The sequence below is a fragment of the Bosea sp. Tri-49 genome, from assembly GCF_003952665.1.
Taxonomy (GTDB): Bacteria; Pseudomonadota; Alphaproteobacteria; order Rhizobiales; family Beijerinckiaceae; genus Allobosea.
In genome coordinates this window covers 1,347,136-1,401,470 of record NZ_CP017946.1, presented here as the reverse complement: position 1 = coordinate 1,401,470, position 54,335 = coordinate 1,347,136, and the positions used below count along the sequence as shown (strand labels likewise).

General features: G+C 65.4%; 58 protein-coding genes and 1 tRNA gene (2 of these 59 only partly in view). 37 read left to right on the top strand and 22 right to left on the bottom strand.

Going from position 1 to position 54,335, the window contains the following annotated elements; genetic code table 11:
* Nucleotides 1–243, bottom strand: the 5' portion of a protein-coding gene (locus tag BLM15_RS06825) for a hypothetical protein (RefSeq protein WP_126111581.1). The gene continues 39 nt to the left of window position 1, outside the view; 243 of the gene's 282 nt are visible here — the first part of the coding sequence; it begins with the start codon at nt 241–243; its stop codon lies off the left edge, out of view.
* A gap of 72 nt (nt 244–315) precedes the next feature.
* Nucleotides 316–519, bottom strand: a complete 204-nt coding sequence (locus tag BLM15_RS06820; RefSeq protein WP_126111579.1) for a hypothetical protein — start codon at nt 517–519, stop codon at nt 316–318.
* A gap of 358 nt (nt 520–877) precedes the next feature.
* On the opposite strand from BLM15_RS06820, the gene BLM15_RS06815 reads away from it, so the two are divergent.
* A complete protein-coding gene (locus BLM15_RS06815; RefSeq protein ID WP_126111577.1) occupies nt 878–1,279 on the top strand; it encodes a hypothetical protein in 402 nt (133 codons plus the stop codon).
* Nucleotides 1,280–1,441: 162 nt separating this feature from the next.
* A complete protein-coding gene (locus BLM15_RS06810; protein WP_126111575.1) occupies nt 1,442–1,762 on the top strand; it encodes a hypothetical protein in 321 nt (106 codons plus the stop codon).
* A 71-nt stretch (nt 1,763–1,833) separates the two neighbouring features.
* On the opposite strand, the gene ruvX is transcribed toward BLM15_RS06810, so the two are convergent.
* The 3 genes from ruvX to BLM15_RS06795 all read right to left on the bottom strand — a co-directional run bounded on the left by ruvX (nt 1,834) and on the right by BLM15_RS06795 (nt 4,534).
* On the bottom strand, nt 1,834–2,373 hold the full coding sequence (gene ruvX / locus BLM15_RS06805) for a Holliday junction resolvase RuvX (protein ID WP_126111573.1): 540 nt from the start codon (nt 2,371–2,373) through the stop codon (nt 1,834–1,836).
* A gap of 213 nt (nt 2,374–2,586) precedes the next feature.
* A complete protein-coding gene (locus tag BLM15_RS06800; RefSeq protein ID WP_126111571.1) occupies nt 2,587–3,591 on the bottom strand; it encodes a tripartite tricarboxylate transporter substrate-binding protein in 1,005 nt (334 codons plus the stop codon).
* A 178-nt stretch (nt 3,592–3,769) separates the two neighbouring features.
* Nucleotides 3,770–4,534, bottom strand: coding sequence for a GntR family transcriptional regulator (locus BLM15_RS06795; protein WP_126111569.1), 765 nt, complete (start codon nt 4,532–4,534; stop codon nt 3,770–3,772).
* 83 nt (nt 4,535–4,617) lie between these two features.
* Here BLM15_RS06795 and BLM15_RS06790 point away from each other — a divergent pair, with 83 nt between their 5' ends.
* The 7 genes from BLM15_RS06790 (at nt 4,618) to BLM15_RS06760 (ending at nt 10,474) form a co-directional block, all read left to right on the top strand.
* Nucleotides 4,618–4,905 (top strand): UxaA family hydrolase, encoded by a 288-nt coding sequence (locus BLM15_RS06790; protein ID WP_126111567.1) that lies wholly within the window; start codon nt 4,618–4,620, stop codon nt 4,903–4,905.
* 202 nt (nt 4,906–5,107) lie between these two features.
* The gene (locus BLM15_RS06785) at nt 5,108–6,259 is read left to right on the top strand and encodes a UxaA family hydrolase (RefSeq protein ID WP_126116090.1); all 1,152 of its coding nucleotides are present in this window, start codon (nt 5,108–5,110) and stop codon (nt 6,257–6,259) included.
* A gap of 35 nt (nt 6,260–6,294) precedes the next feature.
* Complete coding sequence (locus BLM15_RS06780) at nt 6,295–6,882, top strand: GNAT family N-acetyltransferase (RefSeq protein ID WP_236846590.1); 588 nt, start codon at nt 6,295–6,297, stop codon at nt 6,880–6,882.
* Nucleotides 6,879–7,931, top strand: a complete 1,053-nt coding sequence (locus tag BLM15_RS06775; protein ID WP_126111565.1) for a YeiH family protein — start codon at nt 6,879–6,881, stop codon at nt 7,929–7,931. Before BLM15_RS06780 ends, BLM15_RS06775 begins: the two co-directional genes overlap by 4 nt.
* Before the next feature lie 24 nt (nt 7,932–7,955).
* Nucleotides 7,956–8,888 carry a hydroxyacid dehydrogenase gene (locus tag BLM15_RS06770; protein ID WP_126111563.1) on the top strand — a complete coding sequence of 311 codons (933 nt, stop codon included), beginning with the start codon at nt 7,956–7,958 and terminating at the stop codon, nt 8,886–8,888.
* Nucleotides 8,885–9,865, top strand: a complete 981-nt coding sequence (locus tag BLM15_RS06765; protein ID WP_126111561.1) for an Ldh family oxidoreductase — start codon at nt 8,885–8,887, stop codon at nt 9,863–9,865. Before BLM15_RS06770 ends, BLM15_RS06765 begins: the two co-directional genes overlap by 4 nt.
* A gap of 102 nt (nt 9,866–9,967) precedes the next feature.
* A complete protein-coding gene (locus BLM15_RS06760; RefSeq protein WP_126111559.1) occupies nt 9,968–10,474 on the top strand; it encodes a hypothetical protein in 507 nt (168 codons plus the stop codon).
* 2 nt (nt 10,475–10,476) lie between these two features.
* Here the strand turns inward: BLM15_RS06760 and ade are convergent, their stop codons facing one another.
* Nucleotides 10,477–12,177, bottom strand: a complete 1,701-nt coding sequence (gene ade, locus BLM15_RS06755; RefSeq protein WP_126111557.1) for an adenine deaminase — start codon at nt 12,175–12,177, stop codon at nt 10,477–10,479.
* An 89-nt stretch (nt 12,178–12,266) separates the two neighbouring features.
* Here ade and BLM15_RS06750 point away from each other — a divergent pair, with 89 nt between their 5' ends.
* The 4 genes from BLM15_RS06750 to BLM15_RS06735 all read left to right on the top strand — a co-directional run bounded on the left by BLM15_RS06750 (nt 12,267) and on the right by BLM15_RS06735 (nt 16,089).
* On the top strand, nt 12,267–12,965 hold the full coding sequence (locus BLM15_RS06750; protein ID WP_126111555.1) for a metal-dependent hydrolase: 699 nt from the start codon (nt 12,267–12,269) through the stop codon (nt 12,963–12,965).
* Between the two features lie 274 nt (nt 12,966–13,239).
* Complete coding sequence (gatC, locus tag BLM15_RS06745; protein ID WP_126111553.1) at nt 13,240–13,527, top strand: Asp-tRNA(Asn)/Glu-tRNA(Gln) amidotransferase subunit GatC; 288 nt, start codon at nt 13,240–13,242, stop codon at nt 13,525–13,527.
* A gap of 61 nt (nt 13,528–13,588) precedes the next feature.
* Nucleotides 13,589–15,103, top strand: coding sequence for an Asp-tRNA(Asn)/Glu-tRNA(Gln) amidotransferase subunit GatA (gatA, locus tag BLM15_RS06740; protein ID WP_126111551.1), 1,515 nt, complete (start codon nt 13,589–13,591; stop codon nt 15,101–15,103).
* A 98-nt stretch (nt 15,104–15,201) separates the two neighbouring features.
* Nucleotides 15,202–16,089, top strand: coding sequence for a PhzF family phenazine biosynthesis protein (locus tag BLM15_RS06735; RefSeq protein ID WP_126111549.1), 888 nt, complete (start codon nt 15,202–15,204; stop codon nt 16,087–16,089).
* Between the two features lie 11 nt (nt 16,090–16,100).
* Here BLM15_RS06735 and BLM15_RS06730 read toward each other — a convergent pair whose 3' ends face one another.
* Nucleotides 16,101–16,463, bottom strand: a complete 363-nt coding sequence (locus BLM15_RS06730) for an MmcQ/YjbR family DNA-binding protein (RefSeq protein ID WP_126111547.1) — start codon at nt 16,461–16,463, stop codon at nt 16,101–16,103.
* Between the two features lie 96 nt (nt 16,464–16,559).
* Complete coding sequence (locus tag BLM15_RS06725) at nt 16,560–16,757, bottom strand: DUF1127 domain-containing protein (RefSeq protein ID WP_126111545.1); 198 nt, start codon at nt 16,755–16,757, stop codon at nt 16,560–16,562.
* Between the two features lie 135 nt (nt 16,758–16,892).
* Between BLM15_RS06725 and BLM15_RS06720 the strand changes: the two genes are divergently transcribed.
* Nucleotides 16,893–18,401, top strand: coding sequence for a winged helix-turn-helix domain-containing tetratricopeptide repeat protein (locus BLM15_RS06720; protein WP_126111543.1), 1,509 nt, complete (start codon nt 16,893–16,895; stop codon nt 18,399–18,401).
* 118 nt (nt 18,402–18,519) lie between these two features.
* Nucleotides 18,520–18,930: a GFA family protein gene (locus BLM15_RS06715; protein WP_126111541.1), complete on the top strand. Its 411-nt coding sequence runs from the start codon at nt 18,520–18,522 to the stop codon at nt 18,928–18,930.
* Here BLM15_RS06715 and BLM15_RS06710 read toward each other — a convergent pair.
* Entirely contained in the window at nt 18,927–19,997 is a 1,071-nt protein-coding gene (locus tag BLM15_RS06710) for a malate/lactate/ureidoglycolate dehydrogenase (RefSeq protein WP_126111539.1), read from the bottom strand. The two genes, BLM15_RS06715 and BLM15_RS06710, sit on opposite strands and share 4 nt — an antisense overlap.
* A gap of 182 nt (nt 19,998–20,179) precedes the next feature.
* Here BLM15_RS06710 and BLM15_RS06705 point away from each other — a divergent pair, with 182 nt between their 5' ends.
* Nucleotides 20,180–20,575 (top strand): HesB/IscA family protein, encoded by a 396-nt coding sequence (locus BLM15_RS06705; RefSeq protein ID WP_126111537.1) that lies wholly within the window; start codon nt 20,180–20,182, stop codon nt 20,573–20,575.
* A 16-nt stretch (nt 20,576–20,591) separates the two neighbouring features.
* Here BLM15_RS06705 and BLM15_RS06700 read toward each other — a convergent pair whose 3' ends face one another.
* Nucleotides 20,592–21,650: a GGDEF domain-containing protein gene (locus tag BLM15_RS06700; RefSeq protein ID WP_126111535.1), complete on the bottom strand. Its 1,059-nt coding sequence runs from the start codon at nt 21,648–21,650 to the stop codon at nt 20,592–20,594.
* 98 nt (nt 21,651–21,748) lie between these two features.
* Entirely contained in the window at nt 21,749–23,212 is a 1,464-nt protein-coding gene (locus tag BLM15_RS06695) for a DEAD/DEAH box helicase (RefSeq protein WP_126111533.1), read from the bottom strand.
* Nucleotides 23,213–23,478: 266 nt separating this feature from the next.
* On the opposite strand from BLM15_RS06695, the gene BLM15_RS06690 reads away from it, so the two are divergent.
* The gene (locus BLM15_RS06690) at nt 23,479–24,195 is read left to right on the top strand and encodes an alpha/beta fold hydrolase (protein ID WP_236846589.1); all 717 of its coding nucleotides are present in this window, start codon (nt 23,479–23,481) and stop codon (nt 24,193–24,195) included.
* A gap of 3 nt (nt 24,196–24,198) precedes the next feature.
* Here the strand turns inward: BLM15_RS06690 and BLM15_RS06685 are convergent, their stop codons facing one another.
* The 3 genes from BLM15_RS06685 to parE all read right to left on the bottom strand — a co-directional run bounded on the left by BLM15_RS06685 (nt 24,199) and on the right by parE (nt 27,718).
* Entirely contained in the window at nt 24,199–24,600 is a 402-nt protein-coding gene (locus BLM15_RS06685; protein WP_126111531.1) for a hypothetical protein, read from the bottom strand.
* Nucleotides 24,575–25,483, bottom strand: coding sequence for a LysR family transcriptional regulator (locus BLM15_RS06680; RefSeq protein WP_126111529.1), 909 nt, complete (start codon nt 25,481–25,483; stop codon nt 24,575–24,577). Before BLM15_RS06680 ends, BLM15_RS06685 begins: the two co-directional genes overlap by 26 nt.
* 165 nt (nt 25,484–25,648) lie before the next feature.
* The gene (gene parE / locus BLM15_RS06675) at nt 25,649–27,718 is read right to left on the bottom strand and encodes a DNA topoisomerase IV subunit B (RefSeq protein ID WP_442859433.1); all 2,070 of its coding nucleotides are present in this window, start codon (nt 27,716–27,718) and stop codon (nt 25,649–25,651) included.
* 294 nt (nt 27,719–28,012) lie between these two features.
* Here parE and BLM15_RS06670 point away from each other — a divergent pair, with 294 nt between their 5' ends.
* Nucleotides 28,013–28,213, top strand: coding sequence for a hypothetical protein (locus tag BLM15_RS06670; RefSeq protein ID WP_126111525.1), 201 nt, complete (start codon nt 28,013–28,015; stop codon nt 28,211–28,213).
* 487 nt (nt 28,214–28,700) lie between these two features.
* Here BLM15_RS06670 and BLM15_RS06665 read toward each other — a convergent pair whose 3' ends face one another.
* Both BLM15_RS06665 and BLM15_RS06660 read right to left on the bottom strand, forming a co-directional pair.
* Nucleotides 28,701–29,828 carry a glycosyltransferase family 4 protein gene (locus BLM15_RS06665; protein ID WP_164547420.1) on the bottom strand — a complete coding sequence of 376 codons (1,128 nt, stop codon included), beginning with the start codon at nt 29,826–29,828 and terminating at the stop codon, nt 28,701–28,703.
* Nucleotides 29,829–29,893: 65 nt separating this feature from the next.
* Nucleotides 29,894–30,769, bottom strand: coding sequence for an FkbM family methyltransferase (locus tag BLM15_RS06660; RefSeq protein ID WP_126111521.1), 876 nt, complete (start codon nt 30,767–30,769; stop codon nt 29,894–29,896).
* Between the two features lie 187 nt (nt 30,770–30,956).
* Here BLM15_RS06660 and BLM15_RS06655 point away from each other — a divergent pair, with 187 nt between their 5' ends.
* Nucleotides 30,957–32,324, top strand: a complete 1,368-nt coding sequence (locus tag BLM15_RS06655; RefSeq protein ID WP_164547419.1) for a TIGR03808 family TAT-translocated repetitive protein — start codon at nt 30,957–30,959, stop codon at nt 32,322–32,324.
* A gap of 141 nt (nt 32,325–32,465) precedes the next feature.
* Here the strand turns inward: BLM15_RS06655 and glnA are convergent, their stop codons facing one another.
* Nucleotides 32,466–33,875, bottom strand: coding sequence for a type I glutamate--ammonia ligase (gene glnA / locus BLM15_RS06650; protein ID WP_126111517.1), 1,410 nt, complete (start codon nt 33,873–33,875; stop codon nt 32,466–32,468).
* Nucleotides 33,876–33,971: 96 nt separating this feature from the next.
* On the bottom strand, nt 33,972–34,310 hold the full coding sequence (locus BLM15_RS06645; protein ID WP_057192756.1) for a P-II family nitrogen regulator: 339 nt from the start codon (nt 34,308–34,310) through the stop codon (nt 33,972–33,974).
* 286 nt (nt 34,311–34,596) lie between these two features.
* Here BLM15_RS06645 and BLM15_RS06640 point away from each other — a divergent pair, with 286 nt between their 5' ends.
* Complete coding sequence (locus BLM15_RS06640; RefSeq protein WP_126111515.1) at nt 34,597–36,114, top strand: NAD(P)H-hydrate dehydratase; 1,518 nt, start codon at nt 34,597–34,599, stop codon at nt 36,112–36,114.
* A gap of 66 nt (nt 36,115–36,180) precedes the next feature.
* On the opposite strand, the gene BLM15_RS06635 is transcribed toward BLM15_RS06640, so the two are convergent.
* Nucleotides 36,181–36,759 carry a PRC-barrel domain-containing protein gene (locus tag BLM15_RS06635; RefSeq protein ID WP_126111513.1) on the bottom strand — a complete coding sequence of 193 codons (579 nt, stop codon included), beginning with the start codon at nt 36,757–36,759 and terminating at the stop codon, nt 36,181–36,183.
* A 189-nt stretch (nt 36,760–36,948) separates the two neighbouring features.
* On the opposite strand from BLM15_RS06635, the gene BLM15_RS06630 reads away from it, so the two are divergent.
* From BLM15_RS06630 to BLM15_RS06615, 4 genes are all read left to right on the top strand, one after another.
* A complete protein-coding gene (locus tag BLM15_RS06630; protein WP_126111511.1) occupies nt 36,949–37,218 on the top strand; it encodes a hypothetical protein in 270 nt (89 codons plus the stop codon).
* A gap of 141 nt (nt 37,219–37,359) precedes the next feature.
* The gene (locus tag BLM15_RS06625; RefSeq protein ID WP_126111510.1) at nt 37,360–37,911 is read left to right on the top strand and encodes a hypothetical protein; all 552 of its coding nucleotides are present in this window, start codon (nt 37,360–37,362) and stop codon (nt 37,909–37,911) included.
* A gap of 465 nt (nt 37,912–38,376) precedes the next feature.
* On the top strand, nt 38,377–39,156 hold the full coding sequence (locus tag BLM15_RS06620; protein WP_164547418.1) for a polysaccharide deacetylase family protein: 780 nt from the start codon (nt 38,377–38,379) through the stop codon (nt 39,154–39,156).
* A 299-nt stretch (nt 39,157–39,455) separates the two neighbouring features.
* The gene (locus BLM15_RS06615; RefSeq protein WP_164547417.1) at nt 39,456–40,661 is read left to right on the top strand and encodes a glycosyltransferase; all 1,206 of its coding nucleotides are present in this window, start codon (nt 39,456–39,458) and stop codon (nt 40,659–40,661) included.
* Between the two features lie 246 nt (nt 40,662–40,907).
* Here BLM15_RS06615 and BLM15_RS06610 read toward each other — a convergent pair.
* A tRNA-Lys gene (locus BLM15_RS06610) sits at nt 40,908–40,982 on the bottom strand.
* A gap of 81 nt (nt 40,983–41,063) precedes the next feature.
* On the opposite strand from BLM15_RS06610, the gene BLM15_RS06605 reads away from it, so the two are divergent.
* From BLM15_RS06605 to BLM15_RS06545, 13 genes are all read left to right on the top strand, one after another.
* A complete protein-coding gene (locus BLM15_RS06605) occupies nt 41,064–42,170 on the top strand; it encodes a hypothetical protein (RefSeq protein ID WP_126111504.1) in 1,107 nt (368 codons plus the stop codon).
* A gap of 34 nt (nt 42,171–42,204) precedes the next feature.
* Nucleotides 42,205–42,516 (top strand): FtsB family cell division protein, encoded by a 312-nt coding sequence (locus BLM15_RS06600; RefSeq protein ID WP_126111502.1) that lies wholly within the window; start codon nt 42,205–42,207, stop codon nt 42,514–42,516.
* Nucleotides 42,517–42,734: 218 nt separating this feature from the next.
* The gene (gene pdhA, locus BLM15_RS06595; RefSeq protein ID WP_126111500.1) at nt 42,735–43,832 is read left to right on the top strand and encodes a pyruvate dehydrogenase (acetyl-transferring) E1 component subunit alpha; all 1,098 of its coding nucleotides are present in this window, start codon (nt 42,735–42,737) and stop codon (nt 43,830–43,832) included.
* Nucleotides 43,833–43,902: 70 nt separating this feature from the next.
* Nucleotides 43,903–45,309, top strand: a complete 1,407-nt coding sequence (locus BLM15_RS06590; protein WP_126111498.1) for a pyruvate dehydrogenase complex E1 component subunit beta — start codon at nt 43,903–43,905, stop codon at nt 45,307–45,309.
* Between the two features lie 14 nt (nt 45,310–45,323).
* Nucleotides 45,324–46,676 carry a pyruvate dehydrogenase complex dihydrolipoamide acetyltransferase gene (locus tag BLM15_RS06585; protein WP_126111496.1) on the top strand — a complete coding sequence of 451 codons (1,353 nt, stop codon included), beginning with the start codon at nt 45,324–45,326 and terminating at the stop codon, nt 46,674–46,676.
* Between the two features lie 6 nt (nt 46,677–46,682).
* The gene (locus BLM15_RS06580; protein WP_126111494.1) at nt 46,683–47,375 is read left to right on the top strand and encodes an SGNH/GDSL hydrolase family protein; all 693 of its coding nucleotides are present in this window, start codon (nt 46,683–46,685) and stop codon (nt 47,373–47,375) included.
* Nucleotides 47,376–47,450: 75 nt separating this feature from the next.
* Nucleotides 47,451–48,890: a dihydrolipoyl dehydrogenase gene (gene lpdA, locus BLM15_RS06575; protein ID WP_126111492.1), complete on the top strand. Its 1,440-nt coding sequence runs from the start codon at nt 47,451–47,453 to the stop codon at nt 48,888–48,890.
* A gap of 73 nt (nt 48,891–48,963) precedes the next feature.
* Complete coding sequence (locus BLM15_RS06570) at nt 48,964–49,212, top strand: GlsB/YeaQ/YmgE family stress response membrane protein (RefSeq protein ID WP_126111490.1); 249 nt, start codon at nt 48,964–48,966, stop codon at nt 49,210–49,212.
* A gap of 46 nt (nt 49,213–49,258) precedes the next feature.
* Complete coding sequence (locus BLM15_RS06565; protein WP_126111488.1) at nt 49,259–49,594, top strand: GlsB/YeaQ/YmgE family stress response membrane protein; 336 nt, start codon at nt 49,259–49,261, stop codon at nt 49,592–49,594.
* A 72-nt stretch (nt 49,595–49,666) separates the two neighbouring features.
* Entirely contained in the window at nt 49,667–49,942 is a 276-nt protein-coding gene (locus BLM15_RS06560) for a GlsB/YeaQ/YmgE family stress response membrane protein (protein WP_126111486.1), read from the top strand.
* 97 nt (nt 49,943–50,039) lie between these two features.
* Nucleotides 50,040–51,038, top strand: a complete 999-nt coding sequence (gene lipA, locus BLM15_RS06555; RefSeq protein ID WP_126111484.1) for a lipoyl synthase — start codon at nt 50,040–50,042, stop codon at nt 51,036–51,038.
* Between the two features lie 14 nt (nt 51,039–51,052).
* Entirely contained in the window at nt 51,053–51,523 is a 471-nt protein-coding gene (locus BLM15_RS06550) for a type II toxin-antitoxin system RatA family toxin (protein WP_126111482.1), read from the top strand.
* A 48-nt stretch (nt 51,524–51,571) separates the two neighbouring features.
* Entirely contained in the window at nt 51,572–53,683 is a 2,112-nt protein-coding gene (locus BLM15_RS06545; RefSeq protein WP_206438613.1) for a fused MFS/spermidine synthase, read from the top strand.
* An 11-nt stretch (nt 53,684–53,694) separates the two neighbouring features.
* Here BLM15_RS06545 and BLM15_RS06540 read toward each other — a convergent pair whose 3' ends face one another.
* Together BLM15_RS06540 and BLM15_RS06535 are read right to left on the bottom strand one after the other, a co-directional pair.
* Complete coding sequence (locus tag BLM15_RS06540; RefSeq protein WP_126111480.1) at nt 53,695–54,192, bottom strand: CinA family protein; 498 nt, start codon at nt 54,190–54,192, stop codon at nt 53,695–53,697.
* Nucleotides 54,193–54,197: 5 nt separating this feature from the next.
* Nucleotides 54,198–54,335: the end of a bifunctional 2-C-methyl-D-erythritol 4-phosphate cytidylyltransferase/2-C-methyl-D-erythritol 2,4-cyclodiphosphate synthase gene (locus BLM15_RS06535; RefSeq protein ID WP_126116086.1), read on the bottom strand. It continues 1,053 nt past the right edge of the window; 138 of the gene's 1,191 nt are visible here — the last part of the coding sequence; the start codon falls outside the window, past its right edge — the gene reads right to left on this strand; its stop codon occupies nt 54,198–54,200.

Sequence of the window (54,335 nt, the reverse complement as noted above, 5' to 3'; positions counted from 1 at the left end):
GGCCTCCGCGGCTGCCAGCTCCAGGAAGGTAACGAGCAGATCGAGATCAGCGGCGCGGGCCTGGGTGCCGAGTTCGGCAAGCGTCTTTCCCGCCTTGACGGCGACGTCACGCTGCAGACCGCGTTGGCGTGCTCGTTTCTCGACGAGGAGTTGCAGCGCCAACGCTTCGGGCTCGTTGAGGAGCTGCGTGCTTCCGAACGCGTTAAAGTCGCTGGAGGCACAAGACGTCGGAGAAGCCGGCATGGGCGCTCCTTTTAGGTTGCCTGGTAATATTTATACAACCTATGATTTAATAATCTGCAAAAAGACCCGTGCTCAGCGAGTAGTTTTGTCGGGATCGGTCGGCTCGCCGAGCTGAAGCTGGCAGGTTCGGCGATTGATCGCGGCCTCCAGCCGGGTCATATCGACGAAATAGGCGAGGCTGCTGAGTTGCGCTGCCCGCGCCATCGCACCGAGTTCGATGCTGATCTCCTCGATGTAAGCAGCAACTTCCAGTTGCATTCGTGCGAGTGCGTCCATGCTATGTGGTCCGGGCGGGGCCGCGGCGCTGCGGCCGGGGCGGGAAACTCGGGGTAAGCGATTGTCATCCGAATAGATTTTGTCCTCCTTGATTCGTCGTGACGTTACTTTCCTCATCTCGTCCGCCCTCGTGGTCGCATCGGCCTTTGGGAAACGAACTGGTGTTCGATCAAGCTATTCTTGCTACTCGCCTGCCGATAATGCAATCACTGCGTGTATAAATTTCGTAAAAAGGAACTCTTTCGGCGTTGGCGCGTTTCTATCAAGTCGCAATTTAGCCGCGATTGGTTCAGGCCCGGTTCAACCGTGGCGAGCTAGATCGGGTGTCAGGGCGGATATCCGCCGACAGGAGAATGCCATGTCAGATTTCGGAAAGAGCCGCTTCCTTGTGACGCTCGCCGTCGCCGGCAGCGTTCTGGTAGCAGGCCTGACCCCCGTAATGGCGGGTGAGACCCGTGCGGTCGGCTTCGACAAGAGCCGCTTGGATGCGGCGCAAGCCGATTACTCGCAGTATTACCGCCGTGGCTGGCGCGGCAGCAACCGCGGCGCGGCGATCGCAGCTGGCGTCGGCCTCGGCATCCTTGGCGCTGCGGCAATCGCGGCGAGCCGTCCGGCCTATGCCGAACCGGTCTATGGCTACGATGACGGCTATGGCTATGACGAGCCGGTCTACGTCGCGCCACGGCGCTACTATGCGCCGCGCCATTACGGCTACTATCCCGACAATATCCGGGATCCGGCTGGCGGCAGCTATCGCTGATCAGTCCTTCGCGGAAAAACAGCCTTAATCAATTCTGAACGCCTGGTGCCTAGGCTTTAAAGGGTCGCTTCCGTCACTAGACGGCGGCGGCCCTTTTCACGGCGTGCGGCAACAATTGGCCCCAATCCGGGGCCGTCGCTTTGTCGACCTTGGAGAAAGACGATGAAACCCTCGCTCAAGACGCTGTTGTCCGGCTGCGGTGCGGTTGCCCTGGCGGCGTTCTGGTCCGGCACGGCGATGGCCCAGTATTATGATGACGGCTATGGCCGCCGTCAGGAACGGCCCCGCTACGACCGCGGTTACGACAGAGGCTACGACCAGGGACGCCGCGACCGCGGCTATCGCGGCGACGATGGGTATCGTGGTGGTTACGGCCGCGGCAATCCGGTCAACCGGATGAGCATCGACGATCAAAAGCAGGCGCTCAAGAATCACCGCGACGCGCAGAAGAAAGCGATCAAGCGCGGCTACGTCATTCCCTAGAGCCCGTTCCGATCAGCTTGCACCGCAAGCCGATCGGTAAAACGGTCTCTAATCTAAAGTTAGAGACGGCTTCACCGATCAGGCTCATCAGCCTGATCGGATCCGCCTCTAGCCCAGTCCTCTTCCGACTCGTTCCCGTCCGATTCGAGGCGAGCGAGCCGGTCGAGCGCACCCTGCAGGATATAGGCGGCCGCCATCTTGTCGACGACGGCCGCTCGCCGGGCTCGCGAGGCATCGGCGTCGAGCAGGGTGCGGGTGACCGCGAGCGTCGACATCCGCTCGTCCCAGAACACGATCGGCAGCGCCGTCAGCGGCGCGAGATTGCGCACGAAGGCGCGGGTCGATTGCACTCGTGGCCCTTCGCTGCCATCCATGTTGAGCGGCAGGCCGATCACCAGGCCAGCGATCGCATGTTTCTGCGTAACCTTCAGTAGCGCCACCACATCCTGCTTGAACTTGACGCGCTGGATCGTCTCCAGCGGCGTCGCGATCCGGCGTTCGACGTCGGAAAGCGCAAGCCCGATCGTCTTGGTGCCGAGATCAAGCCCGAGCAGGCGGGCCTGTTCGGGCAAGGCGAGGAACTGCTCCAGCGTGACGAGATTGGCGCTCATCTATGGGCGGTAGCATGGGCCGCCCGCCTAGTGGAACGAATTTAACATTTGCCTCCGGCAGACATCCGGCGGGGAGCAAATGTCAAATTCATAAGTTCCACTAGAGAATCAAGAAGTTGCTAGTGGTCTTGTTGATTCCGGCATTCGCTCCGCCGCTCTGTATAATGGGATGCGAATGTCGGAATCAGACCACTAGGCGAGCGGCCCATCGCTTCAATTGGCGGCCTGCGGCGTCAAGCCTGCCGCCTTCAGTGCCGCCCCCCATTTGGCGACCTCGGCGGCGAAGCGCTTGCCATGGGCATCACGCGTCCATTCGTTCGCCGGAAAAGCGCTGGTGCCGACCGCCTTGAAGCGCTCCAGCACGGCAGCGTCCTTCAGCGCCGCCTGCAGCGCACCGTTGAGCTTGTCGAGCGCGGCGTCCGGCGTGCCCTTCGGCGCGTAGAGACCGTGCCAGATCGTCATGTCGATCTCGGTGCCGGCCTCACGCGAGGTCGGGGTGTTCGGCAGCACGCCCAGCCGCTCCGGCGAGGTCACGGCATAGGCGCGGATCTTGTCTGACTGGACCTGTGGCACCGCCGTGGTCGACTGGTCGCAGAGCACGTCGACCTGGCCGCCGACGAGGTCGTTCATCGCCGGCCCGGTGCCGCGATAGGCGACCTGGGCGAGCTTGACGCTCAAGGCTTGCGAGATCAGCACGGCGCAGAGATGCGCATTCGAGCCGACACCGGCATGGGCGACGGTGAGCTTCTCAGCCTGCTGCTTGGCGTAGGAGAAGAAGGCCTTGCCGTCGACCGGGGGCAAGGCGAGCTTGCCGGAGATCACCATCGGTCCGGTATTGACGAGGCCGACCGGCGCGAAGGCAGATTGGGTATCGTAGCCGAGATTGCTGTAGAGGGCTGGCGCCGCGGCAAGGGCAAGGTGGTGGATCAGCAGCGTGTAGCCATCGGCCGGCGAGGAGATGAGCCGCTTGGCGCCGGCCGTCCCGCCCGCGCCGGCGATGTTCTCGACGATGACCTGCTGGCCGAGTGTGCGACCCATATGCTCGCCGAGCAGGCGGGCGATCACGTCGCTGGGGCCGCCGGCGGCGAAGGGCACGATCAGCGTGATCGGTTTGGTTGGAAAGCTTTGGGCCAAAGCGGGCGTGCCTGCCCCTAGCAGGAACAATCCAGCCAGGACGCTGCGGCGCGTCGTGAGGAATCTGCGGAAATGGGCGATCATTCGTTTCCTCCGGTGGGGGCGCCGCTCTGCGTCGGCTTGGTCGAAATCTCGGGCCTTTTGGTCCTCGAGCTTGGATCACTCTGCTTCGAGCGAAACTTTTGAAATTGATGACAACGATTTGATCTTGCGTCGATTGCAAACGAACGACGCTCGAACGCGCCTGTCATGCGAGGGCGGTTCAGCGCAGGTCTGACAGGTAGTGGACCTCCTGGGTCAGGCACAGGCTGAGCCTGTGCTCCACGGGCGTGCCGTCGAGCGACAGGGCGATGCGGTCGATCTGCAGGGCGGGCTCGCCGGCCGGAACGCCGAGCGCCGCGGCATCCTCGGCGGAGAGCGCCACCGCCTTCAGCCGCTCGCGCGCATTGGCGATAGTGATGCCGTAATGGCCGGCATAGAGGCTGTAGAGATTGTTCGGGATCGGCCCGTTCTCCAGCCCCGGGAAGAGCTGCTGCGGCAGGCTGAGCGTTTCGACGATCAGCGGGGCGCCGTCGAAAGCGCGCTGCCGGCGAATGCGGATGACGGTAGCGCCGTCGGCGAGGTCCAGCGCTGCACGCTCCGCCTCGTCGGCCGGGCCCGTCGTCACCGAGAGGACGACGCTGTCGGGAAAGCGTGGTTCGCCGCGATCGGGCGCCAGCTTGAAGAACTGGAACAGGATGCGGCGCTCGTCATGCTCGGCGACGAAGGTGCCGCGGCCCTGGCGCCGCACCACGAGGTTCTCCGTCGCGAGTTCGTCCAGGGCCTTGCGCACCGTGCCCTGGCTGACGCCGATCTCGGCTGCGAGTTGGCCTTCGCTCGGCAGGATAGCGCCGGGCGCCCAACCGCCGTCGACGAGCCGGCGCACGAAGATCGCCTTCACCTGCCGATAAAGTGGCCGAAAACCCAGCGTCTCCGGCGTGCCGAGGTCTCGGGGCTGCTCTGCGATTTCCAGCTTGTGCACACTCATATGTCTTATATAAGACTTGGGCGCAGCCACGTCGAGCCCGATTTCGGCGTGAGAAATCACCGGAAACGGTCAGGGAGCCCACCATGAGCAAGCCGCATCTGCTGGTGCACGAGAAGAAGGACACGGTCGGTGTCGTCGTCGTCGAGGGCCTGAAGGCCGGGACTGACATGCTCGGCGTCGTCACCCACGACAATTCGGATTTCCGCCTGACTGCCAAGATGGACATCCCGATCGGCCACAAGGTCGCGCTCAAGGCGATCAAGAAGGGCGATACGATCTGGAAGTATGGCCAGGACATCGGCAAGGCGATCGCAGATATCGGGCAGGGCGAGCATCTCCACGTCCAGAACGTCAAGACCAAGCGCTGGTGAGCGCAGCTTTCCGCTGACCCCGATCTCCGGGCTCCCGTCAGGTCGAGCCCAAACCTTCAGGAAATCGCCAATGTCCTCCATCGTCGCCAATTTCGACCTCGTCAAAGGCAAGCTCGCTCGGGTAAAAGGTCGCAAGATCGAGGCGCCCGAGTTCAAGACGCCGTTCGTCAAGCGCCCGACCGGCCGCAGCCTCGATTCCTTCATGGGCTGGCGCCGCGAGAACGGCCGCGTCGGCGTGCGCAATCATGTGCTGCTGCTGCCGCTCGACGATCTCTCCAACGCGGCCTGCGAGGCCGTCGCCAACAACATCAAGGGCACGCTGGCGATCCCGCACGCCTATGGCCGCCTGCAGTTCGGCGAGGATCTGGAAATCCATTTCCGCACCCTGATCGGCACCGGCTCGAACCCGAACGTCGCTGCCGTCGTCGTCATCGGCATCGAGGATGGCTGGACCAAGCGCGTCGTCGATGGCATCGCCAAGACCGGCAAGCCGGTGGTCGGCTTCGGCATCGAGGGGCATGGCGACATCGCCACGATCGCCAAGGCTTCCTATGTCGCCAAGGAGTTCGTGCAGTGGGCGACCGAGTTGCAGCGCACCAAATGCGGCATCGAGGAGCTCTGGGTCTCGACCAAATGCGGTGAATCGGACACCACCACCGGTCTCTCGTCCTGCCCGACCGTCGGCAACATGTACGACAAATGGATTCCGCGCGGCGTCTACGGCGTCTTCGGCGAGACTTCCGAGATCACCGGTGCCGAGCACCTGTGCAAGGCGCGCGCGGCTACCCCTGAGGTCGGCGAGCGCTGGTACAAGATGTGGAAGGCCTATCAGGACGACGTGATCGAGGCCCACAAGACCGACGATCTCTCCGATTCGCAGCCAACCAAGGGCAACATCGCCGGCGGCCTGACCACGATCGAGGAGAAGGCGCTCGGCAACCTCGAGAAGATCGGCCGCGAGTGCAAGTTCATCGACATCCTCGAGCCTGCCGAGGCACCGCAGAAGGGTCCCGGCCTTTACTACATGGACACCTCCTCGGCGGCGGCCGAGTGCGTGACATTGATGGCGGCGGGCGGCTATGTCGTGCACACCTTCCCGACCGGGCAGGGCAACGTCATCGGCAACCCGATCGTCCCAGTCATCAAGATCACGGGCAATCCCAAGACCATGCGCACCATGCCCGAGCATATCGATGTCGACGTCTCCGGCATCCTGCGCCGTGACCTGACCATCAGGCAGGCCGGCGACGCCCTGATCGAGAACATCGTGCGCACGGCGAATGGCCGCCTCACGGCAGCCGAGGCTCTTGGCCATCGCGAGTTCTCGATGACCAAGCTATACCGCAGCGCCTGAGGAGCAGGGTCTCCGGGCGCGACGAGGCGAAAAGAGTGTCGGACAGGATCGTTTCACTGCATGCGCCGGGGCGGGACGTGTTGCCCGCTTATATCCGGGCGCTGGAAGCGGGCTGGTCGCCGAACACGATGCGCAACGTCGCGCCCGAACAGCTCGCCGCGATCGCGGCCGATCCCGACGCCTTCCTCGCTGGGCTAAACCAGCGCGGGGGCACGATTCGCCTGCACGACGGCAGCGAGGTCGCGCGCCTGCCGGACATCATCCGCTGGATCATCGCTATCGACCGGCCGGAACGTCCCTTCGTCGGCAGCATCAATCTGCGCTGGCAGGAGGACGAGGCCGGCAGGCCGGTCACGGATCTGCCGCCGCATGTCCTCGGCCATGTCGGCTACACCATCCTGCCGAACCATGCGGGCAACGGCTACGCCAGCGCAGCTTTGGCGATCGTGCTGGCCGAGGCTCGCGGCATCGGGCTGTCATTCCTGAAGATCACCTGCGACACCGGCAATGCGGCCTCGCGACGGATCATCGAGAAGAATGGCGGGCGTTTCGTCGAGAGCTTCGTGGCGCCGTTCTACGGGCCGGAAGAACGGCTGATGTACCGGATCGATCTGCAATCATGACCGAAGCAGCTTCCTTGCGTCTGACCAATGGCCTCGGCCGACTTGCTCCGGGCATCGCTCTGTCGGCGGCGGTGGCGATCGCCTCGGTGCTGGCGGAGCCCGTCCTGAAGCAGCTTGCCGGTGGCCGCGTCGGCATCCCGGCCGTGGTGATCGCACTGGTAATCGGGATGCTCCTGCATCCGATCGCCAACACCAAGCGCTTCGAGCCGGGCATGACCTTCTGCGTCAAGAAGCTGTTGCGCTGGGCGATTGCGCTGCTCGGCCTGCGCGTCGCGCTCGGCGACATTGTCGCGCTCGGCCTGGGCACTGCGCTGCTTGTCGTCCTCTCCATGGTGGCGACCGTCGTCAGCGGCTTCGCGCTGGCGCGCCTGCTCGGCCGCGAGCCGGGTGTCGGCGCTCTCGCCGGCGTCGCGACCGCAGTCTGCGGCGCCTCGGCCGCGCTCGCCACCGCGACGGTCGTGCCCGACTACCGCAACAAGGCCGCCGATACCGCCTTCACCGTGATTGCGATGAACGTGCTCGCGACGATCGCGATGCTGGCTTATCCGCTGCTTTGCGTCTGGCTCGGCCTCTCGCAGCAGCAGACCGGGGTGATGTTAGGGGCGACCATCCACGACGTCGCGCAGGTCGTCGGCGCCGGCCAGGCGGTGTCGGACGAGGCGGCGAACGCGGCGGTGATCGTCAAGCTGTTCCGGGTCTTCCTGCTGCTGCCGTCGGTGCTGATCGTCGGCTGGTGGCTGACGCGCCATGGCGAAAGCCATGGCCATGCGAAGGTGCCGGTCCCAGTCTTCGCCTTCGTCTTTCTCGTGATGTGCCTGGTGAACAGCGTGCTGAGCACGCAGGCCGGGCTGGCGGGCCTTTACCTGCCCGTCCGCGACATCCTGCTCGAAGTCTCGCGCTGGGGTCTGCTGATCGCGATCGCGGCGCTTGGTCTAGGAACCTCGATTGCGGCGATGGCACGGCTCGGCTGGCGCCATCTTGCCCTCGTCACCGGCACCAGCCTCATCATTCTCGTCGTCGCCACGGGCGGTATCGTCCTGCTCGGCTGAATGGGTCTCACAGCGGAAACAGCCATGACCGACATCGTCATCACCGAATTCATGGACGAGGCGGCGGTGGCGGCGCTGCAGGCGCGCTACAAGGTGCATCACGACCCGGACCTCTTCGGCAAGCCTGACGAGCTTGCGCGGCTGGTCACCGATGTGCCCGCGCTGATCGTGCGCAACCAGACCCAGGTGCGCGGCGAGGTCCTGGCAGCGGCAAAGAACCTAAAGGTCGTCGGCCGGCTCGGCGTCGGCCTCGACAATATTGACATGGACGCCTGCGCGGCGCGCGACATCAAGGTGTTTCCCGCGACCGGCGCCAACAGCCTGTCGGTTGTCGAGTACGTCATCGGCACGGCGATGACGCTGCTGCGCGGCGCCTATTTCGCCAATGCGGCGATGATCGCCGGCGAGTTCCCCAAGACCAAGCTGATCGGCCGCGAGATCGCCGGCAAGCGCATGGGTCTCGTCGGCTTCGGCGCGATCGCGCGCGACGTCGCTCGGCACGCCAGGGCGCTCGGCATGACGGTTGCGGCCTACGACCCTTATGTTGCCGCGGATGCGCCCGTCTGGCAGGGCATCGAGAAGCTCGAGCTCGACGCATTGCTTTCGACCTCGGATGTGATCTCGATCCATCTGCCGCTGACGCCGCAAACGCAGGGGCTGATCGGCGAGGCGGCTTTCGCGAGGATGAAGACCGACGCGATCCTGATCAACGCGGCCCGCGGCGGCATCATGGACGAGGCGGCGCTGGTCGCGGCGCTGCAGGGCGGGCGCCTCGGCGGCGCGGCGCTCGATGTCTTCGAGCAGGAGCCGCTCAAGGCCGATGGCGCAAAACTCTTCGCCGGCACGCCCAGCCTGATTCTGACGCCGCATATCGCCGGCAACACGGTGGAATCGAACGGCCGCGTTTCCGGGCTCGTCGCCGAGCGGGTGATGGCGGCGCTGGAGGGGCGCACATGACACGGCTCTCGCTCGAAGCGGCCGAGCAGAAGGTCGCGAACCTCTTCATCGAGGCCGGTGCCTCGCCCGCCAATGCCGCCTCCGTCGCCTGGGCTTTGGTGATGGCCGAGGCCGATGGCCTTAAGGGCCACGGCCTGATGCGGATCCCGACCTATCTCGCCATGCTGTGTGCCGGCAAGATCGATGGGCAAGCCATACCGATTGCGCGCAAGCCCAAGCCGGGCGTTCTGGCGATCGATGCCGGCCACGGCTTCGCCTATCCCGCGATTGATCTCGCTGTCAGCGAATTGCCCGAGATCGCCCGTGCGCAGGGGATCGCGTCGGCTCCGATCCGCCGTTCCAGCCATTGCGGCGCGGCCGGCCTGCATGTCGAACGCCTGGCGGAGCAGGGGCTGGTCGCGCTGCTCTTCGCCAACACGCCCGGCGCTATGGCACCCTGGGGCGGCTCGAAGCCGATCTTCGGCACCAATCCGATCGCCTTCGCCGCGCCGCTTGCCGGCCGCGAGCCAGTGGTCATCGACATGGCCTTGTCCAAGGTCGCGCGCGGCCCGATCGTCGCGGCGAGCCAGAAGGGCACACCGATTCCCGAAGGCTGGGCGCTCGATGCGGCCGGCAACCCGACGACAGACGCCAAGGCTGCGCTCGGCGGCACCATGGTTCCGCTCGGCGACGCCAAGGGCGCGACGCTGGCGATGATGGTCGAGATTCTGGCCGCCGCTCTGGTCGGTACGCATTTCGCCTTCCAGGCCTCGCCCTTCTTCAACGACGAAGGCGGTCCGTCCGATACCGGCCAGCTCATCCTCGCTATCGACCCTGCGAGCATGGGCGGCAACTGGTTCGCCGAGCGCATGAGGATGCTGACCCATGCGATCGAGGAGCAACCAGGAACGCGGCTGCCGGGCGTCAGGCGACTCGGGTTGCGCGCGAAAGCGCGGGCCGAGGGGATCGAGATGCCTGATGTGCCTCCCTTCGCCTGAGACAGCTCAAGCATGAGCTTCATCAATGCCGAAGCTTCATCTAGGCGGAATTGCCTATTCAGAATTACGAAGTCTTAGCAAGTTTTGCCTCAGATTCGCAAAATGGATGAGCACTCGGAACGTTCGCTCGAGCTTACCTACAACACTTGGCGATATGGCGTGTTAGCCGTGATCGGCTTGATGTTCTTCGGTTTAGGATTTTGGCTAGGATTTCTAAAATTCTATCAAGGTCTTGCAGAAACTCCACAATCTGTAAGTTACGACCTGAATTACTGGGCCAAAGCTGCGTTTCAGATGTTCGGCGGCGCGATCGGGTCGTTTCTTGCGATTCGGTGGCTCACAGTTGCAAGACGTGGATTATCCGTGACCATTTCTCCGCATTATATTCGCCTGAGTCACCTGAACAATGGCCAACCAATTCCGTGGCGTTTTATCTCAGGTGTCGCAATCAACGATCGCGAAATTTTATTTGAAGCGAAAGGCTTAAATTCGAATTTTCCCCACGACCGATCTGTAAAGTTGCATGCGTACGAGGCCAGTCCTGAAACGATTGAACGCCTCTTCCTATCGTATTGGCAGCAAGGTCGCGCCCGGTCGGCTTCAGAGTAGCGCTAGATAAAATCGAATCGATCAACGTCGACAAGGCCTTTGTCGGTGATCTTCAGATGCGGGATCACCGGCAGGGTCAGGAAAGCGACCTGCAGGAAGGGTTCGGCCAGCACGACGCCGAGCGCCTTGGCCGCCGCGCGCAGGCCCTCAAGCCCGTGCCGCACCGTCTCGAAAGGCTGGTCGCTCATCAGCCCGGCGACGGGCAGCGCGAGCTCAGCCGTGACCTTGCCGCCATCAGCCACAGCGAAGCCGCCGCCGGTCTCGATCAGCCGGTTGGCCGCCGCCGCCATCGAGGCCTCGTCGACACCGACGACGCAGAGATTGTGGCTGTCATGGCCGACCGAGGAGGCGATGGCGCCGTGCTTCATGCCGAAGCCATGGACGAAGCCGCTGGCGATGCCGCCATTGCGACCATGGCGCTCGATCACCGTGACCTTGACGGCATCCTGATCGAGATCGGGCAGGGCCAGGCCATCCTGCATCGGCAGGCGCATCGAAAGCCGCTCGGTGATGATACGGCCGGGCACGACACCGATCACCGGCGTCTCGCCGTCACGCGCCGTCACCGCGAAATCCTCCGGTGCCAGCCTGCGGCTGCGGACGCTGGCGAGTCCGACAGGTGAAATCGTCGTCCTGTCAGCGAACAAAGTGTCCTCGACCAGCCTGCCACCGGCGAACACTTGTTTGACACGACAGGCGGCGAGATCGTCGATCAGCACGATGTCGGCGCGCTTGCCCGGGCCGATGAAGCCGCGGTCGAACAGGCCGAAATTCCGCGCGGCCGAGAGGCTGGCCGTACGATAGGTCGCGAGCACATCCGCGCCATGGGCGATCGCGGTGCGGATCATGTAGTCGAGATGGCCTTCCTCGGCGATATCCAGCGGGTTGCGATCGTCGGTGCAGAAGGCGAGGAAAGGCGAGGCGTCGCGCGTGATCAGTGGGATCAGCGCATGCAGGTCCTTCGAGACCGAGCCCTCACGGATCAGGATCGCCATGCCCTTGGCCAGCTTTTCGCGGGCCTCCTCGGTGGTCGTGGTCTCGTGGTCGGTGCGGATGCCGGCGGAAAGATAGCCGTTGAGGTCGAGCCCACGCATCAGCGGCGCGTGGCCGTCGATATGCCGGTGCGAAAAGGCTTCGAGCTTGGCGAGGCAGCCGGGATCGCGATGGAGCACGCCGGGGAAGTTCATGAACTCGGCGAGGCCGATCACTTTGGGGTGGTCCATGAACGGGGTGAGGTCGCCAGCCTCCAGCGCCGCACCCGCCGTCTCCAGATGCGTCGCCGGCACGCAGCTCGAGAGCTGGACGCGTAGATCCATCCGCATCGCCTCGGCACATGCGAGGAAATAGCGGATGCCCTCGGCGCCCAGCACGTTGGAGATCTCGTGCGGATCACAGATCGCGGTGGTTACGCCGTGCGGCAGCACGCAGCGCTCGAATTCGAGCGGCGTCACCAGCGAGGATTCGACGTGCAGATGCGTGTCGATGAAGCCGGGCACGACGATCAGACCGGTCGCGTCGAAAGTCCTTTTGCCCTCGTAGCGGCCATGGGTGCCGACGATCGTGTCGCCGCAGAGCGCGATATCCGTTTCGATCAGCTCGCCCGAGACGAGATCGAACAGCTGTGCGCCGCGGATGACGAGATCGGCAGGCTCGTCACCGCGCCCTTGCGCGATCCGGCGGGCGAGGGTGGCTGCATCGGTCATGGAAGAGTGCTCCGGGTTCGGGCCGGCTTGGCTACGCCATCTCGCCGGCCTAGACAGGCGCTGTCCAGTCGCCTTTCGCGGAGACCATCATGCAGCTCACCTGGTTCGGCCATTCGGCGTTTCGGCTCGACCTGCCCGGCGCCTCGGTCCTGATCGATCCGTTCTTCACCGGCAACCCGGCCTTCGAGGGCGATGCCGCCGCTGCCGGCAAGGGCGTCAGCCATATCGTCGTCACCCATGGCCATGGCGACCATGTCGGCGACACGCTCGCCATCGCTGCGGCGAACGACGCCACCGTGATCACCAATTACGACCTGTGCATGCACCTCGCCTCAAAGGGCCTGAAGAAATTCCAGCCGATGAACACCGGCGGCACCGTCGATCTCGGCGCCTTCTCGGTGACCCTGGTCCGCGCCGACCATTCGGCCGGCATGGGCGAGGCCGGCGTGGCCGTTCCGGTCGGCAACGCCAATGGCGCGATCATCAAGGCGGCGGGCGAAAAGACGCTCTGGCACATGGGCGACACCGACATCTTCTCTGACATGGCCCTGCTCGCCGAAATCCACGGCGTCGAGGCCTGCATCTGCCCGATCGGCGACCGCTTCACCATGGGCGCCAGGACGGCGGCGCTGGCGATGACCCGCTTCGTCAAGCCGAAGCTCGCGATTCCCTGCCATTACGGCTCCTTCCCGATCATCGCCCAGGATGCGGCGGTCTTCGTGGAGGGGCTGAAGGGCAGCGGGATCGAGGCGCTGGTGCCAGAGAAGGGCAAGGCGGCGACGATCTGACGCCGCCGTCCTCCAAGACGCGCGCGTGGAACCCTCTCCTGTAAGGAGAGGGCAGGGTGAGGTGTAGGCCTTGTGACCAGTTCCGCGAGGTCTGACCGCGCGGTCGGGTTCAGGCCAACGTTTCCAGTTCGATCACCTCACCCCTACCCCTCTCCTTTCAGGAGAGGGGATCCCGCGCTCGGCTTGAGGTGTGTTGCGGGCTGGCCTTGCGCGCCGTATAGCCCGTGACCACAAATCGTGTTCGCAAACACTGCGAAGTTTCAGGAGCCCGCCCATGTCGGTCGACGCCGCCACCGTCAAACGCGTCGCGCATCTCTCGCGCATCGCTGTCGATGATGCGGATGTGCCGAAGCTGCAAGGCGAGCTCAACGCCATCCTCGGTTTCGTCGAGCAGCTCAACGAAGTCGATGTCACTGGCGTCGAGCCGATGACCTCGGTGACGCCGATGGTGATGAAGAAGCGCCAGGACGTGGTCAATGACGGCGAGATTGCCGCCGAGATCGTCGCCAACGCGCCGGCCACCGAGGACGATTATTTCATGGTGCCGAAGGTGATCGAGTGAGTGCCTGAAGCGCTCCGCTCACCCTCATCGCCCAATCGCATACGTTTTACGGATACTCCCCGTGACCGATCTCACCCGCCTGACCCTGACTGAAGCCCGCGAAGGGCTGAAGGCCAAGCAGTTCTCCGCAACCGAGATCGCCAAGGCCCATATCGCCGCCGTCGAGCAGGCGCGGGCGCTCAACGCCTATGTGCTGGAGACGCCCGAGCATGCGCTGAAGCAGGCCGCCGCTTCGGACGAGAAGCTCGCCAGGGGCGAGGCTGGTCCGCTCGAAGGCCTGCCCCTCGGCATCAAGGACCTGTTCGCGACCAAGGACGTGCGCACCACCGCCTGCTCGCGCATCCTCGGCAAGTTCGTCCCGCCCTACGAGTCGACCGTCTCGTCGCAGCTCTGGCGCGACGGCGCCGTCATGCTCGGCAAGCTCAACAATGACGAGTTCGCCATGGGCTCGTCGAACGAGACCTCGGCCTTCGGGCCGGTGGTCAATCCCTGGCGCCGCCAGGGCTCGAATGTCGGGGCAGGGGTGGCCGGTGCGATCGAGGGCAATCATCTCGTGCCCGGCGGCTCCTCCGGCGGTTCGGCCGCAGCCGTCGCCGCGCATCTCTGCCTCGCCGCGACTGCGACCGATACTGGTGGCTCGATCCGCCAGCCCGCCGCCTTCACCGGCACGGTCGGCATCAAGCCGACCTATGGCCGCTGCTCGCGCTGGGGCATCGTCGCCTTCGCCTCCTCGCTCGACCAGGCCGGGCCGATCGGCAAGACCGTGCGCGACACCGCCGTGATGCTGCGCTCCATGGCCGGGCATGATCCGAAGGACACCACCTCGGTCGACCGGGCCGTGCCGGACTACGAGGCCTCGGTCGGGCGCTCGGTCAAGGGCATGAAGATCGGTATCCCCCGGGAGTATCGCCTCGAGGGCCTCAACCCCGAGATCGACGCGCTCTGGCAGCAGGGCATCGACTGGCTCAAGGCGGCTGGCGCCGAGATCGTCGAGATCTCGCTGCCGCACACGAAATACGCGCTGCCGGCCTATTACATCGTCGCGCCGGCCGAGGCCTCGTCCAACCTCGCGCGCTATGACGGCGTCCGCTACGGCCTGCGCGAGCAGGGGCGCGACATCGTCGAGATGTACGAGAAGACCCGCGCCGCCGGCTTCGGCGCCGAGGTCAGGCGCCGCGTCATGATCGGCACCTATGTGCTGTCCTCGGGCTATTACGATGCCTACTACCTGCGCGCCCAGAAGGTGCGCACGCTGATCAAGCGCGATTTCGAGCAGGTCTACGACCAGGGCGTTGACGCGGTGCTGACTCCGGCGACGCCGTCCTCCGCCTTCGGCATCGGCGAGAAGGGCTCGGCCGATCCGGTCGAGATGTACCTCAACGACGTCTTCACGGTGACGGTAAACATGGCCGGCCTGCCCGGCATCGCCGTGCCGGCTGGTCTCGACAGCCAGGGCCTGCCGCTCGGCCTGCAGCTGATCGGCCGGCCCTTCGACGAGGAGACGCTGTTCTCGCTCGGCCAGGTGATCGAGGAGGCGGCCGGCCGCTTCCCGGTCGGCGAGCGCTGGTGGGCCTGAGCTCACCGCCGCTTGATCGGTCACATTCCGAATCCTGATTTCCCCGGCACCGTGTCGGGTGGCAGTCTCCCGGCCTGATCAGGCTGCCGGAGACCGCCATGCCGACCTACCCGTTCGAGACCGTCGACGTCTTCACCGACCGCCGCTTCGGCGGCAACCAGCTCGCCGTCTTCACCGATGCGCGCGGCCTGTCCGATGCCGAGATGCAGGCATTGGCGGCGGAGATGAACTATAGCGAGACGACCTTCGTTCTGCCGCCGAGCGATCCGGCCAACACGGCGCGCGTCCGCATCTTCCATCGAACCGCCGAGATGCCTTTCGCCGGCCATCCCAATGTCGGCACCGCCTGCGTGCTCGCCGGCCATGGCCGCGACCGCGACGGCATCCTGCTGTTCGAGGAACTGGCCGGCCTCGTCGAGGTTCGGGTCGCGCGCGATGCCGGAGGCCTTGTGACGGGTGCGACCATCGCCGCGCCGCAGGCACTTTCGCTCGGCATCCAGCTGCCGCCTGATGCGATCGCCGCCTGCGCGGGGCTCAGCCCGCAGGATGTCCTCACCGGCCGCCATCCGCCACAGCAGGCTTCGGTCGGCGTCAAGTTCGTCCTCGTCGAGGTCACACCGGAAGCGCTGACGCGGGCGACGCCGGAGATCGCCGCCTATCGCCGCCTCGAACAGGCCAACCCGGCCCTCGAAGGACGCCTGTCGATCTTCTTCTACGCCTGGGACGGCGACAGGGTCCGTGCCCGCATGTTCGCGCCGCTCGCCGGCACCTGGGAAGATCCCGCGACCGGCAGCGCCAGCGCGACGCTGGCGGCTCTCACCCTGTCGCTCTCCGACAAGGACAGCGTCGCCTTCGATATCGCGCAGGGCGTCGAGATGGGCCGGCCGAGCCTGCTGCATGTCACAGCGCGGCGCGTCGATGGCGAGATCCGGGCGACGGTCGGCGGCGGCTGCGTACCGGTGCTGCGCGGCGAGGCGAGGGTGTAAGATTCCGTCACTCAGACGGATAGCCCCAACTCCGCGCGCAGCTTCCGCGTCAGCCCCGCCGCGACAAGCCGGTGGCTCTCGCGCAGATAGTCGCGGAAGGCGTCGTCCGGCAGGCCTTCTTCGGAGAAGCGCTGGATCCACTTCATCCCGCGCGAGGCGAGATAGGGCGCTGGGCGGCAGCCCGGCGCATCGCGCAGCATCTCATAAGCCATCGGCGAGCATTTGAACGAGACGAACAGCGTCCCCTCGGCATCGTCGCGGCCGAGCGCGAACACCTTGCCGCCGACCTTCCAGACATCGGCGCCGCCCCATTGCACGACATGGCTGGTCGCGGGCAGGGCGGCGCAGAAGGCGTTGTATTCGGCGAGGGTCATGCTGTCCTGCTGTCGCGAGTCGCTACGTCGGAGCATCCCATACCCCAAATGACGGCCGGTTGGTGTCCGGAGCCGACGGTTTGGCGCAGCTTCGGCCTAGCGTTGCCAGAAGCGCTTGGCGATCTCCGTCTCGACCTGCAGTCTCGTCAGGCCGATATCCTTGAGCAGATGCGGATTCTCTTGCGCCATCTGCGCCAGCTTCCAGCGGGCGCGTATCCGCTCGCGCCAGGTCGCCAGCAGGCTTGCCGGGGCAGCGTCAGGCGAGTTGGACGCGAGAATGGGAGCATCGTTCATGGCAACCTCCCAAGGTTCGTGGGCGCGCGGCGCCCGGAGTGAAGGGAGGTTTCGTTCTGCGTGATGCCGGCGGCGCGGTCCTTAAGCCCGCCCGAAGAGTTCCAAAAACTTCCAAACGGGCTATGGATTCGCCCTATGCAGGGATCGCGCTTTGCCTTCGGCCCATTCGTGCTCGATTCAAGCGCGGGAACGCTCCTTGAGAACGATGTCCCTGTCACTGCGAGTTATCGCGGCTTGAAGCTCCTCGCGGCGCTCGTCGGCCGGCCCGGCGACATCCTGGGCAAGGCCGATCTGCTGGATGCGGGGTGGCCTGGGATGGCCGTCGAGGAGGGCAACCTCACCGTCCAGATCGCACAGCTCCGGAAGCTGCTCGGTGCACCAGCCGGTGGCGGCGAATGGATCGCGACGGTCCCGCGCGTCGGCTATCGATTTGCCGGGACGGTCGAGCAACTCGGCAATGCCAGGCGAAAGCCCTTGCCGCTTCCGAGCAAGCCATCGATCGCCGTGCTGCCCTTCGTCAACGTCAGCAGCCATCCGGAACAGGAAATCTTCGCCGACGGATTGACCGAGGACCTGATCACCGACCTGTCCAGGACTGCGGAGCTGTTCGTCATCGCCCGCAATTCGGCCTTCGCCTACAAGGGCAAGGCGAGGGATGTGCGCGAAATCGCCGAGGAACTCGGCGTGCGTTATCTGCTGGAGGGCAGCATCAGGCATGCCGCCGGGCGGGTCCGCATCAATGCACAGCTGGTCGATGCGCTGACTGGCAATCACCTTTGGGCAGATCGTTTCGATCGCGAGCTGGACGACATCTTCGCCGTCCAGGACGAGGTCACGGCCAGGATCGCGGAGGCCTTGCTCGGCCGGCTGCGCGTGCCGCCGCCGCGCCAGCGGCCGAAAAGCCTCGAAGCCTACGATCTCTGCGTGCGGGCACGCCGGCTGATGGATGACACGCCGCAGGCTGCGCAGGAAGCGCATCTGCTGCTGACGCGCGCGGTGTCGCTCGATCCGGACTACGCCGAGGCCTATCGCTGGCTAGCCCTGAATCACTGGATGGGATGGGTGCATTCCGGTGGCCCGACCGAGGCCTCCCGTGGCACCGCTCTGGAGCTGGCGCGCAAGGCCGTCGCGCTCGATCTCAACGACGCCGGCTGCCACTGGGCCCTGGCCTATCTGCTCGCCTATGAGCGCAGCTTCGCCGAGGCAGATGTGGAATTCGCCAGGGCGATCGCGCTCGATCCGAACGAGGCCGATGCCTGGGCGGCGCTCTCCGACATCACGGTGCTCGCCGGGCAGGTCGGGCAGGGACTCGCGCACATCCGCAAGGCCTTCCGGCTGAATCCGTTTCCGCCGAGCTGGTACTATCTGTCGCTCGGCCAGGCACTCTATGCCGCCGGTGAGCACGAAGCCGCGGTCGAGGCCCTGCGCCGGGACGAAACCCATCGGACGAGCTCACGCCGTTTTCTGGCGGCGAGCCTTGCTCAACTCGGCCGGCTAGAGGAGGCCCGCGCGGAGGCCGAACTCTTTCTGGTCGGCAATCCGGATTTCAGCATCCGCCACTGGGCCACGATGGAGCCATTTCGCGATACCGCGATGCGCGAGCGCTTCGTCGCCGGCTTCCGCAAGGCCGGCCTCCCGGAGTGACAGAGCCGGCTCTGGCCATCTAGGCTGAGGGGAGACGGAAAGAGCGCTGTGGAACCGGCCCCGGCCACGCGCCGTTGGTCAGCCGACCGTGTTGGCGAAACCTGATCGAGAGACGACGATGAAACTCTCCGGTGGCTGCAATTGCGGACAGGTCCGCTACGAACTCGATGGCGAGCCCATCCGTATCGGCATCTGCCATTGCGAGACCTGCCGGAAGGGCTCCGGTTCTGCCTTCTCCTATTTCGGCATCTGGCCAAAGGAGAACGCCACCCTCTCGGGCGAGCTCGGCTGCTGGCAGAGCCGGGCGGGCGGCGAGCGCTTCTGTCCGGCATGCGGCTCGCCACTGTTCTGCTGGGCGGACGGGTCCGACGAGATCGAGATCAAGCTCGGAACATTGGATAGTCCGCCGAGTGCGCTCATGCCGGCTTATGAGCTCTGGGCTATCCGCCGCGAGCCCTGGCTAGCGCGCCAGAAGGGCGCCGAGCAGCATATGCGCGATCGCGAACGACCAAAATCTAACGATGATTAGAAACGCTCGGCGTCGACACCATGGGCCTTGGCGGCAGCGACGATCTGCGACCAGGTCTCGGCGTCGAGCGGGATGCCGTCGCGCCCGCGCTCGATGCGGGTGGCGCGCTCCTTATCGCCGGGCGCCAGCACGGGCTGCGAGGGATCCTGCGGCGCGGCGGCGCGGACGAAGGAAAGATAGCTCTCGATGCGCTGCTGGCGCAGGCTGGCGTCGGGTTCGAGTCGAGCGGGATCTATCAGCACGCCGAACAGCGAATTGATGATCCAGGTCTTGTGCGGCTTCTGATCGATGCGGGCGGCACCCATCAGTCCCGCCGAGAGCAATTCGGCGATCAGCGAGAGGCCAGCGCCCTTGTGGTCGCCGAAGGGCAGGAGCGCGCCGAGCGGCAGCCCTTCCTGCAGGAAGACATGCCGGGGCTCGACGGTCGGGCGGCCTTCGCCATCGATGATATAGCCCTCCGGTACGGTGACGCCCTTGTTGAGCGCGACGCGCGCCTTGCCATGCGCCATGCGGCTGGTGGCGAAGTCGAGGATCAGCGGCTCGCCGCCCGGCACAGGCAGGCCGATCGAGATCGGGTTGGTGCCGAAACGCGCCTCCTTGGCGGCGAAGGGCGCGACGATCGGTGGCCGGCCGGCGACATTGACCCAGAACACCGAGATCAGCCCAGCAGCCGCCACGACCTCGGAATAGTGGCCGATGCGGCCGATATGATGGGAGTCGAGTAGATTGAGCACGGCGACGCCGCCGGCCTGCGCGATCGTGATGGCGCGGTCGACGGCGTTGCGGGCGGTCGGCTGGCCGAGTGCGACATTGCCGTCGGCGATCAGGAAGGGGCCGGCCTCGCTGCGGACGGTGAGCTTGGCCTGCGGTTTCAGATGGCCGTCGGCAAGCGAGTTGAAATAGAGCGGCAGCATGCCGATGCCATGGCTGTCATGGCCGCTGAGATTGGCGAGTACCAGATGCTCGGCTGTCTCCTTCGCTTCGTCCTCGCTCCAGCCGGCGGCTATGATCATGGCGCGGATGAGGGCGCGGAGCGCGTCGGGCCGGTGCAGGCGATAGGAGGTCATGGCTCTCTGTCGGAGGCTGGAACGGTCCGGGCAGAGTGCACGGGCCCGCGCTGCATGCAATGCGCAGCAGCAAATGGCGCCATCCCGGCCGGTGCATCTCGACGTTGCGCTCACCAATCCTTATGTTGCTGTTTGCAATCCTGTTTTCACCGGACCTTGAATCCGGTCGAGGAGGGACGAGGATGTTTTCGATACCTGGCCTCAAGGTGGTCTCGCTGACCGATGCCGCCGCAACCCGCATTCGCGCCATCATGGCGCAATCGGAGCGTGACGACCCGGCGGCGCCTGCGTTCGGCCTGCGCGTAGGCGTCAAGAAGGGCGGCTGCGCCGGCATGGAGTACACCTTCGAGGTGGCCCGCGCCGTGAACAAGGGCGACGAGGTCGTGACCGAGAAGGATGCGACCGTGATCGTCGATGCGAAGGCGGTTCTGTTCCTGCTCGGCACCGAGCTCGACTTCAAGAGCGACCGTTTCGCCTCGACCTTCGTCTTCAACAACCCGAACCAGGTCTCGGCCTGCGGCTGCGGCGAATCGGTCGAGATCAAGCCGCGCGCGGAAAACGCATTAGCCGCTCAGTGAACGAAACGAAGGTCGCTCAGGCGACCTTCGCCGCGTCCTGGATCGCATCCTCGGTGACAGTGCGGTTGCGACCGTCCCGCTTGGCTTGCAGCAAAGCATTGTCGGCGCGCTCGACGATCGAGCTTGCCGTGTCGCCGCGCCGATAGACCGCGACACCGAGCGAGATGGTAATGCGACCGAGGCTTTCATTGGTCGAACGCTTCACCAACTCCCGGGTCAACAGCGCCTGACGAACGGTTTCGGCGCCGAACTTGCCGGCGACAACGTCGGCTTCCGGCAGGATGATGGCGAACTCCTCGCCGCCGAAGCGGGTGATGATCGCCTTGTCCTTGAACTTGTCCTTCATCGTCTTGGCGACCAAACGCAGCACCTGGTCGCCAGTCAGGTGGCCGTGCATATCGTTGAAATTCTTGAAGAAATCGATGTCTGCCATGACCATCGCGAAGGGCTCGCGCCGCAATGTCGCCTGATCGATCGCCTTCTGCAGCATTTCCTCGAAATGACGGCGGTTGGCGAGGCCGGTAAGGGGATCGGTCAACGCTTCGGCTCGCGTCGATTCCAGTGCCTCGCGCAGATTGTGAATCTCGTGCGCGCTTTCACGTAGCTGGGTTTCGAGCTGAGTCTTGCGCGCGACCTCCTCGCGTGTCGACAGCACGAGCGCCTCGACCCATTCGCGCAGCTTGTGCCGGTCGGCCGAGGGCGGAACCTCCTCCGACATGGCGCAGAGCCGGCCGTGATACTCTTCGCTGGAACTGAGCGCCCGGTCGACCAGAGCCATCATGCTGTCGATCTCGGCGAGGACCTGCAGGCTGGTGCGTTCGGCCTGGCGCGAGATGCGGTCGGTGCTGATGAACTTATCGTAGAGGGTGTCGATGTCGGCAGCGCCGACCTCGCCATTGCTCGCCGCGATCACGGCGGTCATCGCCATGCTCAGCGCCGGCATTTCGCCGCTGAGATGCGCGTACCAAACTTCAAAGGCGCGGGGATAACCCGGGGAATAGTGCTGACGCATCGCCGCGACGACCTGTTCGGCGAGGTCGTGAGCTTGCGGCAAGCCCGATCGGCTGGTTGTCATGACGTCCTGTCCCCGCCGGCCGCGAAATTCTTCCGCGACCGCTACGCGGGCGATCCTAGGACAATCGGGGTTAAAGCAAAGTTGCTGCGAAGCGCGGCTCAGCCGGCGCGAACAGGGCGCAGCAGGAAGGCGGGAACGTGGTCGCCGAGACCCTTGACCTGCGGTCCGTCGTCGAGGTCGTCACGGCGCGGAGTGCGGGGTCGCTCGCTGCCGCGACGTGGCGCGATAGTGTCGGATACAGGCTGGCGAGGCGGGCGCTCGCGGGCCGGCGCGGCCTCGCGGGCCGGAGCAGTTTCGCGGGCAGGCGCCGGCTCGGCCTTCGCGTCGCCGCGCGGCGGCCTGCCATCGCGTCCGCCGCGTTGCGGACGGCCGCCCTTGCGGTCGTCGCCGCGGCGGCCACGGCGTTCCTCGCGCGGCTCGCCCGGCGGGAGCGCGTCGAGGCCAGGACCTTCCCACTCGATGCTCTTGCCGGTCAGCTTCTCAATCGCCGCGACGAGCTTGTCGTCATGGCGCGTGACGATGGTGAAGGAGGCGCCTTCGCGACCGGCGCGGCCGGTGCGGCCGATGCGGTGGACATAGTCCTCGGCATGGGTCGGCACGTCGAAGTTGAAGACGTGGCTGACCGCCGGGATGTCGAGGCCGCGGGCGGCGACGTCGCTCGCAACCAGGATCGGGTTCTCGCCGGTGCGGAAAGATTCGAGCGCCGCCATGCGAGCGTACTGGTCCATGTCGCCATGCAGGGCGACAGCCGGAAAGCCATGGTTCTGCAGGGACTTGTGCAGCGTTGCTACATCGCGCTTGCGATTGCAGAAGACGATGGCGTTCTGCAGTTCCCTGGCTTCGCGGATGAGCTTGCGCAGGGTCTCGCGCTTCTCGAAGTCCTGACTGTTCGAAGCGATCAGACGCTGGGTGATGGTGGTCGCCGCGGTCGCCGGACGGGAAGCCTCGATACGCACCGGGTTGTGCAGGAACTGCTCACTTATCCGGGTGATCTCGGGCGGCATTGTCGCCGTGAAGAACAGCGTTTGCCGAGTAAAGGGCACCAGCTTGCAGACGCGCTCGATGTCGGGGATGAAGCCCATGTCGAGCATGCGGTCGGCCTCGTCGATGACGAGCAGCTCGACGCCGGTGAGCAGGAGCTTGCCGCGCTCGACATGGTCGAGCAGGCGGCCGGGCGTGGCGATCAGCACGTCGACGCCGCGGGTGATCTTGGCGTCCTGGTCGCCGAAGGAGACGCCGCCGATCAGCAGCGCGACCGAGAGCTTCTGGTTGACGCCGTAGCGCGTGAAGTTCTCCTCGACCTGGGCGGCAAGCTCGCGGGTCGGCTCGAGGATCAGCGTGCGCGGCATCCGGGCGCGGGCGCGGCCGTTTTCCAGGATCGTCAGCATCGGCAGGGTGAAGGCGGCTGTCTTGCCGGTGCCGGTCTGCGCGATCCCGAGCACGTCCTTGCGGGCGAGCACGTGGGGAATGGCCTGGGCCTGGATGGGGGTGGGCGTCGTGTAGCCGGCGGTGGTGACCGCGGTCAGAACCTTATCGCTCAGGCCGAGTTCGGCAAAAGACATCGATGGTAGCGCTTCTCAAGGGTCGGTGACACGTGGCGGGATGACCGATCGACCGCAACGGTGGCGCGACTTTGCTGAACTGCGCGCCTTCGGACGCCCGTGCATTGCAGAAAAAACAGGGCAAAGTCAACATTCTAGAGCCGGTTCCGATCCGCTTGCGCCGCAAGGCCGATCGGTAAGAACGGTTTTCATCTTAATGTGAGGGACGGATCACTGATCAGATTGAGTCGATCTGATCAAATCTGGCTCGCCAAGGTCAGTAAAGAATGAGCGCTGTGACGATGAAGACGCCGGAAGCTCTGGTCCTGATCCCGGGGCTGAATTGCACGCCTGCACTCTACGCTCCACAATGGCCCGCTCTGGCGCCTGGACGCCAGATTCTCGTCGCCGAGACCACTGCGGACGACACCATCGCCGCCATGGTCGAGCGGCTGCTGGCGGCCGCGCCTGATCGCTTTGCGCTGTGTGGACTCTCGATGGGCGGCTACCTCGCCCTCGACGTGATGCGGCGAGCGCCGGAGCGCGTGACGCGGCTTGCCTTGCTCGACACTACGGCCAAGCCGCCGACGCCCGAAACCAATGCGCCGCGGGAACAGATGATTGCACTCGCTGAGAAGGGCGCCTTCGACAATGTCGTGACGCTGCTCTGGCAGAAGCTGGTCGCGCCCGACCGCCTCGCCGATGAGGCGTTGCGGTTGGAGGTCCGGGCGATGGCCGAGGCAGTGGGAGCATCGGGCTTCATCCGCCAGCAACGCGCCATCATGGTCCGCCCCGATGCGCGGCCGGTTCTCGCGACGATCTCCGTCCCAACCCTGGTCATCGTCGGTGAGGAGGACGCGATCACGCCACCGGACGAAGCGCGCGAGATCGCCGCCGGCATCGGAACGAAGGCGCGCTATCTGGAAGTGCCGGGTTGCGGCCACCTGTCGACACTGGAGGCGCCGCAGATCGTCACGCCGGCTCTGCTCGATTGGCTGGGCTGAGCCTCAGCGCGGGACCACGCAAGGGTCGAGCTTCGTTTCGCCGGCGCGTTTGACGATCGACCCCGTGGTGAGCGGGTCGAATGACTGGCCCTTGGCCGCCGCGTAGGTGGCCTGACGCATCGCATCCCGATCGAGCTGCGCCGTCTGGCTCGATATGAAATTGGCGGCAATGACGGAAAGGAAGGCGATCGCCGCGCCGGCCTTGGCGATGTCGGCGACCATGGTACCGCGCTGGTTGCGCAGGAAGGCGATGACGAGGCGCATCGCTGCTCTCCGAGCTTGCAAGACAAGGCGCTGGGCGCCGATGAGGAAAACTTGCGCCAGCTGCTGTAAAAACTTGGTTAGCAAGGCCTGACCGCCACCGATGGAAATTGATCCATCACGAGCGCCCTTCCAGCCTGCCACGATGCTCGCGGAACAGTTTGCGTAGCGCCTCCAGCACCGCCAGCACCGCCGGGCGCTGTCGGCCGCTCTCATGTGAGACAAGGAAGATCTCGTCGGCAGTCGCTTCGGGTGGTTCTTCCAGGCGGATCAGGGCCGCATCGGCATCGGCCAGGAAGCAGGGCGCCATCGAGACGGCACCAGACGAGCGGATGCTCTCATAGCGTGCTGCGGAATCGCCCACCCGGGCGGCAATCGGGCGGCCGGCGGCCCAGGCGAGGATGTGCTGCTCAATGCGCGAGGAGACGTCCCGGCTGACCGAGATGATCGGCGCCGTCGCAGGGTCGACCTCGCGGCGGATATAGAAGGCCTGCGCCAGCCTGCCGACCTTCTGGCCGAAATAGCCGGCGCCCTCCGGCGGTCTGCGCATCCGGATCGCTATCTCGGCTTCGCCCTGCGCCAGATCGAGGCGCTCGCGCGTGCTGAGGATGACGATCTCGACGCCTCCCGCCGCGGCCGAAAGCCGGGTCGCATGTTGCGTCAGGAACAGGCTGATCGACGTCGTCGCCGTGATGCGGACGGGGGCGTCGCCGCGGGCGCGGGCAGCGTTCGCCCGCGTCTCGAAACGCGCGACGGCCTCGGCCGCCGCTGCCGCATCCTCGGCGAGCGAGAGGCCGATCTCGGTCGGGATCAGCCGGTTGGCGCCACGCTTGAACAGTGGCAGGCCGAGCCGCGCCTCGAAGGCTTTCAGGCGTCGCGCGACTGTCGTCTCGCTCAGTCCGAGCGCAGACGCTGCCAGAGCGAGGCCGCCCGTGGCGGCGATGGCGTGGAAGATTTCGAGATCGGCCCAGAGCGAGGCCGGGGTCTGGGCATCGCGTCGAGATGGAGTGGCAGCAGGCTCGCCCATGCGGTCAGCGGCCAGAGATCGGACGCGGGATGGTGTCGCGGGGCGCTGTCATGGTCGGAGTCGTACGGATCGGTCGGCATGCGCGCAGGGTGGGCGCAAGGCGATCGCGACACAGCCCGGCGAGCTTGCGGGGGTGCCCGGCGTGCTGGGCGCCACCGGGCGGCGTCACAGGTCGATCAATTCGCCGGCGAAGGCGGCCCGCTCCTGGATGAAAAGGAAACGCGCCTCGGGTTTGTTGCCCATCAGCCGCTCGACCGTGTCGGAGGTCTCTTCCTTGTTCTCGTGATCGACCATGACCTTGAGCAAGGAGCGCTTGCTCGGGTCCATCGTGGTCTCCTTGAGCTCGGCCGGCATCATTTCGCCGAGGCCCTTGAAGCGGCCGATCTCGGGCTTCTTACCCTTGAAGACGGTCTCGATCAGCTCGTCCTTATGGGCATCGTCGCGGGCATAGACCGACTTGGTGCCGTGACGTAGCCGGTAGAGCGGCGGCACCGACAAATAGAGGTGACCCTTCTCGATCAGGCGGGGCATCTGGCGCCAGAAGAAGGTGACTAGCAGCGAGGCGATATGGGCGCCGTCGACGTCGGCGTCGGTCATCACAATGACCTTCTCGTAGCGCAGGTCGTCCTCGCGGAACTGGGTGCCGATGCCGCAGCCCAGCGCCAGGATCAGGTCGGCGAGTTGCTGATTGGCGTTGAGCTTTTCGCGCGTCGCATTGGCAACGTTGAGGATCTTGCCGCGCAAGGGCAGGATCGCCTGATTGGCGCGGTTGCGGGCCTGCTTGGCCGAGCCACCAGCGGAATCGCCCTCGACGATGAAGAGCTCGGAACCCGCCGCGCCGGCATTGCTGCAATCGGCGAGCTTGCCCGGCAGCCGGAGCTTGCGCGTCGCGGTCTTGCGCGAGACCTCCTTCTCGAGCCGGCGGCGCAGGCGCTCCTCGGCGCGGTCGACCGACCAGTCGAGCAGCTTCAGCGCCTGCTGCGGCGAGGCCGCGAGCCAATGGTCGAAGGCGTCGCGCATCGCGTTCTCGACGATGCGGGCCGCTTCCAGCGTCGCGAGCTTGTCCTTGGTCTGGCCCTGGAATTCCGGCTCACGGATGAAGACCGAGAGCATGGCGGCGCAGGTCGCCATCACATCGTCGGCGGTGACCTGCGCCATGCGCTTGCTCTGGCCGATGCGCTCGGCGTGATCGCGCAGGCCGCGCAGCAGCGCGATGCGCAGACCGGATTCATGCGTGCCGCCTTCCGGCGTCGGGATCGTATTGCAGTAGGAGGAGGAGAACCCGTCCTCGCCGGTGGCGAGCCAGGCGATCGCCCATTCGAGCGAGCCGTGGCCGCCTTCCTTCGTGATTTTCCCTGAGAAGATCGGCTCGGCGACCAGGTCCTTGCCTTCGATCTCGCGGGCGAGATAGTCGCGCAGGCCCCCCGGGAACTTGAAGACCGCCTCGGCGGCGACGTCGCCCTCGGGCTTCAGAAGCGAAGGCGCACAGCGCCAGCGGATCTCGACGCCGCCGAAGAGATAGGCCTTCGAGCGGGCCATGCGGAACAGCCGCGCCGGCACGAAATGCGCACCTTCGCCGAAGATCTGCGCATCAGGATGGAAGCGCACGCGCGTGCCGCGCCGGTTCGGTGCCCGGCCGACCGTCTCCAGCGGCCCTTGCGGGATGCCGCGCGAAAAGGTTTGGCGGTAGAGCGTCTGCCCGCGTGCGACCTCGACCTCGAGCACATCGGACAGCGCATTGACCACGGAGACGCCGACGCCGTGCAGGCCGCCCGAGGTCTCGTAGACCTTGGAGTCGAATTTTCCGCCGGCGTGCAGGATCGTCATGATTACTTCGAGTGCCGACTTGCCCGGAAATTTCGGATGTGGGTCGATCGGGATGCCGCGGCCATTATCCGTGACAGCGAGCGAGCCGTCGACGAAGAGCTCGACATCGATGAAGCTGGCATGGCCCGCCACGGCCTCGTCCATGGCGTTGTCGATCACCTCGGCGAAGAGGTGGTGCAATGCCCGCTCGTCGGTGCCGCCAATGTACATGCCGGGCCGGCGCCGGACCGGCTCCAGCCCCTCGAGCACTTCGATGGTGGAAGCGTCGTAACCGGCCTCCGAAGGGGTGCCGACGCGCGGGACCGGGGCAGGGCGCGCAGCCGGTTTCGGCGCAGGGGCGGGCGTGCGCGATTCCTCGCGCATATCCTTGCCGCCGTCCTCGCCGAAGAGATCGTCTGTCATCGACATTGTGCCTACTGATTCGCGCTGCTCGCAGGATACCGCATCGGTCAACCGGCCGCCTGTCGGAGCCCTATAACCCGCCTGTCTCTCGCAATAAACCGATCAGGATGCCGCCGAAAGTCAGGAATGGCGAGACCGTCGCCGAACCGTCATCCAATCGTGGCACTGCCGGCTCTTGGAACCCCGGATGCGGCTCGCCGGTTCAGCTGCCGTTAACGGCGGCGGTCTCATCATCGACATGCGAATCGGGACTGGTCCCGGCCGCGCATTCGGCTAATCTGGCTTGGGGGAGATGGTCACGTGGCGTCGCGTTCCGCAATACCCAAGATTCGCATCGCCGGCCTCGAGCGGGCCGCGCGCTTTGCCGGTGAGTCCTTCGCCTACGAGGAGCTCTCTGGTTTCGAGCGCCGGCACGATGCCGAAACCACCCAGCTGCGCCGGCTCTGGTGGGCAGCCGCCATCGTCGCGCTGATCGGCTTGGCCGTCGTCGCGCTACGCTGACCTTACGTCAGCGCTTCATCAATCTTTGCCGGTTAGAAGGCCTCCTCGGGAGGCTCCACATGTGCGCGGGTCATCGCCAGCGATTTCGGCTCGGGAGGATGTCGACTTCTGCAGCAGCTCGCAGCCGAAGAGCGGATCGTGCTCTCAACGGCGCTGCGCGGCGTGCATCGCGCCGTCAAGCGCGGCCGTACATCGGGCCTGCGTGTCGGCTACTCGCAGATTGCAAATACGGTATATCTGGCGCGGAAGGGGACGATGCGCCGACTGCGAGCCCTGCGCTTGTCGGCCGCGCCGGTGCCGTCAATCTGGTCGGCGGTCTGCTGCCGCAGGGCGCGATCGACCGGCGTGGCCGGCTGAAGGGCAATCTGCTGGCGCTGTGGGTCTGGTGCAGGGCGGCTCGACCCACTGCGTATCTTCTAGCTCTGAGTGCTCAGCGGCGAAGACTGGACCATATTCCGATCAAGGACGTTGCAATTCGATCGGCGAATCACGCGTCCAGCAACCGATCGTAAAATTCCAGATGCGCCCGCGCTGCCTCATCCCAGGACGCTTTAAGGTCGACGCCGATGGCCTGTGCCTTGCGGGTGTGGGCGACTAGCACAGCCTCAGCGAATATCTGCGGCGCCGCGTCGGCCGGACATAGCACGGTTGCCGGATTGTCTATCTTGGATTTCAACGAGGGCGAGAGATCGAACTCGTCCTTGCGCTCTGGGTTTGTCGAAACCAGCGGTATGGCGAGTTGGCTGACCGCTTGGAAGCTGCCGCGGCGCGTGCTGATTCCGTCGGTGAAAGGCAGGAGGAAAACGTCGGATGCCGCAAGCGCTGCCATCAGCTCCCCCTCGTCGTCGATGCGGCCACGAAAATCGAGCCAATCGATCACGCCGAGTTCGCGCGCCAGCGTGAAGAAGACCTCGCGGTCCTTCGGCTTGTCCCAGAGGAAATCGCCGCAGATCAGAAGCCGAGCCTTGGTCCCGCGCTGGTGCAGCGCCTTGACGACGCGCAACAGCATATCCGGGCGCTTGCTGGCATAGAGCACTCCGAAGAAGCCGATGACGATCTCGGCCTCGCTTGCGCCGCTGCCGCGGACTTTCACCCGCTCCGCCGCGACCCGTTCCGGATCGATGCGCGCCGGCATGATGTTGGGGCCGATCGGGATGACCGGGGCGGCCTGCTTCTTCGCCGCACTGACCAGCGGCGTCTTCTGGAAGCTCTCGCGCTGCTGCGGCGAGACGAAGACGAAGCCATCGCAGGCCAGGAGGTCCGGTACCGTCGAGAGGTAGCGCAGGCGATTGAGCGAGGCCCATTCATGCAGGGTGATCGCGATCCGGCCCTTGCGCGTCATCAGCCGTGCCGCCAGCAGCGCGGAGCCCGGCACAACGCTGTTGCCCCAGCCTTCGATCGGCAGCTGGAGATGCACGATGCGGTCCCTGCGCAATTCCTCGGCGATCGCACCGATGAAGGCAGCCGGTCGCTCCGGCTCGATCGTCCGAACCTCGACGAGCCCGGGGCGCAGCGCATTGACGGCATCGCTAAGCCGATAGGCATAGTCCATCACCGCGCAGGTGACCGGCCTGGCAGAGCCGAAGATGACGACGGATTGAGAGGAAGATTGCATACGCCGCAGGCCGTGCGAGGGATGGGGCATTGCCTATCGCACAGCTTTCCTAAGCTTGCATTGAGTCAGGCGCCGGGCTCCAGCGGACCAAAGCTGGCGACGAGGTTGCAGCGACGCTCGGGAATGCTGCCGATATTCTCGAGCCAACAGGAGTAGCCGAGAAGCAGCCGCTTCATTTCCTGAACCGGGCGGCTGCCATTGTCACCGATCTCACGCAGACAGGAGAGCGTGTCGTAGCCGGCGGCGCGCAACTCTGCCCAAGCCGCCTCGCCGGCGGATCTGTGATTGCTTTCGAAGGTGAGGATCGGGCGATGTCGCGCGAAGCTCTCGCGCAGTCCGGCGAAGACGTCGGCCTCAAAACCCTCGACGTCGCACTTCACAAAGCCGATCCGCTTAGCGCCGCTTGCGAGGTCCGGCTCGTACTGCGCCAGGTATCGGTCGCCGTGGCGCACTGGCAGCACGATATCGCCCTTGCCTGAGGCGAAGCTACCGCTGCCGTCATTGCCTGCCTCGAGCAGCGAAAACTTGAGCTCGGCATCCTCCCGCCCCAGACCGATCTCATGCAGGCGGACATTGCTGGTCCCGGACAGCATGAGATTGGTCTTGAACAGCGATGCGATCGGCGGACTGGGCTCGAAGGCAACCACGTTCGCGAACGAATCGGCCAAGGATATGGAATGATTTCCTATATTGCCGCCAATATCGACAAAGGTCGTATCCTGCAGGTTGCGGGCACGGAACAGGTTCTTGAGCAGCTCGATCTCGCGACGCTCATACACGCCGTTGCCGATAATCGAGATGCCGAGATAGTCGGTTGGGATGACGGCCAGTCGTGGACCGGGAGGCAGGTGTCTCCTGCTGCCCGGAACAATCGCCTTGGCCAGAAGGTCGTAAATGCGGCGGATCGCATAGGTCCCGCGCGTCTCGCTGATCCGCAGCATGGTCGCCTCATTCCGTCATCTTCTAGGATGATCAACCCTAGCGGCGATCTTCTACGGAACACTTAATTCCAGGGACGGACGGGGCATGCGTGCGACTCCGGCATAGCTGGCATCTTGACATAATAGGAATATCAGCCTATTTATGTTCCTGTTATGTTCTTTAAAGCTTCCTTTGAAGGAGAAGCATATGCCATCGTTTGCTCTGTTCGATGACACTGTCGTTGCGCGCACGGCTGCCGCCAGCGCAGGCTGGACGGCGTTCACGGATTTGCAGACCGTCTTCGACTACGCCCGCAACCAAGGGCGACCGCTATTCTTCCAGCCTGGCGTCTACGACTCCGGCACGACTACGGTCCTGCCCAGCAATGGCGGCGGCAAGCCGCTTCTCGCTCGCGCGATGCCTGGATCTGTGGTGCTGCGTTTCAATGGCTCGAATGGCTTCCTGAGAATCGAGGGGCAGAATCAAGTTCATTTCGACGGCATCACCTTCGATGGGCAGAACCGGGCATTGTCCGACTACGTAGGTGGCCGCCCCGCCTTCATCGCCATCGCCGGCAATGCCCAGGACATTTCGTTCGAGAACTGTCAGATCCTGAACTCGCCAGGCATCGGCGCCTATGTCGCGAGTTCGTCCGGTGCCATTTTCCGCGCTTGCTATTTCGGCAACCACTCGGTGGGTATCTGGAGCGAGAACGCGCAGATCAAGGCGCTCAGCAACACGCTCGCCGGCATGCAGAACAATGGCATCGCCATCTGGCGCGACACGATCACCGGCGACAGCTCCACGATCACGGGCAATTTCATCAACGGCGTCGATACGGTCGCCGGGGGAACCGGCCAGAACGGCAACGGTGTCAGCGTCTTCCGGGCGATCGGCGTCTCGATCACCGACAACAAGATTTTCAGCACGAAGTTCTCGGCGATCCGCTGCAATGGCGGCGGGCTGCACAATGTCAGCAACAACAACATCTACAACACGCGGGAGGTGGCGATCTTCATCGAAGCGCCCGGCGCCGGAATCGACCTGACCGGGTGCATCGTGTCGAACAACAGCCTGGACACGGTCGGCAGCGGCATCCTCGTCGCAAACTCCGGTCAGTTCAGTGACGGCATCTCGCGCAGCGTGGTGGTTGAAGGCAACCGCATCTCGAATGTCACCGACAACCCGATCCCGGACGCAGGTTACTATCCGCCCTCGACCATCGGCAACGCGATCGTGGTGGAGCAGGACTGCGTCGTCTCAGGCAATCTCGTCGAAGGCGCGGCGCGCGTCGGCATCATGGCTGGAATCAACACCGCGGCGCGGGACCTGATCGTCACCGGCAACCTGGTGCGTAGCGTCGCTATCGGCATCGGCGTGTCGAACGAGGCGGTTACCAATTCGGGCCGGTCGGTCGTGGTCTCCGGCAATATCGTGCGTAGCGCCAGCATCGGCGGCATCGTGCCGACGGTCTTCACCGGGACGACGATGAACCGGGTCGGCACTGCCGAGTATGGCAACGACCTCGCCACCGCCGTCGGCAGCGTCACCTTCGGGCACAATCGCTATCTCTGAGGCTATCCGTCCGGCTCTGCTCGCGCCGAACGCTTCAACAAAAAAACCGGGGCGTCGCCGCCCCGGTTCGCAAGGTGGACTGCGGAACGCCGCAGTCGGGAGGAAACCCTGTCCGAGCCCAAAGCCCGGTAAGAAAAGCACTCAGTAGGAATAGTACATCGCAAACTCGACCGGGTGCGGCGTCATCTCGAACCGCGCCACGTCCTGCATCTTGAGCTCGATATAGCTCTCGATGAAGTCGTCGTTGAAGACGCCGCCGGCCTTGAGATAGGCGTTGTCCTTCTTCAGCGAATCTAGCGCCTCGCGCAGCGAGCCGCAGACGGTGGGGATCTTCTTCAGCTCACGCGGCGGCAGATCGTAGAGATCCTTGTCCATCGCCGGGCCGGGATCGATCTTGTTCACGATGCCGTCGATGCCGGCCATCAGCATCGCGGCGAAGGCGAGATAGGGGTTCGCCATCGGGTCGGGGAAGCGGACTTCGACGCGCTTGGCCTTCGGCGAAGTCGTCCACGGGATACGGCAGGAGGCCGAACGGTTGCGCGCCGAATAGGCGAGCAGGACCGGGGCCTCATAGCCCGGGACGAGGCGCTTGTAGGAGTTGGTCGAGGGGTTGGTGAAGGCGTTCAGCGACTTGGCGTGCTTGATGATACCGCCGATGTACCAGAGGCACTCCTGCGACAGGTCGGCATACTTGTTGCCGGCCATGATCGGCTTGCCACCCTTCCAGATCGACTGGTGGACGTGCATGCCCGAGCCGTTGTCGCCATAGACCGGCTTCGGCATGAAGGTCGCGGTCTTGCCGTAGCTCTGGGCGACGTTGTGGATGCAGTATTTGTAGACCTGCATCTGGTCGGCCATGTGCGTCAGCGTGTCGAACTTCAAGCCGAGCTCGTGCTGAGCTGAAGCGACCTCGTGATGGTGCTTCTCGACCTTGGCGCCCATGGCCGCCATGGCCGCCAGCATCTCGCCGCGCATGTCCTGCGCCGAATCCTGCGGCGGGACGGGGAAGTAGCCGCCCTTGGTGGCGATGCGGTGGCCGAGGTTGCCGCCCTCGTACTCGGTCATGCCGTTGATCGGCAGCTCGACATTGTCGAGCTTGAAGCCGGTGTTGTACGGGTCGGCGGCGATCTTGACATCGTCGAAGACGAAGAACTCGGCCTCGGGGCCGACGAACACGGTGTCGCCGATGCCGGTCGACTTGAGGTACGCCTCGGCCTTCTTGGCCATGCCGCGCGGATCGCGGCCGTAGGGCTCGCCCGTCGCCGGCTCGAGCACGTCACAAGTGATGACCATGGTCGAAGCCGAGAAGAACGGGTCGATGCAGGCCGTCGTCGGGTCGGGCATCAGCAGCATGTCGGATTCGTTGATCGCCTTCCAGCCGGCGATCGAGGAGCCGTCGAACATCGTGCCCTCGGCGAAGATCTCTTCGTCGATCATGGTGATGTCGAAGGTGACGTGCTGCCACTTGCCGCGCGGGTCGGTGAAGCGGAAGTCGACGTATTTGACGTCATTGTCCTTGATCGCCTTCAGGACTTCTTTGGCGTTCTTCATCTCACGACTTCCTTTGTCGACTGCTAGGGTCTCACGACTGACGTTGCCCGCGCGTTTCGCTGGCGCACGCATTCCTTGGGTGTTGGGGAAATATCCTCAGATCGCGTCCGCGCCGGACTCGCCGGTGCGGATACGGATCGCCCCCTCTACGCTCGATACAAAAATCTTGCCATCGCCGATCCGGCCGGTCTGCGCGGCCTTCTTGATCGCCTCGATCGCACGCTCGACCATGTCGTCGGCCAGCACGATCTCGATCTTCACCTTCGGCAGGAAATCGACCACGTATTCGGCGCCGCGATAGAGCTCGGTATGGCCCTTCTGGCGGCCGAAACCCTTCGCCTCGAGCACCGTGATGCCCTGGAGGCCGACCTCCTGCAGCGCCTCCTTCACCTCGTCGAGCTTGAAGGGCTTGATGATCGCTTCGATCTTCTTCATGCGCCGATCGACCTCCTTTGGCGTGAGCTCGCGCCACTGTACGCAGCCTGCCTCCGTTCTGACCACCCGGCCACTCCGGAGCAACTTGGCGCGTCCAGCAAAACCTCGCCTGTTCTGCTCATAGCATCGGCGCGGGCCAGCCGCCATGAGTGTGCCAGGGGCATTTCGCCTCTTGAAGAGGCGAAAAACCGTCTAAAAATTATGCAGATGCCTATCTAGCGTGCAATGGCGAATATCGCCGCGATTTCTTGCGCACGCGTTTGCGCTGGCAGACAATGATCAGCCGATGACTGTCGCCATTCCCTCCGCCCTTGCCCTACTCAGTGTCGCCGAGATGGCGGCGGCGGATGCTGCCATGATCGCATCTGGCACGCCTGGCGCCGTCCTGATGGAAAAGGCGGGCAGGGCGGTCGCCGATGCGGTGACGCGGCGGGTCCGGGCCGGCCAACGCGTCCTTGTGCTTTGTGGCCCCGGCAACAATGGCGGCGACGGCTTCGTTGCGGCGCGTCTTCTGGCAGAACGCTGCTGTCATGTGATGCTCGCGCTCGCAGGCGAGCGAGCAGCTCTAACGGGAGACGCCGCGCTGGCGGCGGAGAACTGGGCAGGCCCGATCGAGACGATCGGCACGATGGACCCTGCGCGGCATGATCTGGTTGTCGACGCCTTGTTCGGCGCCAGACTCAGCCGGGCGATCTCGGGCGAGCTTGCGGCTCTGGTCGAGTGCGTCAACGCGGCGGGTCGGCCAGTCGTCGCAGTCGACGTGCCGAGCGGCCTACAGGGCGATATCGGTCTTGCCGGAGGCCCTGTCATCCATGCAGCCGAGACCGTCACCTTCTTCCGGCTGAAGCCCGGTCATCTGCTTCATCCGGGCCGAGCCCTCTGCGGCGTCGTCACCCTGGCCGACATTGGCATCCAGCCCGAGATCGTTTTCAAACAGGGCGGGGTCGCACCGTCTACTTTCCGCAATGCTCCGGCCCTCTGGCGTGTTCACCTGCCGGATCATGCGGTCGGGGTGCACAAATACGGTCGCGGCGCTGTTGCAGTCGCTGCAGGCGGGCTTTCGGGCGTCGGAGCCCCGCGGCTGGGCGCGCGGGCGGCGCTGCGCATCGGCGCGGGCCTTGCTACGATCATCTGCCGGCCGGAGGCGCTTGCAGCGCATGCAGTGCGCGGACCCGATGCTTTGATGCAGATCTCGGCTGCGGATACCCCAACCTTCGAGGCAGTGCTTTCGGGGCGGAAGGTCGATGCGCTGCTGATCGGGCCGGCACTCGGGCTCGACGCCGAAGCGCGATCATGGGTGGCGGCCGCCTTGCGCGGCGCCTGGCCCTGCGTCTTCGACGCCGATGCGCTCACACATATGGGCGCGCATCGGCCTGCCTTCGTTGCCCAGCTTAGTCGCCGCGCCGGCATCGCGGTCCTGACGCCGCATGAAGGCGAATTCAAACGGATGTTTGGTGAGGTCGCGGGCTTCGAACCGGAACGCGGCAAGCTCGCCCGGGTGCGGCACGCGGCCCGGCTGACCGGAGCGGTCGTCGTCCTCAAAGGCCCGGACACGGTCGTCGCCGCACCGGATGGACGGGCCGCGATCAACGACACCGGTTCGCCCGCTTTGGCGACCGCCGGCTCAGGCGATGTTCTCGGTGGAATCGTCGCGGGCCTGTTGGCGCAGAAGGTGCCGGCCTTCGAGGCGGCCTGCGCCGCCGTCTGGCTGCACGGGCGCGCCGGTGAAGAGCTCGGCCCAGGTCTCATCGCCGACGATCTGCCGGAAGCGCTCCCGGCCATGCTGGCCCAACTCGACGATTGAGCCGTTGGGCAAAGGAAAGGCCCGCCCCGGAAGGGGCGAGCCTGTGATGGTTTGGTCGAGCCGTCCTTAGCGGGCGGCGTAGGTCACGGCCGGAGCAGACGTCAGCTGATCCTTGGTCATCGTGATCTTGCCGTGATCCGGATACATCTCCGGGCCTTTCTTGGCTGTCGGCGGAGCATTCATCGCGGTGCTGCCGCCGGCGCTGCTGCCACCCGCACCGGTGCCGCCCGTCGGAGCAGGCGCCGGCGTGACCATCGGTTCCTCGCTCCACTGGACCTGCTCGAACGGGATCGCGACATCCTTCGAGCCGATGCCGAGGAAGCCGCCGACGCCGACGGTGACGATCTCGATCTTGCCGGTCTTGTCGAACACCACCTCGGTGACGTCGCCGACCTTCTTGTTGTCGGGACCATAGATATCCACGCCCATCAGCTTCGACGCCCGCCACTTGCCCTGGCCAGCGAGGTTATTCTCCGGAGCCTTGGCCGTTTCGGCGGCGGGCGCCGGAGCGGCCGGTGCGCTCGTCGACGGTGAGGTCGGCTGCGGGCTCGGCGGCTGGTTCGAGGGCGAAGAGGTCTGCGCAACGGCAGCGGCGGCAAGCATGACGCCGCCGATAGCCGTCAATGCAACGTGACGCTTGTACATCGGTGTCCTCCTGTCGTTTCCGCATCTGCGGAATGACCAAACAACGCGCAACCGGCGGTTTGGTTCGCGTAGGGGCAGCCATGCGCCTGCTGTTTGGCAGACAGGCACGCGACGGGGGCGGCTTAGCGCTTCGGTAAGCGTTGCGAGCTTTGCTAGCGGTCGGCCATGACGGGACCCGGAGCTGGCGGGATGAGCAGGAACCTTATGATTTTCGGTCTTGCCGCACTCGGCACGATCACGACGACTGCGCCCGCCGCGGCCTTCTGGCCACGCTCGCAATGGCTGGCCTGCTCGGAGGCAGCAACGGCCGCCGACTACCAGCGCTGGCGCTGCTGGGAACTCGATGGTTATGCGGGGGAGATCGCGCCGGGCTATGGCGGCGTCGCCCCCGGGGCTCAGATGCCGCCGCAGAGACGTCCGCCGCTGCGCCGCGGTGAACCCGTCAGCCGCCTGGGGTGAGGCCGGTAGGGACGGAGCTCTCTACGTTCGACGCCTCGATGTCGTATGCGTGGGCGTGTGCACCTGCGGGCAGCTTCCTGGAACAAGATCCATGACGACAGGTTCGTCCCTGGGGTGCATTCCCGGGGAAGGAGCTGCATCATGGCACGCATTGTCACGCGATCTTACGAGAACCGCGCGGATGCGGAGACGGCGGTTGGACGTCTCGAGGCGGCGGGGCTTCCATCCGGCGACGTCACCACCCTCAGCAATAGCCCCGACAAGATCGAATCCGATGCCGCCAAGGGCGCCGAGCTCGGCGGCGCCTTGGGCAGTGGCGCGGGTCTCATGCCCGGATTGGCCGCCTTGCCGATTCCGGGCGTCGGTCCGGTGCTCGCGACCGGCTGGATCTTCGGTACGCTCGCCGTCGGCGCCACGGCTGGGGCCGCAGCAGGCAGCCTGATCGGCGCCATGACCGGTGCGGGAATCAGCGATGACGAGGCTCATTTCCTTGCGGAAACCGTGCGTCGCGGCGGTGCGGTGGTCTCGGTTCGGACGAGCGACAGCCGCGTCCCTGCGGTCGAGAAGATCATGGACGGTGTGGGCCCGATCGATGCCGCCTTGCGCCGTGACGAGTACGAGCGCGAGGGGTGGAAGAGCTTCGATGAGCGGGCCGCCCCCTACCGGAGGCCGGCCTGGTCGGAGCTGTCCTGAGAGCTTCAAAGGACGCTTCCGGGACGCGTGTCTCAACGATACGCTGCTCTCGCCGCGCACAGGAACCCGCAGCGCCATCAGCTCATCCCTCAAGCGGGAGAGAAGAGGGGCTCGGGTCACCGCCTACGTGACGGGAGTACCCCTCTATGCTGATGCTCTAGCCATGAATTGCCACGGGCTGGCACTCGACCAACCTGCAGATCACTGGACAAGGATGTCGCCGCTCTGCTTGAGTGGCGACGTAACGGCAGGGTCACAGAAAATGGCCAATATTCTGATTGCTGAAGAGTCTGTATTATCTGGATATTACCTTGAGGCAGGCAGGTGCACTGCGCTATTAAATCTGAGAAACCGTTGTCTCGGATTTGCTTTGGATGTCGTGCTCGCTCGAAGTAATTTTTCTGCTTCCAAGGAATGAGCCCCCCGACATTCCCTGAATACAGACGCGAAGCACCCGCCGCGAACATGAACACCATCATTACGGTCCTGATGTACCACGCGGTATGCGACAAACGTGGTGAATGCGCGGGTGCCGAAGCGCACTACGCCGTCTCGTCGCGCCAGTTCGACAGCCACCTCGCGCTGTCTATCCAGGCGGGCCTGCGCGTGCGCAGCGTGGCCCACCTGCTCGCCATGCCGGCCGACCGCATGCGGAGCGTGGCGTTCACGTTCGACGATGGCCATGTCAGCAACGGCCCGGCGGCCGAACGCATCGCTCGCGCCGGTGGCAGCGCGGACTTTTTCGTGAACCCCGCCCGAGTGGGCAAGCCACACAATCTCGGCTGGAGCGATCTGCGTTCGATGGCCGATGCCGGCATGTCCATCCAGTCGCATGGCCAGGATCACCGCTACCTCGACGATCTGAGTCCGGCGGAGGTCGTGGCTCAGCTCGCCGACTCCAAGAAGTCCATCGAGGACCACCTCGGCCGGCCGGTCACCTTGTTCGCCCCGCCGGGCGGCCGGATTCCCCCCCATCTGCGCACGATCGCGGCGCGCGCGGGCTATGTCGCCGTCTGCTCGTCGCGTGTGGGTCTCTGGCACACTCGCGAGGGTACCTGGGACGTGCCCCGCCTCGCGGTGCTGCAATCGACCTCGGACGCGCAGCTGGCCTCCTGGCTCAGCCATGACTGGTGGGAGATCACCAATAGCCGAGCCCGCTACCTCGCCCTCAAATCGGCCAAGCGGCTGCTCGGCAACAACCGCTACGAGCGCCTGCGCAGCCGGCTGCTGCGCAGCGACGCCTGAGGCCACGCCATGGCCCAGCTCTTCTTCCGGTGTTCGGTGTGGCGCGCCAACGCCCGTCTCTACCGGCAGCGTCGGGTTCGCTGTGTTCCTCGCCTGCCAGCTCGCGAGGTATGGGCTGCCGCCGCCGGCGATGGCACGGTTGCGTACGAGCGAACTCGCGCCCGCCTTGTCCCGGCTCAAGCTCTGCTCGGTGCCGGGCCTCGTGCAGTTCCTGTCGCACGGCGAGTGTTACGTGGGGCAGCCGCGCGCTTCTGTGGTCAGCCGAGGATCCCAAGCCAATCGCGAGCCTGGCCCGCCCCATGACGAAGGTCCTCTACTTCACGTCGCTGTTCCCCTGCTGGTCGGAAACGTTCATCGTCCGCGAGATCGATGAGCTGATCCGGCTCGGCGTGGACGTCCGCATCGTCTCGCTGAAGCACCCGGTGGAAAAACTGGTGCAGTCCGACGCGGCGGCGCTGCTCGACCGGGTCGTGTACCCGGCGCGTGGCGTACGCGCCGGGGCACGGGTCCTTGCCGCCTGCCTCCGGCACCCATGGCGCGAGCTCTCCTCCCTGGCCGGCATGGCGCGCGGCCTGTGGCGGCATCCCATGGCGCTGGGCAAGACGTTGGTGGTGTGGTGGCGCACGCTGGCGCTGCTGCCCGTGCTGCGGGACCTCGCGCCCGACCATCTGCACGCGCACTGGGCCACATATGCGTCCACCTCGGCCATGCTCGCATCCCGCCGGCTCGGCAAGCCGTACAGCTTCACAGCACACGCCCACGACATCTTCCTCGAAGATCACCTGCTGGCCGACAAGATGCGCACGGCCGCGTTCGGCGTAACGATCTCCGAGTTCAACCGCCGCTACCTCGCCGACAAGGTGTCGCCCCTCGCATCGCAGAGCATGCGCATCGTCCATTGCGGCGTGCGACTGGCCGATTTCGCGTTCGCGCCGGCCGGGCGCCGGCCGGGGCTGATCCTGGCGGTGGGACGGCTCGACGAGATCAAGGGCTTCCGCCACCTCGTCGATGCCTGCGAGCTGCTCGCGCGCCGCAAGGTCCCGTTCGAATGCCATGTGATCGGCGAAGGGCCACTGCGTCTCGCGCTGCAGGCGCGCATCGATGCGGCCGGCCTGTCGGACCGGGTGATCCTGCTCGGCGCCCTCAAGCAGGAACAGGTCAGAGCTTACCTCGCCCAGGCGGGAGTGTTCGCGCTGCCGTCGGTCGTCACCGCGAGCGGCGACCGCGACGGCATCCCGGTGGCCCTTATGGAAGCGATGGCCGTGGGCGTGCCGGTGGTGTCCACCCGGGTGTCGGGCATCCCCGAGCTGGTCGAGCACGGGTCCTCCGGCTTGCTGGCCGAACCGGGCGATGCGAGGGAACTGGCCCATTGCATCGAGCGCCTGATCGCCGACCCGGTCTCTGCACGCGCGATGGCGGGGATGGCCCGCCGTACCGTCGAGCGCGAGTTCGACGTGGCGGTCGAGGCGGGCAAGCTGTTGTCGGCCATCGAGCGACCGGCGTGAGCGCCGCACTTCCGCGCCGCCTCCAGGTGCTGTCACCGACCGGGTGTCAACGCGGCGACCAAATCGCCGTCAGCGCTTGGATTCGTGGAGAGGCGGCGGGCTTCACGCCCGAACTTCCGTCCTCTGCACAGGCCATCTCCGGCTTCATCGAGTACCGAATCCGGTGTCCACGAAAGCAATAGCGGCCCGGGCAGCGCGCTCGCGCTTACGGGTGCTCGACGAAATATGATTGGGATCATTGGAGCTTGGTGAGCGGGGAGGGGATCGAACCCTCGACCACATGATTAAAAGTCACGTGCTCTACCACTGAGCTACCCGCCCTCACTGGGCCGCTGACATAGGCAGGTGGGACGCGTCGGTCAACATTGTTCCGGCGGGCACATCGTGGCAGAAGCCGCGCCCATGGCGAACGAACGCAGGACAGCAGCGGATTCAACCAGTGCGCAGCAAGGCTGGCGCGGCTGGAGCAAGGCGTTCGCGCTTGCAGCGCTGACGTTGACGGCCTTGCTGTTCGGCTTCATCGCCATACTCGATCCTTATGGTGCGCGCGTACAGGCCGGCCAGCCGGCCCGGCCGCTGATGGATCTCAATCAGCGCTTCATGTACCCGCAGATCGTGAAGTCCGGCGCCTTCGATTCGGCGGTCTTCGGCACCTCGACGCTGCGCCTGCTCGATCCGGCGATCCTGTCGACGGGGCTGGCCGCCCGCTTCGCCAATCTCGGCATGAATGCCGCGACGCCCTGGGAACAGGCGCAGATCGCCGGCCTGTTTGCGCACCAGGTCGCGACGCCGAAATTTGTCATCTGGGGCATCGACCAGAATTGGTGCGAGGCCGATGCGACCAGCGAGGCGCGTCGGTTGACGCCGCGGCCGTTCCCGCCCTGGCTCTATGACGACAATGCCTGGAACGATTGGCCAAAGCAGCTCAACTTCACCACGCTCGAGATCGCCTTGCGCCTCGCTGCGCATCGGCTCGGTCTGCAACCTGAGCGCCTGCGTGGCGATGGCTATGAGGTCTTCACCCCGCCCGAGGGCACTTACGACCTCGCTCGCGCACGCTTTCATCTCTACCGCAGTTCTGGCGGCCATGCGCCCGACCTGACGCCGCAATCACCGCCGGTGGGGGTCGCCGCCGCCGAGCGCGCCAGCTGGCAGTTCCCGGCGCTCGCCTGGCTGGAGCAGGGGCTGACCGCCTTTCCGGCCACGACGCGGCGCCTGATCGTGCTGCCGCCGGTGCATGCAGCTGCACTGCCGCGCCAAGGGAGCGCTGCCGGGCAGCGCTTCGAAGCCTGCAGAGCGCGGATCACAGCGATTGCGGCGCGTCAGCACGCCGTAATCGCCGACTATGCACATCCGTCAGTACTGACCCGCGAGGATTCCAACTACTGGGATCCCGCGCATTACCGATTGCCGATCGCACGCCGGATCGAGGCCGACCTGATCGCGCTGGGACGGGGAGAGGCGGCCCCTGCCGACCCGGCCCTCAACGTCATCGGCGCGCCTCGTTAACGGCGCATAAACCAAGCGATTCTACCGTGGTCGCATGGTCATCCGCCGCGGCCTCCGCTCCCTTCTCGTCACGCTCGCGCTCTACCTCGTGTCGAGCGCCGTGGTCGGCTATTTCCTGTTCCATGCACAGCATGGCGCCCGCGGGCTCGAAACCTTGGGAGGGCTGCGCGAGAAATTCAGCGAGATGGAGACTGAGATCGCCGCGTTGACCAGCGAACGGCAGGATTGGGAGAAGCGCCTGACCCTGATGCGTGACGAAGCCGTCGATCGCGATCTGCTGGAGGAAAGGGCTCGCGCCATCCTCGGCCGCGTCCATCGCAACGACGTCGTGGTGATGGGGCGCTAGCACTCGGCTCGGTCGTTGTGGGCCTTCTAGCAACCGGCCACTGAGCCGGCTTTCCCAGCGTCAATGGTCGCAAAAAGGTCGATTAACCGATAATCGGTTAAATTGAATTACCGTAGAAATCACAGCACCTTAATCAATGTTGCAGTGCGAGATACCCGTCTCGCCAAGGCTTGGGGCTTCCTCTACAACCAAAGCAGTAGAGCTTGGAGGAACCGTTCATGGCCATTGCCGCTCGGAAGACGAACGCAGGAGCGCCTGCAAAGGCCGCCGGAAAGGCGCCGGCAAAGGCGACAGCGAAGAGCGCTCCGAAGGGGTCTGCCAAGGCGATCCCGAACGTCCCGACCTTCACCAAGGACGAGGAACTTCACGCCTATCGCGAGATGCTGCTGATCCGGCGTTTCGAGGAGAAGGCGGGCCAGATGTACGGCATGGGCCTGATCGGCGGCTTCTGCCATCTCTATATCGGCCAAGAAGCCGTGGTCATCGGCATGCAGATGGCCTCGAAGGATGGCGACCAGGTCATCACCGGCTATCGCGACCATGGCCATATGCTCGCCTGCGGCATGGAATCGCGCGGCGTGATGGCGGAGCTGACCGGCCGGCGCGGCGGCTATTCGCACGGTAAGGGCGGCTCGATGCACATGTTCAGCCGCGAGAAGAATTTCTATGGCGGCCACGGCATCGTCGGCGCGCAGGTCTCGCTCGGCGCCGGGCTCGGCTTCGCCAACTGGTATCGCCAGGATGGGCGAGTATCGATGGCCTATTTCGGCGACGGCGCCGCCAATCAGGGCCAGGTCTATGAGAGCTTCAACATGGCCCAGCTCTGGAAGCTGCCGGTCGTGTTCGTGATCGAGAACAACCGCTACGCCATGGGCACCTCGGTCAACCGGGCCTCGGCGCAGACCGATTTCTCCAGGCGCGGCGTCTCGTTCGGCATTCCCGGCGAGCAGGTCGACGGCATGGATGTCCGCGCCGTACGCGAGGCCGCGAGCCGCGCCATCGAGCACGCCCGGACCGGCAAGGGCCCGTACATCCTGGAAATGCAGACCTACCGCTACCGCGGTCATTCGATGTCCGATCCGGCGAAGTACCGCTCCAAGGACGAGGTCCAGCGGATGCGCGAGGAGCATGACCCGATCGAGCAGGTGCGCGGCCGCCTGACGCGCGAGCACAAACTCGGCGAGGACGAGTTCAAGGCGATCGACGCCAAGGTCCGCGAGATCGTCAACGACGCAGCCGAATTCGCGACGCATGATCCCGAGCCGGACGTCTCCGAGCTCTGGACCGACATCCTGCGGGAGCCGGCGCAGGCCTAAAGGGTCGCGCCTAGCCTCCTTCTCCTGACATCGAGGCCCTTGCGGCCACTCCAGAACTCCGGGTGCGTTCATGCCGATCGACATTCTGATGCCCGCCCTGTCCCCGACCATGGAACAGGGCAAGCTCGCCAAATGGCTCAAAGCCGAGGGCGACAAGATCAAGGCCGGCGACATCATCGCCGAGATCGAGACCGACAAGGCGACCATGGAGGTCGAGGCCGTCGACGAGGGCGTCCTCGCCAAGATCCTGGTCGCTGACGGAACCGACAACGTCGCCGTGAACACCCCGATCGGCGTGATCGCCGCCGATGGCGAGGATGCCTCCGCTGCCGCCAGCGGCGCGGCCAAGGCAGAAGCTCCGGCGGCCAAGGCAACGCCGGAGCCTGAGAAGGCCGCCGAGGCTCCTGCCGCTCCGGCGCCCACAGCAGCGGCGCCAAGCGTCCCGGCCCAGGCCAAATCCTATGACGCCTCCTCCGAATTCCCGGCCGGCGCCGAGGTCGTCTCGATGACCGTTCGCGAGGCGCTGCGCGATGCCATGGCGGAAGAGATGCGGCGCGACGCCGACGTCTTCGTCATGGGCGAGGAGGTCGCCGAGTACCAGGGCGCCTACAAGGTCACGCAAGGGCTGCTGCAGGAGTTCGGCGCACGCCGGGTGATCGACACGCCGATCACCGAGCATGGCTTTGCCGGCATCGGTGTCGGCGCGGCACTGACCGGGCTGAAGCCGATCGTCGAGTTCATGACCTTCAACTTCGCCATGCAGGCGATCGACCACATCATCAACTCGGCCGCCAAGACGCTCTACATGTCCGGCGGCCAGATGGGCTGCCCGATCGTCTTCCGCGGTCCCAACGGTGCCGCCGCCCGCGTCGGCGCGCAGCACAGCCACGACTACGCCGCCTGGTATTCGAACGTGCCAGGCCTCAAGGTGGTGATGCCCTACAGCGCCTCCGACGCAAAAGGCCTGCTGAAGAGCGCGATCCGCGATCCGAACCCGATCATCTTCCTCGAGAACGAGATCCTCTACGGACGTTCCTTCGACGTGCCCAAGGGCGATGATTTCACGATTCCCATCGGCAAGGCCAAGGTCGTGCGACCCGGCACAGACGTCACCATCGTCTCCTTCGGCATCGGCATGACCTACGCGCTCGGCGCCGCCGAGGCGCTGGCCAAGGAGGGCATCGAGGCTGAGGTCATCGATCTGCGCACCATCCGGCCGATGGATATCGAGACCGTGATCGCCTCGGTGCAGAAGACCAATCGCTGCGTCGCAGTCGAGGAAGGCTTCCCGCAGTCGGGCATTACCGCCGAGATCGGCATGAAGATCATGGAAGCGGCCTTCGACTATCTCGACGCTCCCGTCGCACGCGTCACCGGCAAGGACGTGCCGATGCCTTACGCCGCCAATCTCGAGAAGCTGGCGCTGCCGAACATCGGCGAGGTCGTCGCGGCGGCCAAGGCCGTCTGCTACCGCTGAAAGAGGGCTGACCGATGCCGACCAACATCCTGATGCCCGCGCTCTCTCCCACGATGGAGAAGGGCAATCTCGCCAAATGGCTGAAGAAGGAAGGCGACAAGATCAAGTCCGGCGACATCATCGCCGAGATCGAGACCGACAAGGCGACCATGGAGGTCGAGGCAGTCGACGAGGGCATCCTCGCTAAGATCGTCGTGCCTGAAGGCACCGCCGACGTTGCCGTCAACGAGGTGATCGGAGTGATCGCCGGCGAAGGCGAGGACGCCAAGAGCGTCTCCGCACCGGCCAAGGCCGAAGCGCCTAAGCCCGAAGCCGCCAAGCCGGAAGCGCCTGCGCCGAAGGCGGAGGCCAAGCCTGAATCGACGCCGCAGGTCACCGCCGAATCCGGCTTCAACACCGGTGGCAAAACGGTGTCGGGCGATCGCCCTTTCGCCTCGCCGCTGGCGCGCCGCCTCGCCAAGGACGCCGGCATCGATCTCGGCAAGGTCCAGGGCTCGGGTCCACATGGCCGCATCGTCGAGAAGGACATCGAGGCCGCCAAGCAGGGCGGGGCTGCCAAGGCCGCGCCGGTGCCGGCGGCTGGCGCTCCCGCAGCGCCCAAGCCCGCCGCCGCGCCGCTCGCAGCCGGTCCCTCGGACGAGCAGACCAAGAAGCTGTTCGCGCCGGGCTCCTATGAGGAGATTCCGCATGACGGCATGCGCAAGACGATCGCGCGCCGCCTGACCGAAGCCAAGCAGACCATCCCGCATTTCTACGTCACGCTCGATTGCGAGCTCGATGCGCTGCTCAAGCTGCGCGCCGAGCTCAACGCCGCGGCGCCGGAGAAGGACGGCAAGCCGGCCTACAAGCTCTCGGTCAACGACATGGTGATCAAGGCGCTGGCTCTGGCGCTGCGGGCCGTGCCTGACGCCAACGTCTCCTGGACCGACGGCGCCATGCTCAAGCACAAGCACGCCGATGTCGGCGTCGCCGTCTCGATCCCGGGCGGGCTGATCACGCCGATCATTCGCGACGCCTGCCACAAGACACTGTCGCAAATCTCCAACGAGATGAAGGACATGGCGGCAAGGGCTAAGACACGCAAGCTGAAGCCAGAGGAGTATCAGGGCGGCACCTCGGCGGTCTCGAATCTCGGCATGTTCGGCGTCAAGGACTTCGCCGCGGTAATCAATCCGCCGCATGCGACGATCCTAGCGGTCGGCGCCGGCGAGCCACGCGCCGTGGTCAAGAACGGCCAGCTCGCAGTCGCGACCGTGATGTCGGTGACGCTCTCAACCGACCACCGCGCGGTAGATGGCGCGCTCGGCGCCGAGCTGCTCCAGGCTTTCAAGGGCTATATCGAGAAGCCGATGGCGATGCTGGTGTAGGCGGCGATGACCCGCCAGGCCCGCATCCTAGCTTTCGGCGATTCACTCACCTGGGGGCGGATCGCCAATCGCCCGGAACGGCACAGCGACGATGTGCGCTGGCCGCGCGTGCTGGAGAAGGCGCTCGGCGGCTATGCCACGGTGATCGAAGAAGGGCTCAACGGGCGGCGGATCGCGCTGGAAGATCCGCTGCGCCCCTATCGCTCCGGTATCTCGTTGCTGCCGCTGTTCATCGAGTGCCATGCGCCGCTCGATCTCGTCATCCTGATGCTCGGCACCAATGACTGCCAGCGCCAGCACTCGCTCGCGCCCTATGACGTCGCCCGCTCGATGCGGATGCTGGCGCAGGTGGCGCAGCGCCCGCCGGTCGAGCCCGGCATGCCGGTGCCGGAGGTGCTGATCGTCGCGCCGCCGCTCGTGCGCAAGCCGGATGATCCCGAGCACGAGGCCAATTTCTTCATGGAGGGCGCGCCCGAGAAGATGGCGCTGCTCGCGACGTATTATCGCCGCATCGCCGACGAGATCGGCGCCAGCTTCTTCGACGCGGCGGCGGTCGCGACCGTGACCGGCGAGGACGGAATCCATCTCGATGCGGAGAACACCCGCGCCATCGGGCTGGCGCTGGCGCCGGTCGTCGACGGCCTGCTCGGCCTGCCATTGCCCGCACGCGGCCCCGCGCTGCGGATCGCCGGCCCGTGAACGAATTTGAACCGGGGCGTTGCCCCGCACCATCAACACTGCCCGCGGTGGGCAGAACGAGCCGAGGCATTTCCCATGGCTGACTACGACATCATCATCATCGGCTCCGGCCCCGGCGGCTATGTCGCGGCGATCCGCGCGGCGCAGCTCGGCTTCAAGACCGCCATCGTCGAGCGCGAGCATCTTGCCGGCATCTGCTCGAACTGGGGCTGCATCCCGACCAAGGCGCTGCTGCGCTCCGCCGAGATCCTGCATTACGGCCAGCACGCCAAGGACTACGGCCTGACGCTGGAGGGCACGTTCAAGGCCGATCTGGAAGCGGTGGTGAAGCGCTCGCGCGGCATCGCGGTCAGGATGAACAACGGCGTCCAGTTCCTGATGAAGAAGAACAAGGTCGACGTGATCTGGGGCGAGGCCAAGCTCACCAAGGCCAACACCATCGTGGTCGCCCCGACCAAGAAGCCGGCCATGCAGCCGCAGGGACCGGTGCCGAAGGGCGCGAAGGGCGAGGGCACCTACACCGCCGACCACATCATCGTCGCGACCGGCGCCCGCCCGCGCGCGCTGCCCGGACTGGAGCCGGACGGCAAGCTGATCTGGACCTATTTCGAGGCGCTGGTGCCGCCGACCATGCCGAAATCGCTGGTGGTGATGGGCTCGGGCGCGATCGGCATCGAGTTCGCCTCCTTCTACCGCACGCTCGGCGCCGAGGTGACGGTGGTCGAGATCATGCCGCAGGTCGTCCCCGTAGAGGACGCCGAGATCGGCGCCTTTGCGCGGAAAGCCTTCGAGAAGCAGGGCATGAAGATCATGACCTCGACCAAGGTCACCAAGGTCGAGAAGGGGGCCAATTCGGTCACCGCCCATGTCGAGGACGAGAAGGGCAACAAGCAGACGATCACCGCCGAGCGGATGATCTCGGCTGTCGGCGTCATCGCCAATGTCGAGAATCTCGGCCTGGAGGCGCTCGGCGTGAAGCTCGATCGCGGCGTGATCGCGATCGACGGGCTCTGCCGCACCAATGTGAAGGGCGTCTACGCGATCGGCGATGTCGCCGGCCCGCCGATGCTGGCGCACAAGGCCGAGCATGAGGCGGTGATCTGCGTCGAGGCAATCAAGGGCCTACATCCGCACCCGATGGACAAGAACATGATCCCGGGGTGCACTTATTGCCACCCGCAGATCGCCAGCGTCGGCCTGACCGAGGCCAAGGCCAAAGAAGCCGGTCATCAGCTCAAGGTCGGCCGCTTCAACTTCGTCGCCAACGGCAAGGCGGTGGCGCTCGGCGAAGACAATGGCATGGTCAAGACGATCTTCGACGCCAAGACCGGCAAGCTGCTCGGCGCCCATATGGTCGGCGCTGAGGTCACCGAGCTGATCCAGGGCTTCGTCGTCGCGATGAACCTCGAGACCACCGAGGAAGAGCTGATGCACACCATCTTCCCGCATCCGACCCTATCGGAGACGATGAAGGAGGCCGTGCTCGACGCCTATGGCAAGGTGCTGAACGCCTGAACGGGATCGGCGCGTTCATCCGCGCTTCAGCTCAAGGTTGCGATGACCTAGCGGCATAGCAGGGAGATCATCCATGGATTTGCGCGCAATCCTCGTCGCCATCGCCATCGGCGCCGTCGCCGGCTGGCTCGCTAGCATCGTTGTCGGTGGCGGCGGGCTAATCCGCTATATCATCACCGGCCTGATCGGTGCCTTCGTCGGCAGCTTCCTGCTGCAGGCGCTGGGAGTTAGCCTCGGCATCGGCAACCCGCTGGTCTCGCAGATCGTCACCGCGACGATCGGCGCGATCGTGGTGGTGTTCCTGGCCCGGTTGATCGCCTGATCTCCCGGCGCTGGTGTTCGGGGGCGGCTGAGGCCATATCCGGCCGATGACGCGCGCCCGCAAATCCGCCAAGCCCGATCGGATCGTCCCAGACGACAAGATCGAGATTCTGCCACCAGGAAGGAAGCTCGCGGTCGACTGGCCGAGGCTCCTGCCGCCGGTCGCATTCGGCACCGCCGCGGGCTTCATCGCCAGCCTGGTGGTTGGTGGCGGCGGTTTTCTGCGCCATGCCGTAGTCGGCCTGCTCGGCATGCTGGTCGGGCAGGGTATCGTGCGCGTCACCGGCTGGCGCGCGAGCACCGGCTATCGTTTTCTCGATTCGATGGCGATGGCGGTGATCGGCGCGATTCTGGTCGTGCTACTCGCCCGTTTCATCGCCTAGCGGAACCAGGGAGCGAACGGCGCGTTGTCGTTCGCGGCCGATTGGCCGGTCTTTGATGGCAGGGGGACTACCATGAACGATCAAATCTATGCCGCGCTCGGCACGCCGGGCTACGGCTTCTTCATGACGCTGCTGATCGGCATCATCGCCGGCTGGATCGCCGAGCGCGTCACCTCGTCCGACCACGGGCTCTTCACCAACATCATCGTCGGGGTCGCCGGCTCCTTCGTCGGCAGCCGCATCGCCGAACTCATGGATATCTCGATCTTCGGCTTCTGGCGCACCCTGATCGCGGCGGTCGCCGGCGCCTGTCTGCTGATCGTGGTCTGGCGCGCAGTGCGCAACTGAGCCGATCGCGCCGCGCGGGTTGCCCGAGCGGCGCTTCGGCATTAGCTAGACGGGAGTGGCCGCGCCCTGATGCGCGGCGCCAGTAACGGACCCGTCCATGGCCGTCGTGCTCGATCTTCTCAACCGCGATCCGCGCCCCAATGCCGGCAACCCGAAATCCGAGGTGAAGCCGGAGCTGCGCCATCCAGAAAAGCAGAAGCGGCCGGAGAACCCGATCCTGCGCAAGCCGGACTGGATCCGGGTCAAGGCGCCGGGCTCGCCGAAATGGGCCGAGACCCAGAAGATCGTGAAGGCCGAGAAGCTCGTCACCGTCTGCGAGGAGGCGGGCTGCCCCAATATCGGCGAGTGCTGGGAGAAGAAGCACGCCACCTTCATGATCATGGGCGACACCTGCACGCGCGCCTGTGCCTTCTGCAACGTCAAGACCGGCGTGCCCGAGGCGCTCGATCATGACGAGCCGCGCAAGGTCGCCGACGCTGTCGCCAAGCTCGGTCTCGAGCATGTCGTCATCACCTCGGTCGATCGCGACGATCTAAAGGACGGCGGCGCCGAGCATTTCGCCCGCGTCATCCGCGCCATCCGCGCGGCTTCGCCCAGCACGACGATCGAGATCCTGACGCCCGATTTCCTGCGCAAGCCCGGCGCGCTCGAAGTCGTCGTCGCGGCCAAGCCCGACGTCTTCAACCACAATCTCGAGACGGTCCCCGGCAAATACCTGACGGTGCGCCCCGGCGCGCGCTACTTCCACTCACTGCGGCTGCTGCAGCAGGTGAAGGAGCTCGACCCGACCATCTTCACCAAATCCGGCATCATGGTCGGCCTCGGCGAGGAGCGGAACGAGGTTCTGCAATTGATGGATGACCTGCGCTCCGCCGATGTCGACTTCATCACCATCGGTCAGTACCTGGCGCCCTCGCGCAAGCATCATCCGGTCGTGCGCTTCGTCACCCCCGACGAGTTCAAGAGCTTCGAGACCGTTGCCTATGTGAAGCGCTTCCTGATGGTGTCCTCGACGCCGCTAACACGCTCCTCGCACCATGCCGGCGAGGACTTCGCCAAGTTGCGGGCGGCGCGTGCGGCCAAGCTCGGTAGCTGATCGGCTCAACACACATGCCGATGTTCAACAATACCCGCCGGGTGAAGCACTCGCCCGCAGAGATGTATGCGCTCGTGGCGGATGTCGAAAACTATCCGCAATTCCTGCCGCTCTGCGAGGGGCTGACGGTTCGCCGGCGAACGCCGCGCGATGGCGGCGGCGAGGTGGTGCTCGCCGACATGACCGTCGGCTACAAGGCGATCCGCGAGACCTTCACCAGCCGCGTCACGCTGGACCCGACGAATTTGAAGATCCTGGTCGAATATGTCGACGGGCCATTCCGCTATCTGGAAAACCGCTGGAGCTTCAAGCCGCACGACAAGGGCTGCGAAATTGGCTTCTTCATCTCCTATGAGTTCGCCAGCCGAATGCTCGGCCTGCTGATGGGCGCGATGTTCGACAAGGCCTTCCACAAGTTCGCCGAAGCCTTCGAGAAGCGCGCCGATGCAATCTACGGGCGAAACAGCCCGGCCGCGCTCACCTAGTTTTAAGCTGTTCGCGTCATCGTCCCGCTGATCTGGCAGGGGGACGACATGGAATCTCCAATGGTATCGGCGCGCACCGGGATCGAGGCGCGTCGCTTGAGTGTCGTGCTGCCGATCTTCGCCGGTACGATCTTCCTCTCCGCCTTCCTGCTCTTCGGCACCCAGCCGATGTTCGCCAAGATGGTGCTACCCAAGCTCGGCGGCTCGCCTGCGGTCTGGTCGACCGCGATGGTCTTCTTCCAGGCCATGCTGCTGGCCGGCTACGCCTACGCGCATTGGCTGGTCAGCCGCTTCAGCGTGCGGCGCGCCGCGCTGATCCACATCACGTTGATGATAGCGGTGCTAGCGACTTCGTTGCCGATCGGCATCGCCGGAGGGTTCGAACGCCCGCCGCAAGAGGGCGAGTTCGCCTGGCTTCTGCTGCTCTTCACTGCTTCGGTCGGCTTGCCCTTCTTCGCGGTTGCCGCAAATGGCCCGTTGCTGCAGGCTTGGTTCGCGCGCACGGGGCATGCACATGCCCGCGACCCCTACTTCCTCTATGCCGCCTCCAACATCGGCAGCTTCCTCGCCTTGCTCGCCTACCCCTTCGCGGTCGAGCCAGCCCTGAAATTGGCGACACAGTCTTCGGCCTGGGCATGGGGGTTCGGCTTGCTGCTTGCCGGCATCACGGCCTGCGCCGGATTGTGCGTGGGATCGTCGGCGAGCGGGCGCGATGCGGCCCCACTGGTCGCCGAGCCCGTCCCGGCCAGCCGCAAGCTGCATTGGCTGTTCCTTGCCTTCGTGCCGTCCGGCTTGCTGGTCGCGGTGACCGCTCATATCTCGACAGATGTCGCCGCCGGCCCGCTGCTCTGGGTCGCCCCACTCGCGCTGTTTTTGCTGACCTTCGTCATCGTCTTCCAGCGCAGGCCGCTCCTGCGCCATGGCTGGATGCTGACTGGGCAGTTGCTGCTCATCCTCGGCTACATGGCCGCGACGGCGTTCAACCTGCACCTAGACTGGGGCGGTGAGCTCGTCCTTCACCTCGCTGTTCTGTTCGTTACGGCGATGGTCGCGCATGGCGAGCTCGCACGGTTGCGACCCTCGGCAGCGGGTCTGACGGGCTTCTACCTTTGGATGTCGCTCGGTGGCGTACTGGGCGGGGTATTCGCCGCATTGCTGGCACCGTTGCTGTTCAACTCGGTGGCCGAATATCCGCTTCTGGTCGTGGCCGGCATGCTCTGCCGCCCGGGCTTCACGTCGCACCGGCCATCACGCCTGCAAGGCGCAGCCCTTATCGGCCTCGCCATTTTCGGAATTGCCGCCCTGATCGCCCATGAGAGGTTCCGGACGGACATGGTCCGTTCGTTCTTCGGCGTGCATCGCGTCACCGAGACCCAGGATGGCCGCTTCCGTGTGCTCAGTCACGGCAGCACGATCCATGGCGCGCAGCGCCTGCGTCAGGACGACGGCACGCCGGTGTCGGGGCGTCCGGAGCCGCTGACCTACTACTTCGCCGGCACGGGCATCGTCGACGGGATCGACTCGGTCCGCCAGGCGAGAGGAGGCGCGCTTGCCGCGGTGGCAGCGATCGGCGTCGGCACGGGCACGCTTGCTTGCCAGGCGCGCGCCGGGGAGGATTGGCGCTTCTACGAGATCGACCAAGCCGTGATCCGGATCGCGACCGATCCGGCCCGCTTCACCTTCTTCAGTGCCTGTGCGCCCTCGACAACCTTCGTGATTGGAGATGCACGTCTGACACTCGGTGATGCGCAGGACGGCTCGCTCGATCTGATCGTCGTCGACGCTTTCTCTTCCGACGCGATCCCCGTCCACCTGCTCACAGGCGAGGCCTTGAAGCTCTATATGCGCAAGCTCAAGCCGAACGGCGCCGTGCTCCTGCATATCTCGAACCGGAACATGGAGCTCGCATCCGTGGTCAGAGCGACGGCAGCCGGACAGGGACTGACGACCTGGCTCAACGTTCCGGTTCATTCTGCAACCGATCAGCGAGTCATGAAGACGCCCCCGAACGTCGCACTTGTCATGCGGCCCGGCGTCGATCCCGGACCGATCGTGACCAGCGGCTGGCGCGAGCAGGTCGGCCCAGGGACGACCCGCGCCTGGAGCGACGACTATGCCGATGTCGTAGGAGCAATCTGGCGGCAGCTCTCGCCGAAATAGCGCCGCAGCGCCTACTCGATCGTCAGCGCCGCCTCGCGCAGCAGGTCGAGCGCCTCCAGCACGCTGAGGCGCCTGATCTCGTCGCGCCCCTGAGCGCCGAAACGCTTTTCGCGGTGCAGTGTCACTGCACCATTGGCGCAGGCGAAATGCACCAGTCCGACCGGCTTGGCCTCGTTGCCGCCGTCGGGGCCGGCGATGCCGGTGATCGAGACGGCGAGCCGCGACGACAATCGTTCCCGGCCGCCTTCCGCCATGGCGCGCGCGACCGGCTCGCTGACGGCGCCATGCTTGGTGATCAGCTCGGACGGAACGCCAGCCAGCACCATCTTAGCCTCGTTGGAATAAGTGACGAGGCCGCCGAGCACCATGCTGGACGAACCGGAGATCGCCGTCAGCGCGCCGGCGACGAGCCCACCTGTGCAGGATTCGACCGTGGCGATGGTGATCCCGCGCTCGCGTGAGATGTTCAGGAGCTCGGCGGCGAGCGAGCGGATGTCGAGGTCGAACATGTTCGTCACTCCGGCTCAGGCAGGCGGATCGTCGCGGTGGCGAGTGCGGCGAGGCCCTCACCACGGCCGGTGAAGCCGAGGCGTTCCGAGGTCGTCGCCTTGACGCCGACCTGGTCGATGCGCAAGCCCGCGATCTCTGCGAT

What these genes read in the sequence shown, in the direction of transcription:
- BLM15_RS06770 (WP_126111563.1), top strand. Translation starts at nt 7,956, where the DNA reads ATGACCGACATCGTCATCACCGAATTCATGGACGAGGCGGCGGTGGCG.
- BLM15_RS06785 (WP_126116090.1), top strand. Translation starts at nt 5,108, where the DNA reads ATGGGCTGGCGCCGCGAGAACGGCCGCGTCGGCGTGCGCAATCATGTG.
- BLM15_RS06570 (WP_126111490.1), top strand. Translation starts at nt 48,964, where the DNA reads ATGGATTTGCGCGCAATCCTCGTCGCCATCGCCATCGGCGCCGTCGCC.
- BLM15_RS06585 (WP_126111496.1), top strand. Translation starts at nt 45,324, where the DNA reads ATGCCGACCAACATCCTGATGCCCGCGCTCTCTCCCACGATGGAGAAG.
- ruvX (WP_126111573.1), bottom strand. Translation starts at nt 2,373, where the DNA reads ATGAGCGCCAATCTCGTCACGCTGGAGCAGTTCCTCGCCTTGCCCGAA.
- BLM15_RS06735 (WP_126111549.1), top strand. Translation starts at nt 15,202, where the DNA reads ATGCCGACCTACCCGTTCGAGACCGTCGACGTCTTCACCGACCGCCGC.
- BLM15_RS06565 (WP_126111488.1), top strand. Translation starts at nt 49,259, where the DNA reads ATGACGCGCGCCCGCAAATCCGCCAAGCCCGATCGGATCGTCCCAGAC.
- BLM15_RS06550 (WP_126111482.1), top strand. Translation starts at nt 51,053, where the DNA reads ATGCCGATGTTCAACAATACCCGCCGGGTGAAGCACTCGCCCGCAGAG.
- BLM15_RS06630 (WP_126111511.1), top strand. Translation starts at nt 36,949, where the DNA reads ATGAGCAGGAACCTTATGATTTTCGGTCTTGCCGCACTCGGCACGATC.
- BLM15_RS06750 (WP_126111555.1), top strand. Translation starts at nt 12,267, where the DNA reads ATGCAGCTCACCTGGTTCGGCCATTCGGCGTTTCGGCTCGACCTGCCC.
- BLM15_RS06590 (WP_126111498.1), top strand. Translation starts at nt 43,903, where the DNA reads ATGCCGATCGACATTCTGATGCCCGCCCTGTCCCCGACCATGGAACAG.
- BLM15_RS06720 (WP_126111543.1), top strand. Translation starts at nt 16,893, where the DNA reads ATGCAGGGATCGCGCTTTGCCTTCGGCCCATTCGTGCTCGATTCAAGC.
- BLM15_RS06600 (WP_126111502.1), top strand. Translation starts at nt 42,205, where the DNA reads ATGGTCATCCGCCGCGGCCTCCGCTCCCTTCTCGTCACGCTCGCGCTC.
- pdhA (WP_126111500.1), top strand. Translation starts at nt 42,735, where the DNA reads ATGGCCATTGCCGCTCGGAAGACGAACGCAGGAGCGCCTGCAAAGGCC.
- BLM15_RS06820 (WP_126111579.1), bottom strand. Translation starts at nt 519, where the DNA reads ATGGACGCACTCGCACGAATGCAACTGGAAGTTGCTGCTTACATCGAG.
- glnA (WP_126111517.1), bottom strand. Translation starts at nt 33,875, where the DNA reads ATGAAGAACGCCAAAGAAGTCCTGAAGGCGATCAAGGACAATGACGTC.
- lpdA (WP_126111492.1), top strand. Translation starts at nt 47,451, where the DNA reads ATGGCTGACTACGACATCATCATCATCGGCTCCGGCCCCGGCGGCTAT.
- parE (WP_442859433.1), bottom strand. Translation starts at nt 27,718, where the DNA reads ATGTCGATGACAGACGATCTCTTCGGCGAGGACGGCGGCAAGGATATG.
- BLM15_RS06625 (WP_126111510.1), top strand. Translation starts at nt 37,360, where the DNA reads ATGGCACGCATTGTCACGCGATCTTACGAGAACCGCGCGGATGCGGAG.
- BLM15_RS06615 (WP_164547417.1), top strand. Translation starts at nt 39,456, where the DNA reads ATGACGAAGGTCCTCTACTTCACGTCGCTGTTCCCCTGCTGGTCGGAA.
- BLM15_RS06680 (WP_126111529.1), bottom strand. Translation starts at nt 25,483, where the DNA reads ATGGGCGAGCCTGCTGCCACTCCATCTCGACGCGATGCCCAGACCCCG.
- BLM15_RS06705 (WP_126111537.1), top strand. Translation starts at nt 20,180, where the DNA reads ATGTTTTCGATACCTGGCCTCAAGGTGGTCTCGCTGACCGATGCCGCC.
- BLM15_RS06760 (WP_126111559.1), top strand. Translation starts at nt 9,968, where the DNA reads ATGGATGAGCACTCGGAACGTTCGCTCGAGCTTACCTACAACACTTGG.
- gatC (WP_126111553.1), top strand. Translation starts at nt 13,240, where the DNA reads ATGTCGGTCGACGCCGCCACCGTCAAACGCGTCGCGCATCTCTCGCGC.
- BLM15_RS06540 (WP_126111480.1), bottom strand. Translation starts at nt 54,192, where the DNA reads ATGTTCGACCTCGACATCCGCTCGCTCGCCGCCGAGCTCCTGAACATC.
- ade (WP_126111557.1), bottom strand. Translation starts at nt 12,177, where the DNA reads ATGACCGATGCAGCCACCCTCGCCCGCCGGATCGCGCAAGGGCGCGGT.
- BLM15_RS06635 (WP_126111513.1), bottom strand. Translation starts at nt 36,759, where the DNA reads ATGTACAAGCGTCACGTTGCATTGACGGCTATCGGCGGCGTCATGCTT.
- BLM15_RS06815 (WP_126111577.1), top strand. Translation starts at nt 878, where the DNA reads ATGTCAGATTTCGGAAAGAGCCGCTTCCTTGTGACGCTCGCCGTCGCC.
- BLM15_RS06580 (WP_126111494.1), top strand. Translation starts at nt 46,683, where the DNA reads ATGACCCGCCAGGCCCGCATCCTAGCTTTCGGCGATTCACTCACCTGG.
- BLM15_RS06810 (WP_126111575.1), top strand. Translation starts at nt 1,442, where the DNA reads ATGAAACCCTCGCTCAAGACGCTGTTGTCCGGCTGCGGTGCGGTTGCC.
- BLM15_RS06725 (WP_126111545.1), bottom strand. Translation starts at nt 16,757, where the DNA reads ATGAACGATGCTCCCATTCTCGCGTCCAACTCGCCTGACGCTGCCCCG.
- BLM15_RS06790 (WP_126111567.1), top strand. Translation starts at nt 4,618, where the DNA reads ATGAGCAAGCCGCATCTGCTGGTGCACGAGAAGAAGGACACGGTCGGT.
- lipA (WP_126111484.1), top strand. Translation starts at nt 50,040, where the DNA reads ATGGCCGTCGTGCTCGATCTTCTCAACCGCGATCCGCGCCCCAATGCC.
- BLM15_RS06800 (WP_126111571.1), bottom strand. Translation starts at nt 3,591, where the DNA reads ATGATCGCCCATTTCCGCAGATTCCTCACGACGCGCCGCAGCGTCCTG.
- BLM15_RS06700 (WP_126111535.1), bottom strand. Translation starts at nt 21,650, where the DNA reads ATGACAACCAGCCGATCGGGCTTGCCGCAAGCTCACGACCTCGCCGAA.
- BLM15_RS06695 (WP_126111533.1), bottom strand. Translation starts at nt 23,212, where the DNA reads ATGTCTTTTGCCGAACTCGGCCTGAGCGATAAGGTTCTGACCGCGGTC.
- BLM15_RS06665 (WP_164547420.1), bottom strand. Translation starts at nt 29,828, where the DNA reads ATGCAATCTTCCTCTCAATCCGTCGTCATCTTCGGCTCTGCCAGGCCG.
- BLM15_RS06775 (WP_126111565.1), top strand. Translation starts at nt 6,879, where the DNA reads ATGACCGAAGCAGCTTCCTTGCGTCTGACCAATGGCCTCGGCCGACTT.
- BLM15_RS06730 (WP_126111547.1), bottom strand. Translation starts at nt 16,463, where the DNA reads ATGACCCTCGCCGAATACAACGCCTTCTGCGCCGCCCTGCCCGCGACC.
- BLM15_RS06560 (WP_126111486.1), top strand. Translation starts at nt 49,667, where the DNA reads ATGAACGATCAAATCTATGCCGCGCTCGGCACGCCGGGCTACGGCTTC.
- BLM15_RS06605 (WP_126111504.1), top strand. Translation starts at nt 41,064, where the DNA reads ATGGCGAACGAACGCAGGACAGCAGCGGATTCAACCAGTGCGCAGCAA.
- BLM15_RS06640 (WP_126111515.1), top strand. Translation starts at nt 34,597, where the DNA reads ATGACTGTCGCCATTCCCTCCGCCCTTGCCCTACTCAGTGTCGCCGAG.
- BLM15_RS06620 (WP_164547418.1), top strand. Translation starts at nt 38,377, where the DNA reads ATGAACACCATCATTACGGTCCTGATGTACCACGCGGTATGCGACAAA.
- BLM15_RS06765 (WP_126111561.1), top strand. Translation starts at nt 8,885, where the DNA reads ATGACACGGCTCTCGCTCGAAGCGGCCGAGCAGAAGGTCGCGAACCTC.
- BLM15_RS06690 (WP_236846589.1), top strand. Translation starts at nt 23,479, where the DNA reads ATGAGCGCTGTGACGATGAAGACGCCGGAAGCTCTGGTCCTGATCCCG.
- BLM15_RS06660 (WP_126111521.1), bottom strand. Translation starts at nt 30,769, where the DNA reads ATGCTGCGGATCAGCGAGACGCGCGGGACCTATGCGATCCGCCGCATT.
- BLM15_RS06795 (WP_126111569.1), bottom strand. Translation starts at nt 4,534, where the DNA reads ATGAGTGTGCACAAGCTGGAAATCGCAGAGCAGCCCCGAGACCTCGGC.
- BLM15_RS06545 (WP_206438613.1), top strand. Translation starts at nt 51,572, where the DNA reads ATGGAATCTCCAATGGTATCGGCGCGCACCGGGATCGAGGCGCGTCGC.
- BLM15_RS06655 (WP_164547419.1), top strand. Translation starts at nt 30,957, where the DNA reads ATGCCATCGTTTGCTCTGTTCGATGACACTGTCGTTGCGCGCACGGCT.
- BLM15_RS06645 (WP_057192756.1), bottom strand. Translation starts at nt 34,310, where the DNA reads ATGAAGAAGATCGAAGCGATCATCAAGCCCTTCAAGCTCGACGAGGTG.
- BLM15_RS06715 (WP_126111541.1), top strand. Translation starts at nt 18,520, where the DNA reads ATGAAACTCTCCGGTGGCTGCAATTGCGGACAGGTCCGCTACGAACTC.
- BLM15_RS06710 (WP_126111539.1), bottom strand. Translation starts at nt 19,997, where the DNA reads ATGACCTCCTATCGCCTGCACCGGCCCGACGCGCTCCGCGCCCTCATC.